The sequence below is a fragment of the Bacillus sp. CH30_1T genome (assembly GCF_008364765.1).
Taxonomy (GTDB): Bacteria; Bacillota; Bacilli; order Bacillales; family Bacillaceae_B; genus Rossellomorea.
In genome coordinates, this window is the sequence record NZ_VTUY01000007.1 from 171,916 (window position 1) to 229,586 (window position 57,671).

General features: G+C 40.1%; 59 protein-coding genes, 1 other RNA gene and 1 pseudogene (2 of these 61 only partly in view). 16 read left to right on the plus strand and 45 right to left on the minus strand.

All coding sequences use genetic code 11. From position 1 onward, the window contains the following. On the minus strand, positions 1–1,553 hold the 5' portion of the coding sequence (locus F0342_RS15895) for a formate--tetrahydrofolate ligase (RefSeq protein WP_149156861.1). The gene continues 139 nt to the left of window position 1, outside the view; the window shows 1,553 of its 1,692 coding nt (coding positions 1–1,553); its start codon is at positions 1,551–1,553; the stop codon falls past the left edge of the window. 185 nt (positions 1,554–1,738) lie between these two features. Here F0342_RS15895 and F0342_RS15900 point away from each other — a divergent pair, with 185 nt between their 5' ends. Next, positions 1,739–2,869 carry an MGDG synthase family glycosyltransferase gene (locus F0342_RS15900; RefSeq protein ID WP_149156862.1) on the plus strand — a complete coding sequence of 377 codons (1,131 nt, stop codon included), beginning with the start codon at positions 1,739–1,741 and terminating at the stop codon, positions 2,867–2,869. 395 nt (positions 2,870–3,264) lie between these two features. Here F0342_RS15900 and F0342_RS15905 read toward each other — a convergent pair whose 3' ends face one another. Further along, positions 3,265–3,939, minus strand: a complete 675-nt coding sequence (locus tag F0342_RS15905) for a class I SAM-dependent methyltransferase (protein ID WP_149156863.1) — start codon at positions 3,937–3,939, stop codon at positions 3,265–3,267. A gap of 196 nt (positions 3,940–4,135) precedes the next feature. On the opposite strand from F0342_RS15905, the gene F0342_RS15910 reads away from it, so the two are divergent. After that, positions 4,136–4,354: a DUF3892 domain-containing protein gene (locus F0342_RS15910; protein WP_149156864.1), complete on the plus strand. Its 219-nt coding sequence runs from the start codon at positions 4,136–4,138 to the stop codon at positions 4,352–4,354. 116 nt (positions 4,355–4,470) lie between these two features. Here the strand turns inward: F0342_RS15910 and mntR are convergent, their stop codons facing one another. From mntR to F0342_RS15935, 5 genes are all read right to left on the minus strand, one after another. Next, positions 4,471–4,887 carry a transcriptional regulator MntR gene (gene mntR, locus F0342_RS15915; RefSeq protein WP_149156865.1) on the minus strand — a complete coding sequence of 139 codons (417 nt, stop codon included), beginning with the start codon at positions 4,885–4,887 and terminating at the stop codon, positions 4,471–4,473. A gap of 79 nt (positions 4,888–4,966) precedes the next feature. Next, a complete protein-coding gene (locus F0342_RS15920) occupies positions 4,967–5,842 on the minus strand; it encodes a metal ABC transporter permease (protein WP_149156866.1) in 876 nt (291 codons plus the stop codon). Continuing rightward, positions 5,832–7,130: a metal ABC transporter permease gene (locus tag F0342_RS15925; RefSeq protein WP_149156867.1), complete on the minus strand. Its 1,299-nt coding sequence runs from the start codon at positions 7,128–7,130 to the stop codon at positions 5,832–5,834. The genes F0342_RS15920 and F0342_RS15925 overlap by 11 nt, the downstream gene beginning before the upstream one ends. Positions 7,131–7,145: 15 nt before the next feature. Continuing rightward, entirely contained in the window at positions 7,146–7,892 is a 747-nt protein-coding gene (locus F0342_RS15930; protein WP_149156868.1) for a metal ABC transporter ATP-binding protein, read from the minus strand. An 18-nt stretch (positions 7,893–7,910) separates the two neighbouring features. Continuing rightward, positions 7,911–8,846 (minus strand): metal ABC transporter solute-binding protein, Zn/Mn family, encoded by a 936-nt coding sequence (locus tag F0342_RS15935; RefSeq protein ID WP_149156869.1) that lies wholly within the window; start codon positions 8,844–8,846, stop codon positions 7,911–7,913. Between the two features lie 381 nt (positions 8,847–9,227). Here F0342_RS15935 and cspD point away from each other — a divergent pair, with 381 nt between their 5' ends. After that, positions 9,228–9,428 carry a cold-shock protein CspD gene (cspD, locus tag F0342_RS15940; protein ID WP_034758543.1) on the plus strand — a complete coding sequence of 67 codons (201 nt, stop codon included), beginning with the start codon at positions 9,228–9,230 and terminating at the stop codon, positions 9,426–9,428. A gap of 72 nt (positions 9,429–9,500) precedes the next feature. Here cspD and F0342_RS15945 read toward each other — a convergent pair whose 3' ends face one another. Further along, on the minus strand, positions 9,501–9,677 hold the full coding sequence (locus tag F0342_RS15945; protein WP_149156870.1) for a zinc-finger domain-containing protein: 177 nt from the start codon (positions 9,675–9,677) through the stop codon (positions 9,501–9,503). Positions 9,678–9,749: 72 nt separating this feature from the next. Beyond that, positions 9,750–10,406 (minus strand): reverse transcriptase-like protein, encoded by a 657-nt coding sequence (locus F0342_RS15950; RefSeq protein ID WP_149156871.1) that lies wholly within the window; start codon positions 10,404–10,406, stop codon positions 9,750–9,752. A 101-nt stretch (positions 10,407–10,507) separates the two neighbouring features. Between F0342_RS15950 and F0342_RS15955 the strand changes: the two genes are divergently transcribed. From F0342_RS15955 to F0342_RS15965, 3 genes are all read left to right on the plus strand, one after another. Next, positions 10,508–11,185, plus strand: coding sequence for a queuosine precursor transporter (locus F0342_RS15955; protein WP_149156872.1), 678 nt, complete (start codon positions 10,508–10,510; stop codon positions 11,183–11,185). A gap of 139 nt (positions 11,186–11,324) precedes the next feature. Continuing rightward, complete coding sequence (locus tag F0342_RS15960) at positions 11,325–11,711, plus strand: reverse transcriptase-like protein (RefSeq protein WP_149156873.1); 387 nt, start codon at positions 11,325–11,327, stop codon at positions 11,709–11,711. 12 nt (positions 11,712–11,723) lie between these two features. Further along, the gene (locus F0342_RS15965) at positions 11,724–12,635 is read left to right on the plus strand and encodes a DMT family transporter (RefSeq protein WP_149156874.1); all 912 of its coding nucleotides are present in this window, start codon (positions 11,724–11,726) and stop codon (positions 12,633–12,635) included. A 95-nt stretch (positions 12,636–12,730) separates the two neighbouring features. Here the strand turns inward: F0342_RS15965 and F0342_RS15970 are convergent, their stop codons facing one another. Both F0342_RS15970 and F0342_RS15975 read right to left on the minus strand, forming a co-directional pair. Further along, positions 12,731–12,997 carry a DUF6123 family protein gene (locus F0342_RS15970; protein ID WP_149156875.1) on the minus strand — a complete coding sequence of 89 codons (267 nt, stop codon included), beginning with the start codon at positions 12,995–12,997 and terminating at the stop codon, positions 12,731–12,733. 34 nt (positions 12,998–13,031) lie between these two features. Beyond that, complete coding sequence (locus tag F0342_RS15975; RefSeq protein ID WP_149156876.1) at positions 13,032–13,520, minus strand: divergent PAP2 family protein; 489 nt, start codon at positions 13,518–13,520, stop codon at positions 13,032–13,034. Between the two features lie 107 nt (positions 13,521–13,627). Here F0342_RS15975 and sspL point away from each other — a divergent pair, with 107 nt between their 5' ends. Then, complete coding sequence (sspL, locus tag F0342_RS15980) at positions 13,628–13,765, plus strand: small, acid-soluble spore protein L (RefSeq protein WP_149156877.1); 138 nt, start codon at positions 13,628–13,630, stop codon at positions 13,763–13,765. A 59-nt stretch (positions 13,766–13,824) separates the two neighbouring features. Here the strand turns inward: sspL and F0342_RS15985 are convergent, their stop codons facing one another. From F0342_RS15985 to F0342_RS16000, 3 genes are all read right to left on the minus strand, one after another. Next, positions 13,825–14,724: a 5'-3' exonuclease gene (locus F0342_RS15985; protein ID WP_149156878.1), complete on the minus strand. Its 900-nt coding sequence runs from the start codon at positions 14,722–14,724 to the stop codon at positions 13,825–13,827. A 120-nt stretch (positions 14,725–14,844) separates the two neighbouring features. Continuing rightward, positions 14,845–15,675 carry a sulfurtransferase gene (locus F0342_RS15990; RefSeq protein WP_149156879.1) on the minus strand — a complete coding sequence of 277 codons (831 nt, stop codon included), beginning with the start codon at positions 15,673–15,675 and terminating at the stop codon, positions 14,845–14,847. A 199-nt stretch (positions 15,676–15,874) separates the two neighbouring features. Further along, a complete protein-coding gene (locus F0342_RS16000; RefSeq protein ID WP_149156881.1) occupies positions 15,875–19,492 on the minus strand; it encodes a dynamin family protein in 3,618 nt (1,205 codons plus the stop codon). 71 nt (positions 19,493–19,563) lie between these two features. Between F0342_RS16000 and F0342_RS24975 the strand changes: the two genes are divergently transcribed. Then, positions 19,564–19,800: a hypothetical protein gene (locus F0342_RS24975; RefSeq protein WP_188048581.1), complete on the plus strand. Its 237-nt coding sequence runs from the start codon at positions 19,564–19,566 to the stop codon at positions 19,798–19,800. A gap of 138 nt (positions 19,801–19,938) precedes the next feature. Here F0342_RS24975 and F0342_RS16005 read toward each other — a convergent pair whose 3' ends face one another. Continuing rightward, positions 19,939–20,472 carry an isoprenylcysteine carboxyl methyltransferase family protein gene (locus F0342_RS16005; RefSeq protein ID WP_262481770.1) on the minus strand — a complete coding sequence of 178 codons (534 nt, stop codon included), beginning with the start codon at positions 20,470–20,472 and terminating at the stop codon, positions 19,939–19,941. Positions 20,473–20,504: 32 nt separating this feature from the next. After that, a pseudogene (locus tag F0342_RS16010) lies at positions 20,505–21,574 on the minus strand (type III polyketide synthase). Positions 21,575–21,776: 202 nt separating this feature from the next. On the opposite strand from F0342_RS16010, the gene F0342_RS16015 reads away from it, so the two are divergent. Then, a complete protein-coding gene (locus tag F0342_RS16015) occupies positions 21,777–22,226 on the plus strand; it encodes a chemotaxis protein CheX (RefSeq protein WP_149156883.1) in 450 nt (149 codons plus the stop codon). Positions 22,227–22,282: 56 nt separating this feature from the next. Here the strand turns inward: F0342_RS16015 and F0342_RS16020 are convergent, their stop codons facing one another. Further along, positions 22,283–23,053, minus strand: coding sequence for an SDR family NAD(P)-dependent oxidoreductase (locus F0342_RS16020; protein WP_149157011.1), 771 nt, complete (start codon positions 23,051–23,053; stop codon positions 22,283–22,285). A 73-nt stretch (positions 23,054–23,126) separates the two neighbouring features. Beyond that, the gene (locus tag F0342_RS25490) at positions 23,127–23,261 is read right to left on the minus strand and encodes a hypothetical protein (RefSeq protein ID WP_262371776.1); all 135 of its coding nucleotides are present in this window, start codon (positions 23,259–23,261) and stop codon (positions 23,127–23,129) included. Positions 23,262–23,471: 210 nt separating this feature from the next. Between F0342_RS25490 and F0342_RS16025 the strand changes: the two genes are divergently transcribed. From F0342_RS16025 to F0342_RS16035, 3 genes are read left to right on the plus strand one after another with little or no spacing between them, the layout of a single operon-like run. Continuing rightward, on the plus strand, positions 23,472–23,621 hold the full coding sequence (locus F0342_RS16025; RefSeq protein ID WP_149157012.1) for a cytochrome c oxidase subunit 2A: 150 nt from the start codon (positions 23,472–23,474) through the stop codon (positions 23,619–23,621). Between the two features lie 19 nt (positions 23,622–23,640). Next, on the plus strand, positions 23,641–24,117 hold the full coding sequence (locus tag F0342_RS16030; RefSeq protein ID WP_149156884.1) for a cupredoxin domain-containing protein: 477 nt from the start codon (positions 23,641–23,643) through the stop codon (positions 24,115–24,117). A 1-nt stretch (position 24,118) separates the two neighbouring features. Further along, on the plus strand, positions 24,119–25,765 hold the full coding sequence (locus tag F0342_RS16035) for a b(o/a)3-type cytochrome-c oxidase subunit 1 (RefSeq protein WP_149156885.1): 1,647 nt from the start codon (positions 24,119–24,121) through the stop codon (positions 25,763–25,765). A gap of 32 nt (positions 25,766–25,797) precedes the next feature. On the opposite strand, the gene F0342_RS16040 is transcribed toward F0342_RS16035, so the two are convergent. From F0342_RS16040 to F0342_RS16085, 11 genes are all read right to left on the minus strand, one after another. Continuing rightward, positions 25,798–26,265, minus strand: a complete 468-nt coding sequence (locus tag F0342_RS16040; RefSeq protein WP_149156886.1) for a GyrI-like domain-containing protein — start codon at positions 26,263–26,265, stop codon at positions 25,798–25,800. 22 nt (positions 26,266–26,287) lie between these two features. Continuing rightward, positions 26,288–27,802 (minus strand): carboxypeptidase M32, encoded by a 1,515-nt coding sequence (locus F0342_RS16045; protein ID WP_149156887.1) that lies wholly within the window; start codon positions 27,800–27,802, stop codon positions 26,288–26,290. A 168-nt stretch (positions 27,803–27,970) separates the two neighbouring features. Further along, complete coding sequence (locus tag F0342_RS16050; RefSeq protein ID WP_149156888.1) at positions 27,971–29,896, minus strand: ATP-dependent DNA helicase; 1,926 nt, start codon at positions 29,894–29,896, stop codon at positions 27,971–27,973. 833 nt (positions 29,897–30,729) lie between these two features. Next, a complete protein-coding gene (locus F0342_RS24980; protein WP_187443267.1) occupies positions 30,730–30,903 on the minus strand; it encodes a hypothetical protein in 174 nt (57 codons plus the stop codon). Between the two features lie 96 nt (positions 30,904–30,999). Further along, a complete protein-coding gene (locus F0342_RS16055; RefSeq protein ID WP_149156889.1) occupies positions 31,000–32,139 on the minus strand; it encodes a THUMP domain-containing class I SAM-dependent RNA methyltransferase in 1,140 nt (379 codons plus the stop codon). Positions 32,140–32,291: 152 nt separating this feature from the next. Then, an RNA gene (gene rnpB / locus F0342_RS16060) (RNase P RNA component class B) lies at positions 32,292–32,677 on the minus strand. Between the two features lie 60 nt (positions 32,678–32,737). Then, entirely contained in the window at positions 32,738–33,046 is a 309-nt protein-coding gene (gene gpsB / locus F0342_RS16065) for a cell division regulator GpsB (RefSeq protein WP_113970666.1), read from the minus strand. A gap of 116 nt (positions 33,047–33,162) precedes the next feature. After that, positions 33,163–33,720, minus strand: coding sequence for an SLOG family protein (locus F0342_RS16070; RefSeq protein WP_149156890.1), 558 nt, complete (start codon positions 33,718–33,720; stop codon positions 33,163–33,165). Positions 33,721–33,977: 257 nt separating this feature from the next. Then, positions 33,978–34,316 carry a CotD family spore coat protein gene (locus F0342_RS16075; protein WP_149156891.1) on the minus strand — a complete coding sequence of 113 codons (339 nt, stop codon included), beginning with the start codon at positions 34,314–34,316 and terminating at the stop codon, positions 33,978–33,980. A gap of 335 nt (positions 34,317–34,651) precedes the next feature. Continuing rightward, a complete protein-coding gene (locus F0342_RS16080; RefSeq protein ID WP_262481771.1) occupies positions 34,652–35,908 on the minus strand; it encodes a ribonuclease H-like domain-containing protein in 1,257 nt (418 codons plus the stop codon). 45 nt (positions 35,909–35,953) lie between these two features. Beyond that, positions 35,954–38,191, minus strand: coding sequence for a DEAD/DEAH box helicase (locus tag F0342_RS16085; RefSeq protein WP_395940696.1), 2,238 nt, complete (start codon positions 38,189–38,191; stop codon positions 35,954–35,956). Positions 38,192–38,450: 259 nt separating this feature from the next. On the opposite strand from F0342_RS16085, the gene F0342_RS16090 reads away from it, so the two are divergent. Then, a complete protein-coding gene (locus tag F0342_RS16090) occupies positions 38,451–38,894 on the plus strand; it encodes an Hsp20/alpha crystallin family protein (protein ID WP_149156894.1) in 444 nt (147 codons plus the stop codon). Positions 38,895–38,950: 56 nt separating this feature from the next. On the opposite strand, the gene F0342_RS16095 is transcribed toward F0342_RS16090, so the two are convergent. Then, the gene (locus F0342_RS16095; protein ID WP_262481772.1) at positions 38,951–39,442 is read right to left on the minus strand and encodes a YppG family protein; all 492 of its coding nucleotides are present in this window, start codon (positions 39,440–39,442) and stop codon (positions 38,951–38,953) included. Positions 39,443–39,643: 201 nt separating this feature from the next. Here F0342_RS16095 and yppF point away from each other — a divergent pair, with 201 nt between their 5' ends. Beyond that, positions 39,644–39,826: a YppF family protein gene (gene yppF, locus F0342_RS16100; RefSeq protein WP_148969432.1), complete on the plus strand. Its 183-nt coding sequence runs from the start codon at positions 39,644–39,646 to the stop codon at positions 39,824–39,826. Between the two features lie 28 nt (positions 39,827–39,854). On the opposite strand, the gene F0342_RS16105 is transcribed toward yppF, so the two are convergent. The 3 genes from F0342_RS16105 to F0342_RS16115 form a co-directional block, all read right to left on the minus strand. Beyond that, a complete protein-coding gene (locus tag F0342_RS16105) occupies positions 39,855–40,211 on the minus strand; it encodes a YppE family protein (RefSeq protein ID WP_149156895.1) in 357 nt (118 codons plus the stop codon). 69 nt (positions 40,212–40,280) lie between these two features. After that, complete coding sequence (locus F0342_RS16110; protein ID WP_149156896.1) at positions 40,281–40,532, minus strand: hypothetical protein; 252 nt, start codon at positions 40,530–40,532, stop codon at positions 40,281–40,283. Between the two features lie 489 nt (positions 40,533–41,021). After that, a complete protein-coding gene (locus F0342_RS16115; protein ID WP_262481773.1) occupies positions 41,022–42,059 on the minus strand; it encodes a DUF2515 domain-containing protein in 1,038 nt (345 codons plus the stop codon). A gap of 115 nt (positions 42,060–42,174) precedes the next feature. Here F0342_RS16115 and recU point away from each other — a divergent pair, with 115 nt between their 5' ends. Continuing rightward, positions 42,175–42,783, plus strand: a complete 609-nt coding sequence (recU, locus tag F0342_RS16120) for a Holliday junction resolvase RecU (protein WP_149156897.1) — start codon at positions 42,175–42,177, stop codon at positions 42,781–42,783. A 103-nt stretch (positions 42,784–42,886) separates the two neighbouring features. Further along, complete coding sequence (locus F0342_RS16125; protein ID WP_149156898.1) at positions 42,887–45,586, plus strand: transglycosylase domain-containing protein; 2,700 nt, start codon at positions 42,887–42,889, stop codon at positions 45,584–45,586. 36 nt (positions 45,587–45,622) lie between these two features. Here F0342_RS16125 and F0342_RS25730 read toward each other — a convergent pair whose 3' ends face one another. The 12 genes from F0342_RS25730 to panB all read right to left on the minus strand — a co-directional run. Then, positions 45,623–46,138: a YpoC family protein gene (locus F0342_RS25730; protein ID WP_395940694.1), complete on the minus strand. Its 516-nt coding sequence runs from the start codon at positions 46,136–46,138 to the stop codon at positions 45,623–45,625. Then, positions 46,135–46,791, minus strand: a complete 657-nt coding sequence (gene nth, locus F0342_RS16135) for an endonuclease III (RefSeq protein ID WP_149156900.1) — start codon at positions 46,789–46,791, stop codon at positions 46,135–46,137. The genes F0342_RS25730 and nth overlap by 4 nt, the downstream gene beginning before the upstream one ends. A 101-nt stretch (positions 46,792–46,892) precedes the next feature. Beyond that, positions 46,893–47,603 (minus strand): DnaD domain-containing protein, encoded by a 711-nt coding sequence (locus tag F0342_RS16140; protein WP_149156901.1) that lies wholly within the window; start codon positions 47,601–47,603, stop codon positions 46,893–46,895. An 847-nt stretch (positions 47,604–48,450) separates the two neighbouring features. Next, positions 48,451–49,743, minus strand: coding sequence for an asparagine--tRNA ligase (gene asnS / locus F0342_RS16145; protein ID WP_149156902.1), 1,293 nt, complete (start codon positions 49,741–49,743; stop codon positions 48,451–48,453). A 146-nt stretch (positions 49,744–49,889) separates the two neighbouring features. Next, complete coding sequence (locus F0342_RS16150; protein ID WP_149156903.1) at positions 49,890–51,080, minus strand: pyridoxal phosphate-dependent aminotransferase; 1,191 nt, start codon at positions 51,078–51,080, stop codon at positions 49,890–49,892. Positions 51,081–51,103: 23 nt separating this feature from the next. Beyond that, positions 51,104–51,580 (minus strand): cell wall elongation regulator TseB-like domain-containing protein, encoded by a 477-nt coding sequence (locus tag F0342_RS16155; RefSeq protein ID WP_149156904.1) that lies wholly within the window; start codon positions 51,578–51,580, stop codon positions 51,104–51,106. 12 nt (positions 51,581–51,592) lie between these two features. Beyond that, positions 51,593–51,763, minus strand: coding sequence for a YpmA family protein (locus F0342_RS16160; protein WP_082051082.1), 171 nt, complete (start codon positions 51,761–51,763; stop codon positions 51,593–51,595). A gap of 214 nt (positions 51,764–51,977) precedes the next feature. Continuing rightward, on the minus strand, positions 51,978–52,823 hold the full coding sequence (locus F0342_RS16165; RefSeq protein ID WP_149156905.1) for an MBL fold metallo-hydrolase: 846 nt from the start codon (positions 52,821–52,823) through the stop codon (positions 51,978–51,980). Positions 52,824–52,899: 76 nt separating this feature from the next. After that, a complete protein-coding gene (dinG, locus tag F0342_RS16170; RefSeq protein WP_149156906.1) occupies positions 52,900–55,701 on the minus strand; it encodes an ATP-dependent DNA helicase DinG in 2,802 nt (933 codons plus the stop codon). 116 nt (positions 55,702–55,817) lie between these two features. After that, entirely contained in the window at positions 55,818–56,201 is a 384-nt protein-coding gene (gene panD, locus F0342_RS16175) for an aspartate 1-decarboxylase (protein WP_149156907.1), read from the minus strand. Next, positions 56,194–57,063, minus strand: a complete 870-nt coding sequence (panC, locus tag F0342_RS16180; RefSeq protein ID WP_149156908.1) for a pantoate--beta-alanine ligase — start codon at positions 57,061–57,063, stop codon at positions 56,194–56,196. The genes panD and panC overlap by 8 nt, the downstream gene beginning before the upstream one ends. Then, positions 57,060–57,671, minus strand: partial view of a 3-methyl-2-oxobutanoate hydroxymethyltransferase gene (gene panB, locus F0342_RS16185; protein ID WP_149156909.1) — the 3' portion only. Its footprint extends 228 nt past the window's final position; the window shows 612 of its 840 coding nt (coding positions 229–840); its start codon lies off the right edge, out of view — the gene reads right to left on this strand; its stop codon occupies positions 57,060–57,062. The genes panC and panB overlap by 4 nt, the downstream gene beginning before the upstream one ends.

Consider the following 57,671-nt stretch of genomic DNA (forward strand, 5'->3'; position numbering starts at 1 on the left):
CTGATTGTGATCGTAAAATCTTCAGGACGCCCGAATTTAGATGGATCATCGGATAAGGAATATTGGGTCTTAGCCATACAAATCGGCAGGACGCCCCACCCTTGATCTTCAAATTGCTGGAGCTGCTTTCGTGCTTTCACCGTGTAATCTACTTCTTTCGCTCCGTAAACCTTTTTCGCAATCGTTTCAATTTTAGATTGAAGTGAATCTGAGGGTTCATATAGGCGAGAAAATTCTTTCGTGTTCCCTTCGATCTCATGCAATACCTTTTCGGCTAAATCTCTTCCACCCTCTCCACCTTTAGCCCATACATCGGTTAGTGAAACTTGTACTCCCAGGTTTTCGCACCACTTGATAAGGGTCTGGATTTCGTCATCACTATCTGTCATAAATCGATTAACGGCAATCACATAAGGTACGTTGAAGTGACCTATTGTTTCCATGTGCTTCTTCAGATTAGATAATCCTTTTTGCAGAGCCTGAAGATTTTCAGTCTGAAGATCACTTTTCCCTTGACCTCCATGCATCTTCAGAGCACGAATGGTGGCAACGAGCACGATGGCATCCGGTGCTATGTCTGCAGCTCGAGATTTGATATTCAGAAACTTCTCGGCCCCTAGATCAGCACCAAATCCAGATTCCGTTACAACATAATCAGCCAGCTTAAGAGCCGTTTTGGTCGCCAAAACACTATTACACCCATGGGCAATATTTGCGAATGGTCCGCCATGAATAAGGGCAGGAGAATGTTCGATCGTTTGAACGAGATTAGGTTTTAAGGCATCCTTTAACAATAAGGTCAGCGCACCTTCAACTCCTAAATCTTCGACGGTTACCGGTTGGTTTGAAAAGTTGTATGCGACAACCATTCTTCCAAGCCTTCTTCTTAATTCCTCAAGATTTTGAGATAAACAGAGAACAGCCATAATTTCAGACGCTACAGTAATATCAAATCCGTCTTCACGGGGAACACCTTGAACCGGTCCACCTAAACCAACGATGATTTGTCTAAGGGCACGATCATTCATGTCCAGAGCACGTTTCCATACGACTCTTCTTTGATCAATATCCAATTCATTCCCCTGATGGATATGATTATCTAACAATGCAGCTAAAGCGTTATTCGCAGTCGAAATAGCGTGGATATCACCTGTGAAATGAAGGTTGATATCCTCCATGGGAAGGACTTGTGAATAGCCTCCTCCTGTTGCTCCGCCTTTGATTCCCATCGTTGGACCAAGTGATGGTTCCCTCATGGCAATGATGGTGTTTTTATCTAACTGATTTAACGCATCCCCGAGTCCAACCGTTACCGTTGATTTCCCCTCGCCTGCAGGAGTGGGATTGATCGACGTGACTAATATCAATTTCCCATTGGGCTGCCCCTGCAGTTTATGAATGGCTTCATATGTAATTTTCCCTTTATATTTACCATAAAGCTCAATATCATCTTCTGTTAGGCCGATTTGCCCCGCAATTTCCAGTATCGGTTTCAGTGTAGCTTGTTGAGCAATATCAATATCTGACTTCACTATCTTCTTTGTCGTTGTCATCTAAATTCACCTTCTAGTTATGTAATTGAAATTTGGCCTGAGCCATAAATATAAATTTTACAAAAAATCATGTTTACACTTAAACTTCATTTACAATCCATTTGTAATCTTAAATTGAAGTGTTACTTAATTTTACACTATGTTTTATATCTTCACCATTTTTGCCTTTTATAGGGGGAATAAAATTGTTGAAAGAAAAGTCGATTCTCATTTTGACCGCACGCTTTGGAGAAGGACATATTCAATCTGCTGAAACTCTGGCTCATACATTTAAGAGACAGGGATATGAACGAGTGAACATCTGTGATCTATATGGAGAAGCCTACCCTGCCATCCACTCCCTGGCCCAAAATTTATTAAAAAAAGGATTTTCCAAATTCGGTACCCATTTCTATAAAGCATTCTACTATGGAACAGATAAACTTTCCTCAAAAGGATTGAGTTACTTTTATCAGCATTTAGGAAAAAAGCGTCTTATAAAGCTGGTTGAAACTTACTCACCATCATGCATTGTCACGACATTCCCACTTCATGCTGCACCATACTTGCGACTTCGCTCAAGCTTAAATATACCTACATATACTGTCATTACAGACTACTGTGCCCATCCGTTGTGGATTCATCCGATGATCGAGAAATACTATGTAGCAACAGATCACGTAAAGAGGACTCTCATCTCTTACGGAGTAGAGACAGGGAAAATCTTCGTTAGCGGTTTACCTATCCGGCCAAGCTTTCATCATACGGTCGAAAAAAACTATAAAGAATTTGGACTTGCCCCACAACGGAAAACTATCACCATTATGGGGGGTGGTCTAGGTTTGCTTCCGAATATCGAGCCTCTTTTAACTTCCCTATCCAAAGATAAAAATCTTCAAGTAGGCGTTGTGTGCGGGAGGAACCATCAACTATATAATCAACTGGAAAAAAACTCAAAAGAAAACATCCACATTTTCGGATATATATCAAAAGTGGAAAACCTGTTTTCCCTTACCGATTGTCTGGTCACTAAGTCCGGTGCCTTATCTTTAACGGAAGCTGCTTGTTTTAAATTGCCCATCATCATTTTTAAGCCCGCACCTGGCCAGGAGAATGAGAATGCCAATTATTTATTAAAACGGACTGCAGCACTCACCTATTCGACTCAAACAGACTTTCTGGAAAGCATTTATCGATGTCTCTATAATAAAAATACGATAGACACATTATCGAAAAATGTATCCTCGTTATTTAACAAAAATGCCTGTACCATGATCGTAGAGGATATTCTTCGACACGACCACAGGAAAAACACATTTGTTGAAGGGAGGATGTGAATTGGAAACATCCCCACACATCCTATTTGGTGTCAGAATAGCTTCTTTAGCTTAATTGGATCCTGCTTTATCACTTCCTAAAGTCCAAAGGAATATAGATCCTTCCAAAACAAGGATATCTCCAACTTCATTACCAGTACAATTTTTGTTTTATCCAAGGGATTTAAAAGACAAGAATCTTTGGAAGTAAGATGGATTGTTTACGTTTTCGAAAAGGTAGGAGTTTCCCATTTAAAGCGATCTGGGTTGTCTCACATCACAAATCGCTGGAGAAAACCTATGTAGGGTGGTTCCATCATCCGAATCAGTATAAACGCATCTAAAAAGAACTTGTCAATGAAGTCAGTAGATAAGAAAAACATGATCGATCCCCGGAATAGGATCGATCATGTTCATTATTTTTGAAACATAAACAATGTCGTAAAAGTTAAAGCTTGTTTTAACTCATTTGAAAGCGAGTCTGTAAAGGACGACTTTACTCCTTTTTTATAGACCCAATCTTCATCAACCTTTCTCCAGCCTTTTTCACCAGCCAGTTTTTCCAGTTCCCAAGGCATCATTGTATTGCAGATGACGTCTTCTCCAAGAAGGCGCGGATAGGCATTTTCCCTGGGGTGAGCTGTTGGTCCTAAAAGACCAATACAAATAAACCCATCAGGAGTCACAATTCGTTCGATTTCATTCAGGGTATGAAGAGGGTCTTCCGTCCACTCGACTGAATTAATCGCCATCACGGCTTGAAATTGTTCATCTTGAAAAGGGAGGGATCGCAAGTCTCCTTGAACAAAAGATAAAGAGTCCCTTTCTTGTTTTTTTGCTATTTCGACCATTTTTTCAGAGAAATCCATCCCCGTGACCACATAGCCTTTGTCGAAAAGCAGAAATGAACCATATCCATCGCCGCATCCTAAGTCTGCTACAGCCTTCCCACGTTCAATATGTTTAGTGAAAAAGGGAATGATGGCTTTCCTGCTTCCACTTGTCCACATTTCTACACTTTTGGAATGCCATTGATCGGCATTGTCTTCCCAACGTGCTCTGGCACTGGTATGCCATTCTGAATTCCTCATATGTACACCTCGATTTTTTTCAATAATATCTATAATTCTCAACCAGTGAACCATAATCCTTCTTTTCAGGCATAATCTCTGTGAAAAATATAAACACCATAATATTATTATGTAAACTTAAAATCTGTGTTGATTATGATTTTTAGTTTTTATGTCCATACTATTCTTATAATCTGAACAAGAAAGGTGATGTTGTATGGAAGAGATTGCTAAAGTTCAACGGAACTACCATGGAGACATTATCAGTTTCCAAACTTCTTCCGGCCGTATAATCTCCTATCGAAAAGCTGTTTTGGAAGCTTCTGAGGGATTACTTCAAGGAGTGACATTGAATGAGAATGAATGGGGAGAAACAGAATTATCAAGTATGTCCGTTGATGACGGAAGCTTCAATGACTATCCTGCCATTTTTTGATCGGGAACTTTTCCTGACTTGCGCACTGAGAATAACACAGTACTTAAATACAACAAAAAGGACTTTCATGCATACTGCATGAAGTCCTTTTTTCTTTGTTCCAGTTGTCATGATTATTATTCACTACGATTTTGAATGGTTCGAAGTTCTTCTACCCGTTCCTTCTCTTCATCGAAGAATTGGACGAGATCTCCAATACGATCAATGGAATCCCAGCTTAGGTGGTGTTCGATTCCTTCCACGTCTTCATAAATATGCTCTTCTTTCACTCCAATTACACGAAGGAATTGTTCTAAAAGTTCATGTCTATATACTAAACGCTTCCCTACTTTGTTTCCTTTTGGAGTCAGAACCAGCCCGCGATATTTCTCGTAAATGAGATAATCGTCCTTATCTAACTTCTGCACCATTTTGGTAACTGAGGAGGGGTGAACAGATAAAGCTTCTGCTATATCTGATACTCTGGCATAACCTTTGTTCTCAATTAACATATAAATCTGTTCTATATAATCTTCCATACTTGGTGTAGGCATTCTGTACCCTCCAAATTTCCATAAATATCATTAAAAGTTTACTATAACTACAGAATGAATACAACCCAAGCACTTTAAATTACTCCTCTGTCAACCGTTGATTCAGGATCCTGGATACCAACCCGTATTTCGGTGATAACATCCATACGATGAAGAAAACAAGTCCGGCGGCCACTGCCATTGCACCGGAAATGGACACATCGAACATCTTTGCCCCGTAATATCCGATGATGCTATCAAAGACTCCAATGACCCCGCTTAAAAGAAGCATCACTTTATATCGGTCAGTAAGTAAATAGGCTGTAGCACCAGGGGCAATGAGCATCGCTACCACGAGAATCGCACCTACGCTATCAAATGCCGATACAGTCGTAACGGATACCAGACCCATTAAAATATAATGAACCGCAAGTACCGGGATACCGATCGCCGCTGCCATACTTGGATCAAAAGAAGTTAATTTAAACTCTTTGAACAGAAGGAAAATGATGAGAACGTCCAATATCAATACAGATCCCAGCATCACAACTGATTTAGGAATGTCCCCAAGTATCGGCAACGACAAGGTATTCCAAGGGACGAATGCAATTTCACCCATTAAGGCATGCTCTACATCCAAATGAACATTCTTAGCAAATAATGAAATGAGGATGACTCCTACAGCAAACAGGGAAGTGAACACTACACCTATTGCAGCATCTTCCTGTATCCCGCTGGAATTCAATAACTGAACCATAAAGGTCGTTAACAATCCAGCCACTGCTGCACCGATCAACATATAAAATCCATTCATACTTTGGCTGACAATGAATGCCATAACCAATCCGAGGAGCACGGTATGGCTGATTGCATCTGCTAACATCGACATCTTTCTCAGGATTAAGAAACATCCTACGATGCCACATGATAAACCGACTAAACTACCAGTCAGAAGAATCCATAATTCATAACTCATATCCTTGCCCCCCTCTTCTGCTTGACATTTTTACGTTTAAGAAAGGGTATTGCATATAAATATCGGACATTTTCATTTTCAGCTTTGTGAGCTGTTCATTTGATAACGCCTCTTTTTCTTCCTTTTCAATCCACTGAATATCAAGTGACCCCAACTCACTTGGGTACATTTCTTTCAGTTCCATGATTTCATCAACAAAGCTGAATTGCTCCGCTTTCATTAGCCCTGATTTTGTAATCGTCAATATTCCATCCTCTTGATGCAGGTAACCTTTTTTCATTAGATGCTTCAATACCCGGTTAAATTTTAATTTAGTAATATTGCTTTTTTGAAATAAATGATCTACACGTATCGTTTGTTTACCTGATTCATACATCTTTTTCAGTATAAAGCGCATAGCCAGTCGATTATCATTTTTCAATCTTTTCAATATAACCGAGATTAATCCGCGCTTTGGAGAGAACAGCAAGGAAATGATAAATATAACTGTAGCCGTCAATACAATGAAGGGGCCGGTCGATAACCCTTTACCAAGGGTACTGATCAGCGTTCCGACTGCCCCTGATAAGCCTCCCACAATTCCAGAAATAAAGACCATTGTCCGCAATGAATCCGTCCAGTATCTTGCTGATATGGCAGGAGTGATCAGCATAGCCGCCATCAGGATGACACCTACTGCTTGAATACCGATGACAACCGTAATAACTAATAAGGAAACAAAGAGAAAATTCAAAAATCCTACAGGAAGTCCGATTCCCCTCGCAAATTGAGGATCAAAGGTACTCACCTTAAATTCTTTGAATAATAGTGACGTAATAACAATTAAAGCCGCTGCGGTTAAGCCCATGAGTTGAACATCTCTCCCCACCAGGGAAGCTGCTTGCCCAAAGATGAAATCATCCAAGCCGCTTTGGTTACCAGTAGGCATTTGAGCAACTTTTGTTAAAAGGACGATGCCTAATCCAAAGAATACAGACAATACTAAGCAAATAGCCGTGTCTTCCTTGATTCTCGTTGTGTTGGTAATGATTTGTATCGTGTAAGCAGCAAGTAGACCCGTGGCGGCAGCACCAATCAATAGTACAAAGAAATTTTTCTCCCCAATGAACATAAATGCAAAACAGATTCCCGGCAATGCTGCATGGGCGACCGCATCCCCAATTAAGCTTTGTTTCCTTAGTAAAGCAAAGCTGCCTAAAACTCCGCTCGCAATTCCCAGTAATAAGGTACTCAGTAATACCCATTGTGTATTTCCGTCCGTTAAAATCGATTGCCATAAATGATTCATCATATTCACCTCTTTCTATGGATGAATTAACATTTGATCCTTTTCCAGGAAAGATAGTTTCCCTCCATAGGTTAGTTGTAAATTCTCTACGCTAAACACATCTTTCGTTGGACCATAGGCTATCGTTTTTCTATTCAGTAACAGCGTCCAATCAAAATACTCTGTAACAGTTTGCAAATCATGATGAACAACCAAAACGGTCTTGCCTTGTTCCTTTAATTCATTCAATAAGGAAATGATCGCTTTTTCCGTTGCTGCGTCCACACCAACAAATGGTTCATCCATGAAATAGACTTCCGCTTCCTGAGCCAGTGCCCTGGCAAGGAAAACCCTTTGCTGCTGTCCTCCTGATAGCTGACTTATTTGTCTTGATGCAAATTGAGTCATTCCTACTTTATCGAGACACTCCATTGCAAATTGAACATCTTTTTTTGATGGTCTCTTAAACCATCCTAAATGACCATATCTCCCCATTAATACGACATCCAATGCATTTGTGGGGAAATCCCAATCTACAGATCCACGCTGAGGGACGTACCCAACTAATTTGCTTTTAGGGGAATAGGCTTTTTCAAAGATTTTGATATCACCGGACGAGCGGGGAATCAACCCGAGAATGGCTTTAATTAATGTAGATTTCCCTGCACCATTAGGGCCGACAATTCCGATTAACTTACCCTTTGGAACAGAAAACTCTACGTCCATCAAAACCGGTTTTCTATGATACGCAACGGTTAACCCCTTAATATCCACTGAATTCATGGTATCGCCTCCTAAGACTTACTTTAATCCCTCTACAATCGTATCAACGTTATGCTTATACATACCGATGTACGTTCCTTCTTCTGTTCCTTCTTTCCCCATAGCATCTGAAAATAATTCCCCGCCTTTTTCGACTTCATGGCCTTTATCTTGTGCCCCTGCTATAACAGCGTTAATTGATTTTTCAGAGATACTTGATTCAACAAACACAGCTTTGATGTTTCTGTCTACCAATGTATTTACAAGAGACTGCACGTCTGCTAATCCATATTCAGCATCTGTACTCAGACCTTGTAATCCCATAACTTGAAGATCGTATTTTGCTCCGAAGTAATTAAATGCATCGTGAGCTGTTACAAGAACTCTTTGTTCTTCTGGAATCTTTGACATTTCTTCCGTAGCATATGCTTTTAGTTCATCTAATTCCGCAAAGTACTTTTCAGTATTTCGAATGTAGTCTTCTTTGTTTTCAGGATCTTTCTCAATCAATCCGTCCTTCACTTGCTCCAATGCAATTTTCCATAAATCAATATCGAACCACACATGTGGGTCTGTTGCCGTATTATCTGCCTGATCTTTACGCAACTTATCTTTAGGTATACTATCGGCGATTGCATAAGTCGGTTTTTCCTTGTTCATTTTTTCGAAGATCTCAAGCATTTTCCCTTCTAAATGGAGACCGCTATAGAAAATAATATCTGCTTCCTGGAGTTTACTAATATCCGACTGTTTAGCTTTGTAAAGATGAGGATCCACACCAGGTCCCATTAAACTTTGAACCTCTACATGCTCTCCTCCAATATTTTTAACCGCATCCCCTATTTGCCCTATTGTTGTCGTAACGACTATTTTATCATTTTTAGTTCCAGTGGTAGTTGCTCCACAGCCTGACAGGATAAGTCCTGCCGCTAAAATAATAATCATCCCTACAAGAGCCATTAATCTTATTTTCATGTTTGATCTCCTCTCCAACCCATATGTTTTTGATATCTACTACATCTACCTTATTCATGAAACTTATATATGTTCACTTTTTTTTACACAAGTAATTTCTTTTTTATAAGACTACAAAAGTTTCCTTAGTGCAATAAAAGTTTCCTTAGTGCAAATTTTATTTCCTTACTCAATAATTGTCAATACATATTAACCAAATTGTTTAAACATTTCCGCAAAAAAGGAGGGAATGTTGACTCGAAAAACGTCATATTGTATAGTAAAGACATCATTGAAGTGTACGATTTTTATGCTTATTTCCAACGTATGAGAGTCAATCATTTCGTGAAAAATATTTTTCAGAGGCACAAACGTGCTTGAACGATTTAGGAGGATTCGAAAATGCAAAATGGTAAAGTAAAATGGTTCAACAATGAAAAAGGATTTGGATTCATTGAAGTTGAAGGTGGAGACGATGTATTCGTTCACTTCTCAGCGATTCAAGGTGAAGGGTTCAAATCATTAGAAGAAGGTCAAGAAGTTTCTTTCGACGTTGTTGAAGGAAATCGTGGACCTCAAGCTGCAAACGTAGTTAAATTATAATCGTTCGAACAATATAGTATACCAAAGGGCAGCACTTCTTAGGTTCTCCAAAGAAGTGCTGCCCTTTATTTTTCAATTCAATTTTTGTCCGTAATTTCGAATTTGTTCTCCTATGGTGCATTTTTCTATACAAAAGCGGTGAGCATAGGTTTTACCATACTCTTTGCGAAAGTGCGCTTTAAGTAAGCAGGCGTTACAGTAGGTGTCTATGAGCTCATCCACTTTATCCACCACTTCTTTTCGATTCATGTGATCACTCCTAAGCTTGTTCAAGGACTTACGCTGTATTGTTATTTATAGAGTATATAATAGGGAACGAAATTATTCTATTCGTTTGTTGCTGTGGACTTTTGTCCCCTGTAAGGCTTGATTGGCCAGCTTATCCGCTTCTTTATTATCTTTTCTGTTCAGCACGGCCCAATTGATTTTCAATCGAAGCTTTTTGATGAGGGCTTCAATACGATCGAGCCACCGACTCAAGCCCTCTTCATAACATGGCCATTCCCCTTCCAACTGTTTTATTACAACCTGGGAATCTCCATTAATCGTACAAGGCACATTTTTCACGCCGATTTCATCAAGCAATCCAAGGGCAATATGTAAAGCTGCGTATTCTGCTTCATTATTATTTTCAATTTCCTCGAGAAGTTCATTTTTTCTGATTCTAAATGATTCTCCACCTTTATCGTAATAGATGACAATCCCTGCACCGGCAATGAGCGATTCCTTATCAAACCCTCCGTCGAAATATACAACGATGTTTTCTGGTTCCTTGTCTAATTCCTGATTCAGTTTGATAAATTCCTTTCTTGACCACGAATTCCCCATTTCATCTATGATTTCAAGATCATGGACTCTTCCGGTTTTCATCAGATCATCGATATGAATCATTGTTTCTTTTCTTGGGAAGTAGTTGGATTCAAACCATATACTCGACGCTGTTTTGCTTGCATATTTAAATTTTAGTTTCATTTCCATAATCATTCGCTCCTTTTTTCTTCATACGATTGTTCATTTTTACTTTTATTTGTATAATGAGGACTATTGTTTCATTTACATGTTCAATAGGGGGTCTTTGTATGTTTAATATATGGTTTGGATTAGTCTTCGTTCTCATTACATTCTCTTTACTTCTGATTATGTATCGAATGTTTGGACGAACTGGACTGTTTGTATGGATAGGGTTATCCACGATACTTGCTAACTTGCAGGTCGTTAAAACGATTGAAATTTTCGGGTTGACGGCTACTTTAGGGAATGCCATGTACGGAACAGCTTTTTTAGTAACGGACATCCTTAACGAAAAATATGGAAAAAAAGAAGCCCAGAAAGCGGTGTGGCTTGGGTTCTTCACTTTAATCGTTATGACTATTATTATGCAGCTCGTGTTAGTATTTCAACCACATCCTGAAGATTTCGCCCAAGAATCTCTGGCAACAATCTTTGGGATCATTCCAAGAATTGCTCTTGGAAGCTTAGTCGCTTACCTCGTGAGTCAATTAACAGACGTGTATATCTTCACGTATTTAAAGAGGAAATTCCCTTCAGATTCACAGTTTTGGATTCGTAATAACGGAAGTACGATGGTGAGTCAGCTTTTGGATACTCTTGTATTCACAAGCATTGCTTTCCTGGGAGAATATCCGATGGATGTCTGGTTTGAAATATTCATTACTACCTATCTCCTCAAATGGGTCATATCCATTATTGATACCCCATTTGGTTATGTGGCAAAACGATTCCCTAAAGATGTGTGATAGTTGGGTTGGAGCCTGGGGAACTGGTTTACCCCAGGCTCTTCTATTGGAGGGGTGGATTAAGGATTCGTTCTCCCTACCTTCTATTTTGTCTGCTACTATAATATTATTCTAAAGATGTACTTTGAGGTGAACACATATGACCGAAGTGAATATTGATGGAGCAAGTGCTGGTAACCCCGGGCCAAGTGGTGCCGGTATTTTTATTAAAAACAACGGAAAAGTGGAAAAACACGCCATTCCTTTAGGGATCATGGATAATCATGAAGCTGAATTCATTGCATGCAGGAAAGCTCTGGAGATCTGCTTAGAAAAACAAGCTGATACCGTGTGGTTGAAGAGTGATTCTCAAGCGGTTGTTCATGCGATTGAGAAAGAGTTTGTAAGGAATATTCAATATAAACAGTTGCTCGATGATATATTGGAAATGACGAAGCAAATAGACCTTTTCTTCGTAAAGTGGATACCCAGTAAGGAAAATAAAGCTGCAGATGAGCTTGCCCGAAAAGCTATTCATCTGAACTAAAGGAGGATTCGTTTGGCTAAGATTGCTGATATTGCCTTGGTCGGTGTTGCTTTCATATGGGGAGCTACCTTCGTGGTTGTACAATCGGCCATTGAATTCCTTCCCCCCTTCATGTTTAATGGGAGCCGTTTTCTAATGGCCGCTATCCCTTTAGTCGTGGTCCTGTTTATCAAAAGCACTCCGATTGTTAAGAGATCCGTTTTGCACGGCATTTTTTTAGGGATATTTTTATTTATCGGGTATGCCTTTCAAACACTCGGCCTGTTATTTACAACTCCGTCAAAAGCAGGGTTTGTTACAGGATTAAGCGTGGTGATGGTCCCTTTATTTTCATTTGTTTTCTTTAAACGCTCTCCTTCAAAAGGAGCCATAATGGGGTCCAGCCTAGCTGCAATAGGACTATACCTCCTTATGTCAGGTCATTCTCAGGCCTTCAATATAGGAGATGCCCTCGTATTCATTTGTGCCTTTGGGTTTGCTCTACATATTATTTACACTGACGTTTTCACAAAAAATACATCCCTGCTCCTATTAACATCGGTGCAGTTATGTACAGTTGGAATCCTTTCAATGGGGTGTGCACTTATTTTTGAAAATCCACATGCTGTGCTGATGAATGGAGGACTGGGTAATAAGGAAGTAATGACCGCATTACTGATCACTTCTCTATTGGCTACCTTATTGGCATTCATCACACAGACCTACGCTCAAAGATACACAACTCCATCAAGGGTGGCCATCATTTTTACGTTGGAACCTGTATTTGCAGCCATCTGTTCCTATTTGTGGATTGGAGAACGATTGGGATCTATGGCCATTGCAGGAAGCGGATTAATCGTTATTGGGATGCTCTTATCTGAAGTACCTATTCTTGCATGGATTTTGAAAAAAATGAACAGAAATCATTCTGTTGAAGTAAAATAAAATAGGAGGCCGATTGGTGGCTCTCCTATTTTTTATGCGTGAACAATAGGAAAGACCACCAAAAAGGAAACAACCCTTTTTGGTGGTCCCGTGCCTTATGCAAAGCCCTGTTTCTCCATCCACCTTAGTGCTTCATTTCTGGATGCAATTTGCTGGGAATGAAGTCTTTCTAATATGGACATGTAAAAACTGCTATCGAATTGTTTTTGAGCTTTTAATGTGATTTCAATGGCGCTATTGACCAGTTCATCCGGGGCATCTGTGTATTTTTTGCCAAAATAGATGAAGCCAATTGCGTCTTCTTGAAATTTGAATCCTTTGTTTTCAAGATCTATGAGAAATTCTTCTGTTGTCTTTTTCACGTTTCTCCTCACCTTATCGCCACTTTGTCTTCTCTTATCTTACAGAAAATTTTTTATTTTGCCTATCCTTTTTCGAAAACAGGAAGGCCATGCAGCCCATAAATGAACCGAGCAATGCTCCTCCGACTACTTCCTGAGGTTGATGTCCTAGCATTTCTTTCAGTCGTTTTGGCTTTTTCTCTTCGAATTCTACCGCTTCTTTATCATGAGCTTTGCGAACGAGCTCATCTAGACTATTCACTTTAAGGGTCAGTTCGCCTGTTTGTCTCCGAATTCCTTGTGCATCGTACATGACGATTAGACCAAAGATAAATGAAAGAGCAAAGTCAATCGTTCTGACCCCCCTCTTTAAAGCAATAAATGTTGTTAACGAAGCAACCCCTGCACTATGAGAACTTGGCATTCCCCCTGTTTGGAAAAACAGCTCAGGTTTCCATTCCTTCTTTTTTAAAAAATGCAGTGGTATCTTCAGACCCTGTGCGAGAGCTATACTAATAAGTGCCGTTACAATCCCTTTATTCACCCTTACACCTCCCTGTCTTTAGTTTGTCCTAAAATTCAATGCACATAGGATATTTATTATGAACATAGCCAAAATAATAATGATTACAGAAAAGGAGGGGTTTCGGTATGACAAAAGGAAATAACAAAAACAAAGGTAAAAATGCCAAAAGCGTAAATCCACAAGGAATATCCCGGGATGCAGAATTTTCCATGGAACCGAAGAGCCAATTGGAAAATGCCGCTAAGAAAGCGAATACAAAGTAAGCATTTCCACATTAAAAAGTGTCAGGGGCCAAAAGGATCCCTGACACTCCTATAGTCGACTAGCTTGTGGCAACCATCACATTAGAACCTACTAAATATCTTCTAAGCACCTTCAACTCTAATTCATCCACAAAGGAAAGCGTTTCATGAGCTACGTTATTCCAACGAGCTTCCTCTACCGAAACCGATAGTGGCACACCGCAGTGAATCTCGGCTAACTTTCTTGAAACATGAAGCATGTCCAGGTCGGCTTCTATCTTTTTCCGTTGAGATGGGGTTAACTCGTGCAGGTTATCGAGAATGCCTGAGATATCCTTATATTGTTGAATCAGCTTTAATGCCGTTTTCTCTCCGATCCCTTTTACCCCGGGATACCCATCACTTGTATCACCCATTAATGCTTTCACATCAATAAACTGCTGAGGAGTAATTCCTCTCTCTTCCACAAAAATCTCTTTCGTATAGGTTTGATAGTTACCAAAACCTTTTTTTAGGAGCATAATGTCAATATTATCGTCCAAAAGCTGCAGGAGATCCTGGTCACCGCTCAGAACGGATACTTTGCGATCGGTTTGATGAATTTTGGCAAGAGTCCCAATACAATCATCTGCTTCGTAACCAACTACACCCACATTCGAAAGATTGAAGCCTGATGCCACCTCTTTTGCAAGATCAAATTGAGGAATCAGTTCAACAGGTGGGGCATTTCGATTCGATTTATAGTCATTGAATACTTCATTTCGGAATGTCTGACTCCCCATATCCCAGCATACTATGATATGCGTCGGCTTTACATGATCCGCCGCCATTAGTAAATGCTTCATAAACCCCTGAACTCCATTAGTGGGAAGTCCTTTTGAGTTCATCATGAATTGACCCGTTACGGCTGTTGCAAAAAAAGATCGAAATAATAGTGCCATACCATCTATAAGTAATAAATGCTCATTTTTATTATTCAATTCGTACACTCCTCATCGCTCATTCTCATTCTCATTTTCGTTCACTTTATAAAGTATAACATATACGAATAAATAGCTAATTGGAAAAGTGATGAACCTTTTCCAATTAGCTATTCGCCTTTATTCCTTCTCTACCTTGTGATTCTCATAGGACACCCAATCACTGTAGCTTCCAACATAAAGTTTCACATGATTGAATCCTGCTTCCTTAAGAGCAAGGAAATTAGGAGTCGCTGTTACACCGGAACCGCAATAAACAATCACTGACTCATCTTTATTTAGATGAGCGAATCGATCATTCTGCTGTTCTCCTTGAATAAAATATCCATCATTCACTCCCTCGGTCCATGGAAAATTGGTGGCTCCTGGAATATGACCCGGTATGCGGTCTATCGGTTCTTCTTGTCCTAAGTATCGTTCTCTGCTGCGGGAATCGATTAAAGGAGTGTCTCTATCCCCATCTGCAATACTCCTCACCTCATCCAGAGAAGCCACAATCGACTCATTAAAGCTTGGACGATAGCTTTTTGAAGGGTACACAGGTACGGTCGATTCTGTTTTCCATCCAGCCTTTTTCCAAGCTGCAAATCCACCATTTAAGATATATACCTTCTCATGTCCGATGTAATGGAACAACCACCAGCATCGGCCAGCGAAGGCACCTTCCTTTTCATCATAAATGACAACCGTTGTATCATTATCAATACCGACATCCTCAACCTTGCGCAAAAAGTTCTTCATGTTTGGAAGGGGATGGCGCCCCCCATGCTTTTTCACATATCCTGATAAATCCTTTTCCAAATCGAAAAATACGGCTCCTGGAATATGACTCTCTTTGTACCGCTCCCGCCCTTCTGCCGGGTTTCCCAGAGAAAAGCGACAATCAATGATTCTTAGATTCTCATCATGAATATGCCCTCTTAGCCAATCCGTATCGATAATTGTCTTCATGATATTATCCCCCTCTTCTTCATTAATGTCAGTACTTCCTCCTTAGGTTCCCAGCAAGAAAATTGATAAGTGGTTTTGGTTTCATAGCCCAGTCGGGAACAGAAATAGGAGGTCTTCTGATTAGCCTTGACTCCCTGAATGTGAATACATGTAGCACAGCAATGATAAGGATTCGCCATGACCCTCCTCCTTCTTTTCTTTAAGCTTGAATCTGTCCAAGTTGCCCCAAATCATACTTTAGCTTGTTCAGATCCTGAACAGTCTCTAATGCATCTATATTTGAATTGATCTGCTCCATCACTTGAATCAACATTTCTTCTTTAAGCGTGTCAAACTCTCTGTTTAAATACGAAACTCCCCAATCTTCCAGCCGTTCCTGCTCCTGTTCTAAATAGTGATCTGCAGGCACTTGAAGTAATGCTTCCAATTTTTCCTGAACAATCTTTTTTCCGCCTTGTTCAAAGAAATGCTTTGGATTCTTAAATGAAGAAAAGGCTTCTTCGAATACTCGCAGCTCTGTTTGTTTAAATGCATTCTCAAATTCAATGGTGCTTTCGTTTTTGTAGTCCTGAGGAGATAATACCAGTTCTTTCTCCACCTGTTGAATCACTTCTTCAAGCACCAGCCACTGCTCGCTCAGTATTTTCTGAATGAACTGCTGAATGCGAAGAGAAGTGGCTCTCATTTCCTGTGCCAGATCAAATCCGACACTTGCAAGAAATTCCTTCAATCCTTCCTTTATCGCTTGGGATTGGTTGGAGTATTGCAGAAACAATCCTGAATGGAAGGCTTCCTTATAAAAATCGGATACCCGGAAAAATACCCTTTGCTTCACATAATAAACAAGTTCCTTCGATTCTTGATGCATTTCGACCTCAAGTGGGTGGACGGATTTGGTATCGATAAGTGAGCGAACCTCAACCTTTGCATCATTCAGCTCCTGTTTGCGTACTTCCTTATATGCTTTATCACTTGAAGCCGTATGAATATATTGTTTAAATCGTTGCAGGCCTCTATCCCATTCACTGAGAGCGGACTCAATACTCATGCTCACTAATTCATTCTGTATAAATGTTTTGAATTCCTTCTTAAATAAATCCATTCCTGACTTTTCAGAATCTGATTCTCTAAGAGCCTGTAGAGAAGATACTCCAAAGATCCTTGGAAAACGGATTCCATATTGAATCAGCTGCGTCTCCACATAGTCGATCACTTCATTTTTTTCTTCCTCGTCGCTTGCAAGATCGATGGCATTGACGACAAAAAACATTTTATCTAATTCAAACGTGTCCTTCACCCGGCCCAATTGAATGAGGAATTCACGGTCTGCCTTGGCAAATGCATGGTTGTAATAGGTCACAAATAGTATCGCATCGGCATTTTTGATATATTCAAATGCTACTCCCGTATGACGTGCGTTAATTGAATCTGCTCCTGGTGTATCGACGAGTGTGATTCCCTGCCTTGTAATATCACAATCGTAATAGAGATCGATCGATTCCACAAAACAAGCTTGAGATTCATCCGCTACAAAACCTCTATACTCTTCAAGATTGGCCTTTTTTCTCAGTCCAAGACTTTCTTTAAAGGCAGAATATCCATTATAAAAAGCCTGCAGGAATGAGAGGTGTACATTTTCCTTACCGCTGCCTTCACTCGTTAAAGCAGGGACAACCTCAATGGCTTCATCCAGTGTTGAAACACTGCGATTGAAATAGGATAGGGAATGGACAATGTCTTGGAATAGTTGGTCGTACGTCTTGATTTGGACGTGAGCTGTCTCATGCTCACCGACTTCTGATACGGGATTGATTCGATTGATGGAGGCCGTTGTCGGATTCGGACTCACCGGGAGTATTTTCTTCCCTAATAGTGCATTGGCAAATGATGATTTCCCCGCACTAAACGCACCGAATAATGCGATGGTAAAGGATTGATTGGACAATCGCTCTTTCTTTCCTTCCAATAAATCAGCCGTCTTTCCAAAACCTTTGTATCTCCTGAATACGCTGGTCATCGTTTCTAAACGTTCGATAACCTCTTCAATAGAAGCTTGTTGGTCTTGGTGTGGCTTTGGCGAAATCTCTTCCCTTGTTCGAATTGTTTTCTCTTTCTGAGCAGTCTCCATGTTAGGAGCAGTAATATAATCTTCCGCTGTTGCTTTCCATTTCTCTATCCATTGTTTGATCACAAGATCAGCTTGTCTTTGATCGACCTTAACACTCATTAACTTTCCAAGTTGAGCGACCTTCTCTTCATGCAATGTGTTCCATTGATAGATGAATGCTGTTTTCTTTTGGAGTTCCTTAAGGTCTTCCTCTAAAGCTGAATTCTCTTCTGAAGATGCGCATTCAATTTCATTCAAAGTATCTTCAATCAAATCATTTGTATAGGCCCTGGCTTTCCTCTTTAACTCCTCAGAAAGATCATCACAGTATTGGAGAACGTAATCACTCGTTATTCCTGCACCAGGTTTGATCATATCGATGAGGAAATGTTCATCCACTTCAAGAGATAATTGATCCCACTTCAAGCGTTGGTCTGATGAAGGAATGTATTCTTTCACCATGGTTTTTCCCAATGTCTTCAGATGCCATTCTAATTGAGACTCGATCCGTGTATTTATATCTTCTTTAAACTTCTGGATCCTGACAGCTCTCTCGTCTTCTGTTTTTTGTTTTGAAAATAAAAATCCTACTTTAAAGTCTGATTGTGTGCTTTCCAGAAAATCTTTCGCTAATTCTCTCGTTTCAAACGGCATTAAATACGCATTTTTAAGGATTTCCCTTCTTTCTTCCTCAAAATGCTCTTTTATCGCTTTTACGTTCCCTCTGGCTAATGTTTCAATCAAGCTTTTCTCAGTCTGAAGAAGGGAGTCTTTGTCATTCCATTCTTCAGGTGTCAGGATGTTTCTTCCTTTTTCCTCGATTTTCCCGAGCTCTTCCTCATACCACTTTTCATGCTCAGACCTCAATTGGGAGATGGCCGATTCTGCAGAAGCTTCAATCAGTTCACTTTTCTTCTTCACCTGCTCTTCAATCAATGATTCTAATTTTTCAAGATCATTATGAGGATGATGTGGAGCTTTTAAACTTGTAAAAAACATCCCATTGGGTACAACACCCCAAGATGCAAAGGAGTTCTCTACACTTTCTTTAAAGTCGCTGAATGACAATTCTTCTTCCTGATGCTTATCAATCTGATTTACAATAAGATACAGCTTGACTCCGTGTCGGATCATTTCCTTTGTGAACTCGAAGTTCACCTGAGATTGAACATGGTTATAATCCATCACATAAAAGACGGCGTCGGCGAGATGGATGGCCGATTCCGTTGACAGTCTGTGGGCATCATCCGTACTGTCTACTCCCGGTGTATCTAAAATAGATACACCCTCAGGCATCTCACTTTTGCTACGACCTATTTCAACAGAGTATACTTCCTCACCGTTTTTGCAGAAGTCCTTAATGGTGGCAAACTCATACGGTGCCTGAAAGTATAGGTTCTGGGAATGATGATAGTGAATTTTCGCGAAATCCGTTGGTGAATGGTGCACTTTTACTAAATTTGCACTGGTAGGGATTGGACTAGACGGGAGGATTTCTTCTCCCATTAAGTGATTGATCATCGTTGACTTCCCTGCAGAGAAATGGCCGCAAAAGGCTAGAATCAATTCATGGTTGTGTAATTTCTCCGCTAATCTTTCTACCTTTGCAGCCCGCTCGTCGTCTCCGGATTGAAGGAACCGATCGTGGTAGGCTGTAAGTTGTTGCAATGTATTATGTAATTGTGTACTTTTATGCTTTATCTGACTCATTGTAATAGTTCCTTTCTGTTTTCAGAAAAATGGTAACGGTTTTATTTTATCGTATTTGTCTCATTTTCTCTATGAAATCATATCAAGCAAAGGAAATAATGATAACGGTATCAGTATATGCAGATGTTTTATTGAGTGAAAAAACAAAAAAGCCCTCTTCCGGAGAAGAAGGCTATGTATCTATTGAGTTGTTTCGGTTGCAATCAGGTTTGAATGAACAAAAGTTTTTGAGTTTTTCTGGTATGAAGATATTTTCTTTTTTTGTGTTGAATCCTTCATCACATTTGATAAAACATACTTCATCATGAAGCCATACATTATTACAGTAAATACGATCAGAAACCACACCATATTTGTCTCCACCCTTTTGTTATTTTATAAATGAGAATAATTTTCATCTTCAATTAGAATCTTATCAAAAACGATAATCATTTTCAATAAGAAATTTATTTTTCTTTTTTGAATAGGGGAATCCAACCTTTAGTATGAAGGTGAATCCTTTCGTAATCGGTTTCAATTCGGAGGGCATTTTCCTCCAATGGGATCCGGATAGAGAGAATGAATTGATTCAATAGTGCAAAGATAAAAAGTGTCCAATAAGCATTAAAGAGCAATGGCACAACTAAGAATTCCAATGTAACGATAAAATAATTAGGATGTTTCAAAAATTTATAAGGACCTTTCGCGACCACTTCAGCGTTCGGAAGCACAATGATCTTCGTATTCCAATACTTCCCGAGGGAAGAAATCACCCATATTCTTCCCAGCTGAGTTAGGATAAAACCAGTCAACAGGAGAGGCCAATAGGCATTAACTCCTTTATGATAGATCCCTCCTTCTATTAGTAAAGAAACAAAAAACGCTATATGGATGGCGACCATCATTTTATAATGGGACTGCCCATATTCTTTAGCTCCCAGTTCCTTCATCCACTTTTCATTTGACTTGGCAATGAATAGCTCCACAAGTCTCTGAATCATCAGTACGAAAAAAAACAGAATGAAATAGAGCATCATTCCCACCTCATCAAAAGCAGTTCTGAACTAAACCCTGGTCCTAAAGCGGTACCCAAGCCTATATCTCCACGCTCACAGCCTTTATTCATATATTCCTTCAGCACATACAAGATGGTTACAGATGACATATTCCCATATTCCTTCAACACCTTCATAGATTCAGAGGTCATACTTTCATCCATCCCTAAAGCTTCCTGGTAGGCTTCAATTACTTTCCTGCCGCCGGGATGAGCTACAAAATGTTTAATGTCTTCAAGCTTAATACCATTAACGTTGATGAACCCCTCCACATTTGGACGTAGCCAGTTCCTTACAAGGGTTGGTATATCCTTTGAAAACACCACATACAGTCCATTATTCTTTACTTCCCACCCCATCACATCAAGGGAATCCCGGAGCAGTGTCGACTGAGTGGCAAATATGGTTGGCAGAGGATGCGAAATGTCTTTAAGCACTGGACTATCATCACCACATATAACGGCACAAGCCACCCCATCCGCAAATAAAGAGGTACCAATCAGATTGCTCTTTGACCGATCTCCATGCTGAAAGGTGAGAGAACAAAGTTCAATGGAAAGGACGAGAACATTCGCTATAGGAAATGCTAAACAGTACTCATAAGCACGTGACAATCCACTCGCTCCACCTGCACACCCCAATCCCCAAATTGGTATTCGTTTTACATGAGGTGAGAATGGTAGATGATTTATAATTCTCGCTCGAGACTAGGTGTCGCTATCCCTGAGGTTGATATCGTAATGATCGCATCAATATCTTCTAATGTAAGTTGATGTCGGGATAAGCTCTTCTTAACAACTTTGCTGCCTAATTCAACTGCATGATGAATGAATTCATCATTCTTTTCTTGAAAGGTATGCTCCTCGGAGAACCAGTCGATATCTTTTACGAAATAACGGCTGTCTATTTCACCATTTTCGAACACGGAGAGAAGACGTCCGATATCTTTGAAATTTTTTGAAAACAACTTTTTCGCAAATTCCGCCGCTTCTTTTTGCGTGATTTTCACAGGGGGAATCTCGGTTTCGACTGAGAGAATTTTGGGCATAATCAAATCACTCCTTACACTTCCATGTAAGGATAGCTTTTCCATTCACTCACAAATCATGTATTGGATTCCTCTTCTCTTACCAAAGGAGCGATTAAAATCATCCAAAAGGTTCATTATTATGAAAATAATACTAAATTACACACCTTTAGTACCGGGTATTATGGTATGATTACAGTGACAAAATAGCGGAGGATACGACATGATTTTAACGAGAAGTGTAACAGATATTTTAAATAGTTCAATTGAAGCCATTAAAGGGGTGATCCCCTTATACATTGACGTTTTACAGCCCTCGTTATTGACTGAGCCCTTTAGTCAGCACAAAATCGGTGTACTCATTGGAATTACCGGGGATGTAAGGGGCCGAATGATTATAGATGGTGAAGAAGAGTGCTTTCAATCCCTTGGGGCTTCAATGTTCGGTATGCCATTAGAAGGAGAAATGCTTGAATCTTTTGCAGGTGAATTAGGAAATATGATTGCAGGCAACCTTGCTACTCTATTAGCTCAAGCCGGCCATACCCTGGACATCACTCCCCCTACCGTCATTGTTGGTCAATCAAAAATGTACGGGTTCGAAAAAGCCCTAAAGCTGCCCATAGTCATTGAGAAAGTGGGACATTTCTTAGTAATTCTAATGATTGAATAATTACCCTGAAATAGATAAAAGGCTACCCTCAAGTATATTGGTTAGCCTTTTAGTGTTTAGAAACCTTGAATCGTCATGCCGCCATCTACAAAAATGGTTTGACCGGTAACATAATTCGAAGCATCCGAGGATAAGAAAACAGCCGGTCCCACAAGTTCTTCCAGTTCACCGATTCTTTTTAAAGGTGTTACGGCCAAAATATCGTTTACATATTCTTCATTTTGCAATAATTCTGCCGTTAATGGTGTTTTAAAATACCAAGGCCCGATACTATTCACATTGATATTGTATTTTCCCCATTCCATGGCTAAAACCTTCGTCATTTGAATCATGGCCGCTTTCGTCGAAGCGTACACAACCCCCGTACGTAAGGCAACATGACCAGCAACAGACGCTATGTTAATGATTTTCCCCTGTTTCTTTTCCTTCATATGTTTACCTGTTTCCTGACTCATCATAAAAGCAGATTTTAAATTTGTATCCATGATGGTTTGCCACTCTTGATCCGTAACCTCAAGGGCAGTAGAACGGATATTCATTCCTGCGTTATTAATCAAAATATCAATGGAACGTTTTTGATCTTCTATGAAAGCAATCGCTTTTCGAATTTCCTCCCTTGATGTTATATCTGTAGGGATGATATACGCCTTTCTACCCAGCTTTTCTATTTCACTTGCCACACCTTCTAAATCATTCCGCGTTCTAGATAGCAGGACAACATCCGCTCCTGCTTCTGCTAAGCCAATACTGAGAGCTCGTCCAATTCCACGGCCTGCCCCGGTGACCACTGCCAATTTATCGTTTAATGAAAATGAAGGTAGATACATCTTCACACCACACCACCTCACCAATTATTTGAATCTTCTATATATTAACACAGTCCCTTTTATCGATAAAACTTTAACCGTTTTTCTTATTTCCTTGTCCATTTTGAACATGAATATTGATTTTCCCCTCGACATCGATGTGACATTGAGGACAAACCGTTTTCTCAGAATATATCTGGCAGCACTGTTTACAATAATATTTTTCCATCGGATAGCCTCCCATAAATTGCTCACTCATACACTCTATGCACATTTTTGACAGATGTGAACCCTTTGAAAGACCTACCCCTTCCTGACTTCACATTTATTTCACAATATTTCAAGTAACCTGTGACATTTATCACAGATTCATAGGGGTTACACCTTTATGATGGTGATAACAAAATCAATCATCCAATGAATGGAAGGAATGAGATATATGCCGAAACCGGAATTTCATCAAAAAACAGAGGTTAAGGTCGAAGAGTCTACTTCTTTAAAAGGCACTTTTACTTCGGTCCTGTTTTTAGGCGGATTTTTAGTGCTTACATGGCTAGGGGTATTCATCCAATTTTTAAATCGTTTTTAATTTTGAGGGAGTGATTTACATGCACATGCATCGTTATGAAAAATGGTGGTTAACGTTAGGAACAGGGTCTCTTATTTTATTTTTAATTATTTTAGGCATCAGTGCTTTTCACCAAGGACATCAACCTCCAAGCGCGAAGGCATACGTCAATCCTGAGCAAGTGGATAAAACCTCGCCTTTTAACGAGCCGGGATTGAAGAAAGTAGAAGGAAAGGCTTGGGATTACGAATTAGTGTTTGTCGCATCTGCATTTCTCTACACGCCCGGGGAAATTGAAATACCAAAAGGATCTACACTTAAAATCATCGCCACAACAAAAGATGTTGTTCACGGATTTGAAGTTGCAGGAACAAATATTAATATGATGCTTGAACCAGGGTTTGTTAGTGAATATACAACAAACCTTGATAAGACAGGGGAATTTCTGGTTGTCTGTAATGAATATTGTGGTGTAGGTCATCACACAATGGAATCTATGATTAAGGTGGTGGACTAAAATGAAACGATTTGTAAGGATTGATAAAAAAGATGCTACATTGGCGATGGCACATATTTATGTAGGCTTTATTGCCTTGGCACTAGGTGGATTGGCAGGATTATTACAAGTGTTGGTAAGGTCAGGGAAGTTCATATTGCCTGCAGGGATCGGCTATTATCAGGTATTAACGGTTCACGGTGTATTGCTGGGATTGGTATTGACCACTTTCTTCATCATAGGATTCCAGCATGCTGCCATTTCGCGAACTTCCGGTACCTATTCCGGGAAATCCCGCTTGTTTGGCTGGTTAGGCTTCTGGGTCATGCTTATCGGCACAATCATGGCCGCTGTTATGATTCTATTAAATGAAGCAACTGTACTTTATACTTTCTATGCTCCTTTGCAGGCCCACTGGATATTTTACTTAGGGTTGACCTTCGTCGTTGTTGGAAGCTGGTTTGGTGGAGCCGGCATGATCATCAAATATGTAAGTTGGCGAAAAGAAAACCCTGGACAACCAAGCCCTCTGTTAACATTCATGGCCATCATCAATACCGTCTTATGGATTGTCGCCACCATTGGTGTGGCTGGAACGGTTTTATTTCAGCTCCTTCCTTGGTCTCTTGGTCTCGTTGATCGGGTAGATGTACTTGTTAGCAGAACATTATTCTGGTATTTCGGTCATCCCCTTGTATATTTTTGGCTGCTGCCTGCCTATATGGCATGGTATGTCATTATTCCAAAAATCATTGGCGGGAAAATATTTTCAGATTCGTTAGCCAGACTTTCCTTTATATTGTTCCTCCTATTCTCTATCCCGGTTGGTTTTCATCACCAATTAGTGGAACCGGGAATCGACCCGTATTGGAAGTTTTTACAGGTAGTTCTTACCTTTATGGTTGTCATACCTTCCTTGATGACTGCTTTTTCTCTGTTCGCAACCTTTGAAATGTACGGCAGATCCAAAGGAGCTACCGGATTGTTTGGATGGTTTAGAAAGTTACCATGGGGAGATGCCCGCTTTACAGTGCCATTTATCGGCATGGTTGCCTTTATCCCAGCGGGAGCAGGCGGATTAATCAATGCATCGAACCAGATGAACCAGGTTGTTCATAACACCATCTGGGTTACCGGTCACTTTCACTTAACCTTGGCCACTTCTGTTGTCTTGACATTCTTCGGTATATCCTATTGGCTCGTACCTCATTTAACAGGACGCGTCTTGACGAAAGCAATGAACAAACTGGCGATCGTGCAAGCCATTGTGTGGTCTGTAGGAATGGGCATCATGTCAGGTGCCATGCATGTTGTCGGATTACTTGGCGCTCCAAGAAGATCCTCTTTTTCAACTTATGGGGATGCACCGCAAGCCCTTGAATGGATTCCGTATCAAGTCGCACAAGCCTTCGGGGGAACGATTCTTTTTATCGGGATCATTCTGGTTCTATACATCTTTATCAATCTGGCATTCTTCGCACCTAAAGGAGAGGAAGATTTCCCAGTCGGTGAAAAAGCCGAAGCAGCTGAGAAAACACCAATGGCTCTTGAAAACTGGAGGATTTGGTTAACCATCTTAGCAGCTCTCATTCTTGTTGCCTATACTGTTCCATTCATAGACATGATTCAAAACGCGCCTCCTGCATCTAAGGGATATCGTTTGTGGTAAACGAAAAGAGGCTGCCTCGGGCAGCCTCTTTTCTATTTCTCTTTAATTGGAACAAACAACTCTAATTTCCGCTTATCTTCCGTTTCGTTGATCTCTCTATCCTGAGATAGATACTTCTCGACACTCAGTCTGGAGTAGTCTTTTTCATAGCCATTTTCCTTAATCCAATTAAAGATCGAAAAGTAGGCTTGTTCTACTTCCGTTGACAGCCCTTCATAAAGAGCGTGAGCATAGACGCCTGCAGGGAGAGACAGTTCCACTAACCCCGGTGGAAGCTTTTCCACACGATCAACCTCTACGGTACAATAATACGTAAAATCAGTCGCTCTGTCATGGAAAGGAGCGTATATGCATTCATCTCCATTGATGTGGTGAATGGATGGGATCATCTGTAGAAACTTAGTGAATAGTCTCGGGATCTCAGCCCCTTTTCCATACGGACCTGTCCAGCCTATTCCAACAAGCAATTTATCCTCTAGTGATGCAACGTTAACTTCCATGATTTTGCCTCCAATGCATTCGTTAATTCAAAGAATATACCTTTGAATACTTCTCCGTTAAATACTCGGCCAAGTATTTTGCATTAAGCCCTTCTCCGGTCACTTCCCTGATGATTTCCAGCGGTTTTTTCATCTTGCCCCACTGATGGACGTTCGTTGTAAGCCATTCTCTGATGGGAACAAGATTTCCCTCTTCCAACAGCTCTTCGTAATGAGGAAGATCTTTCAACATGGCACGCTTAAACTGTGCAGCGTACATATATCCTAATGCATAAGAGGGAAAGTACCCGAAACTCCCACCGGCCCAATGAACATCTTGAAGGACACCTTCACCGTTATGGGAAGGGCGGATACCCAAGTACTCTTCATATTTCTGATTCCAGATTTCAGGAAGATCCTTCACGTCAATCTCATCATTAAATAATCCCTTTTCTATTTCATACCGGATGATAATGTGTAACGCGTACGTTAGTTCATCCGCTTCGATTCGGATTAATGATGGCTTCGATTCATTGATTGCCCGGTAGAAATCGTCCTGTTCAACAGAATCGAACTGTCCTGAAGAGAAATCCTTCAGTAATGAATAATTATGCTTCCAGAAAGAATGATCTCTTCCTACAAAGTTTTCATAGAACAGAGATTGAGATTCATGAATCCCCATAGACGTTCCAGTGCATAGTGGCGTACCAATCAAATCCTTGGAAATGTTCTGCTCATACAGAGCATGTCCACCTTCATGGATTGTCCCGAACACGGCTGTTCTCCAATCCTTCTCGTCATATTTAGTTGTTACCCTTACATCACCAGGGTTTAAACCAATCGCAAATGGATGGACGGTCTCATCCAATCTGCCTGAGTTAAAATCATACCCCATTTGCTCAAGGATCTTTAAGCTGAAATCCTTTTGCTTATCTTTTGGAAAGTGTTCAAAGAGGAAATCAGTATGTGGCTTATGTTCCGATTCGGAAATCTTATGTACAAGCGGGACAATTTGATCTCGAAGATCGCCAAATACCTTATCTAACACTTCAACCGTTACACCTGGCTCATACATATCCAGTAACGTATTATATTTGTTATCTTCGTAGCCCCAATAATCAATAAAGCGTTTCGTAAATGCCACCAGTTTTTCTAAATAGGGCTGAAACATAGAGAAATCCGCTTTTTCTTTGGCTTCTTCCCATACACCTTCAGCTTTCGATTGTAACACCACGTATTCCCTATATTCAGAAGCGGGAATTTTTTTATTCCGGTCATACTCTTTTTGACACTCTTCTAACAGCTTTTGTGTCATGTTATCCAATTTGTCCATTTCTGGCGACAGTTTAGCCAGGTATGCAGCCATTTCATTTGAGGTTGACATTTCAAAAAGCTCAGATGAAAGCATCCCAATGACTTCAGATCGTTGTTCAACGCCATTTTTCGGAGCACCTGTCCGTAAATCCCAGAACATCAAACTAAGCGCTTCGTTGTAGGCAGACATTTTTTTTACATAATCATGGAAACGATCTCTTATTTCTATTACTGATTCTTTCATTCTAAAAAAGCCCCCTTTTTTAACATTCAATCTATTTTATCATATTTTTCTGGCAACTTGGGTTAGAAAGATTGATAGAGAGACGATTAGAGAAGTCATAGTAGTCGAAGAGTAGATGTCTCTACATACAGAAAAAAACCGCCCAATTCAGGCGGCTCTTCCAACACTTTATGAATTCAACACTTCAATTCCAACTGGTAATATGGATTCTACCAACTGTTTATAAGCTGCTTCATGACCGTTCACCAAGACATGGACGCTTCCTTTGTCCTCGCTCGTCCGAATCAATCGGCCAATTCCCTGTCTCAGTCGAAGGAGCATGTAAGGAATATCTACTTCTTCCACTGAGTTTTCAGCATGATTTCGTTTCGCATCAAATACAGGATCCCTAGGAGGGAATGGGAGTGAATAGATAATGACTTGGGAAAGTGACTCTCCAGGCACGTCCAAACCTTCCCATAAATGATAGGAGCATAGAACTGTAAAGGTTTCCTGCTGGAACTGCTGGACCGTTTCACTAATTTCCCTGTCACCTTCATAAATCACATTCCAGCCCTGGTTTCCCTGCTGCTTTTGATATTGTCTAAAAACATTCATTTCTTCCTTAGTAGAGAAGAGAATCAACGACTTCCCTTTGTTTTTCTTCAACATGTCAAAGGCATACTGATTTTTAGTATCCCTGCCTTCTTCCAATGAAGGAAGAAAAGCTTTCATCATGTCTTCGTATTCATAAGGAGACTCTACCGAGAACCTTTCATATTTTTCAATCCCCAGCGATTGAGAAACATAAGAGAAGTCTCCATTATAAGAAAGGGTGGCAGAAGAGAAAATAAATGGGATATTTTGAGAAAAAACTTGTTCTCTCAAAATTTCTTCCACCAATCTTGGCATCACAACAAAGGTGTGTTCTTCTTCTGACGTTTCCAACCAATAGATTCCTTTTTCATCATCTATGAATAGTTTCAAGGAAAACTGAATCTGCTCAAGATACTCTTCTACTACCTTTAGTAAATAATCATCCATGACATACATTTCTGATTCAAAGACTAGCTCATTTAAAAGATTTTCAATTTTCTCAGTCAGCGCTCTTCCTTGCTGTAATATGGCTTCAGAACGTGAAATGTATTGTCTCTCAAAACCATTCTCTCCTTTGGATTCTTTCTCCAGGAGTTCGAACCACTTTTCATTATCCAAAATGATATCTTCAATGACATACAAAGTTTCTTCCCTCATATCAGACGCTGAAAGCTTCTCCAGTAAGCCTTCAAGGGTCTCCATTCTCATGCGGTAAGTCATCGCTTTTTGAGAAGCAAATTCTAATAGATGACCCTCGTCAAATACAACAGAGCTCGCTTCTGGCAGAAGTGGAAGTTGCCCTTCCCGTTTGCGGGAGCCTTTCGTCCAAATATGTTCCATATAAAAATCATGGGAACAGATGATTAAGTCTGCTGCCCCCCGGTAATGTTCACGATGAAGTGTAAGACCACAGCGATGGCGATAAGAACAAGACATACAGTCCTGAAGAGAATCCCAGCCAACTTGAGTCCATTCTTCATCGGATAGATGAGCATATTCTTTTCTATCCCCATAATGCCTAAAGCTTCTCAGGGAAGAATTATCGTGTACAAAACCCGGTAATTCCTCCCATATGTCCTGGTACCCCTCGTTTTGGGGGATATTTTCTTCAAGTTTTTTTATACATAGATATTGTTCTCTGGACTTTGCCAATCGAACATCTATTTCAAGATCCAGTGCATTCTCAAGCTTCTGTATGTCCCCTTCTTTTTTCACAATCTGCTCAATGAGCGTTTCATCCGCACACGCAATGATAGCCGGTTTGCCAGTATATCTGGCAAATGATAACGCATATAATAGGTAGACAAGGGTTTTCCCCGTACCTACACCTGCTTCTGCAAACATAACCTGCTTATTTTTATAAGCTTGATTTAGCTGAAAGGCCATAAATACCTGTTCATCCCGTAAATCAAATCCCTTTTCAGGCAATAGATCATAAAACACGTCACCGACCCAATCGGATAATGCTTCATAAAATGATTGCTCCTTGGTTAATTCAAATGGTAATTTTCTTCTCATGAGGACCTCCTGCTTTACACAATATTTCTAATTTACTAGAATTCTTTCTTATTGAAAAGGGATAACCGTAATTTATTTAATTGAAGACTTTAACAAAGGCTCTTTTCGCAATAATTGTTGTTTTCAAGAATAGAATCTGCCAGGGCTCTGTCAACAGGTTTATGCTGGATGGTGAGGGGAACTGCTCCGCTTGCAGCTAGCGTTCGGCCGAGCCTCCTCAGCTTTGCCGAACGGGGTCTCGGCACGCCCAAAATCCGCCGGAGTCTGCGCAGTTCCCCTCACCATCTTTAACAGAATTTTCATGACAGAGCTTCAAGGTGTGCAAGAACACAATGTAACTAGAAAAAAATAATTCTTCTTCCTTAAAAGGAAAATCAATTTCTACTTACCTTAAATGAGATTGTTTGCTAAAATTCTTGTTTTTATTGTTTTCCTTTAAGGATAGATGCTCAAAAAGTTGATTCTCGCTGCAGGATGCTCGACTCCTGCGGGAATAGCTGGACAGTACGAAAAGTGGAGGGGCTTTGCCCAGGGGCGACAAGCATAAGACGAGTCTGCTGGAAAGGCGCACTTTGCCTTTTTGGCAGACTTGGCTTATGATCTCGAGCCCCTAAGCCCCGTAGCTGGACAGGTGAGACCCCGGAGGCGCAGCTGAGGAGGCTCACCTCCAGCCCCGCGGAAAGCGAGCATCCTGGAGCGGAAATCAACTATTACTTTCTCCTCTACAATAGCAACAAACTATACGAAAAGAGCCTTAACAAAAGAAAAGAGACGCTCCATACAAGGGTAGATCTACCACTTGTATGGATGTCCCTAGTCTCCCGAGAATGCACTCAGTCGTATATTCTCTTTTTCCTTAACAACTCATATTGAAAAGCCTGATCAAGGTTTTTCGTCGCTTCATCCAAGCCGGCTTGAATGGCTGCTCCTTCTTCTCCTGAAATGGAAGAAATAGAGCTTTGTAATGCCTGATAGATTTTGTGGTAATCGATGAAGGAATGGTCCATCCTCTTTCACTCCTCTGAAAATGATAGAACTATTATACGCAGGAAGTGAAAGGGATATTCTGAACTTCTTTTCTTTTTTTCGTGAACTTGAAATGATTACCCTTTTCTAGGCGGACGCGGGCCAAAGTATTGATAATAATCTGTTCGAATGAATCCGTTAAATAATTTACGTTTTTTCGTAGCTTGTTTACCGTAGCATTGTTCAAAATTTTCATGGGAAGTCATCATGTAAACAGACCAAGTATCGAGCTTCTCGAAAGCTTTCCCCATTTCCTGGTACATTCTTTCTACTTCTTTTCTTTCTCCCAAACGTTCACCATAAGGAGGGTTTCCGACGATGATGCCATATTCCAGTTCTGAAGTGAAATCTCTGACTTGCATTTGTTTAAATTTCACCAAGTCTCCAAGCCCCGCTTCCATTGCATTCTCTTTGGAAACTTCGATCATTCGGTGATCGATGTCCGTACCCAGTATTTCAAGAGGCTGATCGTAGTTAGCCAAATCCTCTGCTTCCAAACGTGTTTTCTCCCAGACCTCAGCAGGCATCATTGGCCAGTTCTCTGACAAAAACTCACGATTGAATCCTGGAGCAATATTTTGCCCGATCAAGGCCGCTTCAATCGGAATGGTTCCAGACCCGCAAAATGGATCTACAAATGGACGGTCAGGGTTCCATGTCGTTAATTGGATAAGGGCAGCTGCCAGTGTTTCCTTTAAAGGAGCCTCACCTTGTCCGATTCGATAACCCCTCTTATGAAGACCTTGTCCGCTGGTATCCAGGGTGATGCTTGCTACATCTTTATGGATCGCCACCTCGATTTTAAACAAGGGACCCGTTTCGTCAAGCCACGATGTACGTTTGTATGCTGTACGTAAACGTTCAACAATTGCTTTTTTTACAATCGCCTGGCAATCTGGTACACTGTATAGCTTTGATTTGACTGATTTCCCCTGAACAGGAAATTCTGCGTCTACTGGAAGGAAGTTTTCCCAAGGCAGTTTCTTTGTATTTTCAAATAGTTCATCAAACGAGTACGCTTTAAAGTCTCCAACGAGTATCTTAATCCTATCAGCGGTTCTTAGCCACATATTGGCTCGCGCAATAGCCGTTTCATCTCCTTTGAAGATGACTTTTCCGTTATCCACCTGACATTCGTAGCCCAATTCTTTCACTTCTTTTGCAACAATAGCTTCTAAGCCCATCGCTGCCGTTGCAATTAATGTATATGTACTCATATTTGTCACCCCGTTAATAAGTATCTTTATTTCAATAGTATAGTCTTTTTCTGTTAAATATAAAAAGGACTGATACAAAAGAGCAGTGTATTACCTGCATGTATCAGTCACTTGCATTATTTAATCCTTATTGCTCTTATCCCGTAATAGTGTTCTGTAAGCCATGTTTTGTTCCGTTGTACTACAAACGACTCTTCGCCTCGTACTCAGGTGGTAATCATCTATCTACAAAGGAAGCTCCTTTGTCCCTCTCTTCGTTCGTTTCCTCTGAGAGGATTCCCCTACCTAATTTTGGGTTTCTCGCTCGTGGGGTTTACCTCGTTCCACTCCTGCCATTTCTAACAGGACTTCGTCACTGTGGCACTTTCAAGGTAGTCACACCATATCCAAAGGACTTAGGTGTTTTCCCTGCCGTCAACTCAAAACTTGAGCTGCCCTAGCTTATGAATTGGCTAGGCACGATCACTACGTGCATCTCAGCACCGTGCGAGCATGGACTTTCCTCTACAACTTAACGTTGCAGCGATTACCCGAACACCATTAAGGATCAGCAATAACTAATTATACTGTAGTTCTTCCAAGTATTCAACTGGAAATATCAGTCATACAATTTGTTTCCAAATACGTGTTTCTCTAAATTAGACAAGCGCTTAAGAATATCGAAATTCGTTGTGCCTGTCTGTTGAGCCGGAGCAGCTGAGCGTTGTTTACTTGCTCCCTCCACTTGTTTCTTCAATCGTAGGTTCTCTTGTTGCAGATCTTCTATTTCTTGATGGAAGGTTTCATAATCTTTAATAATCAAATCTAAAAATTTATCTACGTCTTCTGGTTTATATCCCCGCATGCCACTTTTGAATTCTTTTTCCAGGATATCCTTTGCGGTTAATTTCACTTTATCTGAGATCATTATATTCACCTCTATATTTATCACTATCATTTTTTCAAATAACCATCAATTTGTCAATTATAATTGTTTTCGGGACTATATAATTCCCGAAGGGTTAATGAGTGATAAAATATCCTCTACTCATTCTTCCACTGCTCTTCTTCGACGACCCATTGCAGATCATGGAAGGTGATCGCCCTTATTTCAAAGGAAGAATCAGTTTCTTTCTTCTTCTTCGCTTCTTGATAGAAGTACTTGGGTGAGCCTTCTTTTTCTTCATCGTACAGTATCACTAACGCTTGGCTTTTTTGCAAGAATAACTGATTTTTGTTTCGAAATTGCTGTGGACTCTTGTAAGGTTCTTTTGAGATTGACTCGACAAAATCAGCTTGAGAAAGAATGAGTTCATAGTACTCTTTATTCAGGTCGTTCCAATTTTCTTCTTGAGAGAGAAAAGGAGTTAATATAGCCAGTTTAAGATCAGGGTAATCTTCCTGAAGCTCAAACACCACTTCTGCCCCCCAAAGCTCAACCCCAAGTTGCCCACTAATGAGTACCCATTCTAAATCTTCATCCAAAAGAGAAACCAATTCTTTCTTTAGAGCCTGCTTTATGTAGTAAATTGCTTTGTCATCCTGTTTGAAAACTCCCAGTTCAAAGGATTTATATCCGGTTATGCACGCAACATTACTCAAATGCAAAACTCCTTCATTAAACTTTCAGGACAGACAAGTTCTCTTTAAAGCTTAGTGTGCCCCAATCCTCTTCACTCTATTGTAACATATTTTACAATTACGAGGTCAATATCCCATTATATCATATAAAATTCACCATCATAAAGAAGAGATGACTCTAATAGTCATTAGTCACTTTTGCAGAGCGACACAGTGTATCACTCTGCAATTGAAACTAACCTCTTAGAGGCATCCCTCTGAAGTCTTCACTCAGAATATTAACGTCCCATACCATATGGTCCGAATGGTGGTCTTGGACGCGGTCCGGGTCCGAATCCTGGGCCAAACCCCGGTCCTCCTGGGCCTCCAGGGCCTTGAGGTCCTCCTGGCCCACCTGGTCCACCGCCACAGTTAAAATGTTGGTGTGAAACACTGTCTACCTGTGATTGTGTTTGTGGGAAATAATGTTTATGTTGATACATAACATTATTTACATTTGTCGTGTGAGTAGGGTGAATGTGTGGCACCTCATAGGTGTTGCAAGTCTGATTCACACAACATTTCGTCGGGTGCATGACTGCAGGAAGTACTTGATTAGGTCTTGGTCTTTTATACATAGAAACGCTCTCCTTTCATCTCTTAGTTGTTACACTAATAGCCTATGAAACGAAGAGGGTACATGTACTAATGCAAATACCTATTTTTAGGAAAACATTTTGCAGGCTTACATAAAGCTATATAAACTTTCCGGATAATTGGTAAAAACAAAAGCTGTTAAACCAATGACGACAAAGAACAAAATTAAGATCGCTCGGTTCATTTTCATCATCCCATCTAAATATTAAATATTTTCAACACAATTAACTATTTTACATCTACTTTTGAAAATTCTCAATATAAAAATAAGGAGTTTGAACCACTTTTTTAGTATAATTTATAAAAATTTGTGTATCTAGGATGGATGATCTGTATGCTTATTCAATTTTCTTGTTAAACGGCTCTTTCGATGATGAAGTTTCCCTATAAAGACCTCGTGCTTTTGACTGTTTGCTTCCTCAGTTTCAATCAGCAGTGATTCGAGTTGCTCACATCTTGCTAATGCTAATCGGAAATCTTTCGTTTTGTGCTCATACAATTTAGCCAGTTCCAACAATACGACTTTTCTAATGGAAACAGGGGCATCTTTCCACATTCGTTCCCATAACTCTATCGCCTTCCAATCTTCTTTGTCTTTCTTGTATTGAAGAGCGAGGAGGTGCATCGCCTCATAATTTGTTCTGTCATCCTCTCTAATAATCTCTTGGTAGCGTTCTTTTGCAATCTCTCTGTTACCCGTGTATTCAAGCCATCTTCCGACCTCGAAACGCTCATGGTCAGTTGCTTTCTTATGGACATTCAAAAGTTGAAACGTTAAATGTGTATAGAGAGTGATCAATGACAATATATCCAGCTCATTATGGGTCATAACCTTGAATATACCTTCAGGATCCTTACGCTCGATATAATCAAAATAAATCATAGGAGCTAAATATCCTGGAACATCGTCTACTCTATTAAATCCAAGAATCTTTCGCTCTACGTTTATTAATTTTACTGACTCTAACTTGTGCTTGAAGAGTCTTCTGGATCCGTGATAAAGGTCAAAATGCCCAAATGCAGGCAATTTGGGCACATGATCTTTAATGAGTGTATGCCTTGTCTTTACTTGAGGCCAATCAAATGCTTTTCCGTTATATGTCACGAGTGTATTATAATCCACATGGCTTAAAAAACTGTGATAGAGAGGTATTTCACTCCCCGGTTGAGGCAAAAAATGCTGGGTCACAATCACCTCTGTTTCTGTCACCCTCCCATGCCCTAATAAAAAGATTGTATTTCCAACCCCCCCACCTAAGCCGGTGGTTTCCGTATCAAAGAAAAACATTTGTTCATGAGTATGCTCTTTAGAAGACAAGGGATGAACACCTGCAAAGTCTTGCCAAGCATCCACCGCGCTAATAAAATCTCTAAACGTGTAGTCCCCATGCCGATGATCGATTGGATATCGCTTCTCCCTCACCAGACAAAAATCACCGTCAATATCGTACACAGTGGCACCATTTTGTTTCCATAGATCAAGAAATGGCAAGTCTGCCGCTTCCTGCTCTAAAATGGGAGGCTGACTTTTCTTCTCTTCAGCGTCTTCTTCTCTAATGAGATGTTTTTTCATTCTAGATAATTTATTTTTAAGTGACATTTTGATTCCCCCCTTCTTTTAATGAAGGAAAAGATGAAGAAGCTTTAATGTATCCACTTTGGCTGTGTCCAGTGAATGATCCGTTCCAATACATGATGGACAACCAGCTTTACACGGACATCGCTCTATCATTGCAAATGTCTCAAGCAGTATTTTCTCCATCTGTTCATACACCTTTTCACTTAACCCGATTCCCCCAGGGTATCGATCGTAGATAAAGATCGTAGGCTGTTCATTGTGTGCTGCTTTTATTTGTGGTACCACAAAAATATCACTGGGGTCGCACATCACAAATAAAGGAATAATCGATTTCAAGCTTTGTGCCGCCCCAATTAGGCCTTCTTCCAAACGCTCCTGACTAAAAGAAGCAGCGTCTCTTAAAGAAATCCAGCTTGAGCTCGTATGCAGTTCTTCTTCAGGAAGATGGATGGGACCCGATCCAATATTTTCGTGGGTATCAAATTTAATTTTCTTGAATATTGTTGCCATTGCTTGAACAGTTACGTCTCCATAAGCTACGTCATATCTTTCCCCCGTTCGAATCTTGTCTGTTTCGAGTACTCTTAATTGTACAGCCAGATTGGCATCGGTGAAATAATCCACGTCCACTTCCCTTACATACGCTTTCTTTTCTTCCCAATCCAGTTCCTCTACTTGAAATTGAACTCCTTGATGTAAATAAATCGCTTCATCATGCAATAAGGTCATAGCTGAGAAACGATCCATTTCCCCTATTACTTGCACGGCTGAGATGTCTGTTTGATCAATAATAATGACATTTTCCTGGGAAGCTGAACGAAGGCTAATGTTATGAGCAGGAAACACATCATTCATCCAATACCATTTTTCACCGTTCTTATGCACCACACGCTCTTCCACTAAAAATTCTAAAATATCATCAATGTAGTGCCTGCCAAATTGTTCCCCTTCCTTAAAGGGGAGCTCATAGGCAGCGCACTTAATATGATCAATGAGAATAATCAAATTATCAGGGTTGATTCTCGCCGTTTCAGGCGTTTGCTCGAAGAAGTAATCCGGATGCTCAATAATGAACTGATCTAAAGGGCTTGAACTTGCTACCATGATGACAAGAGATTCCCCATGTCTTCTGCCGGCTCTTCCAGCTTGCTGCCAGGCACTTGCGATCGTGCCGGGATAGCCGGTCATGATGCACACTTGTAATTGACCGATATCTACCCCTAATTCAAGAGCGTTCGTACTGACAACTCCGTAGATTTCACCAGATCGCAAGCCTTTTTCAATCTCCCGGCGTTGAGTCGGCAGATATCCTCCCCTGTATCCTTTGATTGATTTCGTTCCTAATTGACTCTTCACTAATTCTTGTAAGTAGGTAAGGATAATTTCCACCCTTACCCTGCTTCTGGCGAATATGATCGTTTGCACCTTATTCTTCAATAATTCACCAGCAATTCTCCTGACCTCCAGGGTCGCACTCCTGCGTATGTTCAACGGTTTATTTACAATGGGGGGATTATAGAATACGAAATGCTTTTTGGCACTTGGTGCACCGTTATTATCTATCAAATTCATTTCATTACCTGTTAAATGCTCTGCCAGTTCTTTCGGGTTTGCAATGGTTGCCGATGTACAGATAAAAATGGGAGAAGCTCCATAAAACTCGCAAATTCGTTTCAATCTCCTTACCACATTGCTTACATGGGAACCAAAAACTCCCCTATATATATGAAGTTCATCAATTATTACGTATTTAAGATTCTCAAAAAGAGACACCCACTTTGTATGGTGAGGAAGGATGGCTGAGTGGAGCATATCAGGATTCGTTATGACGATATGCCCAGCTTTCCTTACTTTTTGCCGGATATTGGCGGAAGTATCTCCATCATATGTATAGCTATTAATAGAAGCTTCTGCTTCTGAGATGATTTCGTTCAACTCACTTTTCTGATCTTGTGCGAGAGCTTTAGTTGGAAAAATATATAACGCCCGTGCATCCGGGTTGTCCATGATCGTTTGTAATACGGGAAGATTATAACAAAGAGTCTTTCCCGAGGCTGTAGGAGTTACCGCGGTAAAGCTCTTTCCTTCCATTGCAAGCTTAAAAGCGGAATGTTGATGGGTATAAAGCTTTTCGATGCCTCTTATTTGCAGCGCATTTTTTATTTTTCCATTTATCTCCAGTGGCAGATCTACCAATTGAGCAGTTTTTTCATCTATGGTATGCCAGTGAACAATCTGTTTATTAAAATCATCGTCTTTTTTAAAATGTTCAATCAACTGTTGAAGATTGTTTTTCTTAAACACAGATATCACCTCTTCTACCCATTTTACCGAATCTATGTTCGAAACTAAAGAAAAAAAACCAGGATATCTTTTCCTCAATTATCTAATTTGAATGAAAGGAGCCTAAATGAGGAAGGCTTGGATTCTTTGCACTTGTTCATAACCGGTTTATATGGATGTATAGGACAAATGCACATATTCAGCAAGCATTCATACACTAGTATGAATACTTTTGCGTGAAAGGAGCATACCCATGTCGAACGAGAAAAAAGGTTTTGGTGATCTGATGCATTCCATGAACGAGTTTTTTCATGAAAGACCTATGAAAGGAATGCTTCAAAGCATTGATGAATTTTTCACATCATCATCTAACCCATTTGGTTCTTTCCCGGTTGAATTAACTGAAACAGACAATTATTATATCGTGACTGCACAACTCCCAGGTATTAAGAAAGAGCAGATTCAACTTGATGTATTCCCTCAGTACATTACGATTTCTGTAACCAATAAAGAAGAGTTCTCCGAGGAAAATGATCAAAATCAAATGATAAGAAGAAAGCAATCCATGAAAAAAAGCAGCAGGACCATTCCATTTCCAAGGGTGGTTAATGAAAAGAATGTGAAAGCTTCTCATAAAGACGGATTGCTGACTGTAAGGGTAGACAAAGTATCTGGTAAACGAATACCTATAGAATAAGTTTCCTATTACCATTAAAAAAAGGGGCTGCCGAGTCGCAGCCCCTTTTTGTTATTCTATAGACTAAATATCCCACCCAAGCCTTTTACCAAAGAGGAAACTTGATTAATTGCCCCCATCATTTGTCCTGTAGTATTCATCATTTTATTAAAATCTAAAGACCCATCCTGTGACTTGAATGAATTCATGATCGAACTTACTCCTCCAGACTGAGGTTTAGCCATGAATGAGGCTTTCGGATATGGATTAGCATAAGCCTGTTGCTCCATTGCTTTCATTTGGTACGGATTGTATTCTTTCTGTTGTAGAGGATTTTCAAAATAAGGATTCATTTGCTGCTGGTTCATCTGTTGATATTGGTTCATTTGAAACCCCGGTGCAGGAAATTGGACTTCAGGTCGAGGATAATAATTAGGTTGAAAATATCCATATTCTGGAGGTCGCATACCCTGTCCTTGATAGTTCATCAATGGTCCCATATACGTTGTTTGCGAATGATAATTTGGATGATAGTTACGCATCTGTCTCGAATGAAGTAAAGAATTCATACTTAGCCCCCTTACTTTATACTGGTTACTATACTTTATGTTTTAACTGGATAATTGGTGAAAGAACCCATAAAGATATTTCGACAAATACAAGAAGAATGTCGGAAGTTACACTATTCTTACAACTTAAAGAAAGGGTATTCTATGATACGATAAATGTAGATGCTACACAATGAAATATAAGTATTGGGAGGAATCAAGATGAACCTGAGTGAACTGCTGAAGAGATACGAAAGTAGTAAACATTATCAAGCAACGGATCAACAAGAACTTCTTACAATGGCCAAAAAACTTTATATTTCTAATGAGATTTCATTGCATCATTATAAAGAGCTGTCGAAGCAAATCAATACAATAGAAGAAAAAGCAATTTCAACTCCATAATATAAAGAGGCTGCCGATCGGCAGCCTCTTATTTTTCATTCAATTCATCCAACTGGGTTTGGAGTACATATGAGACAGATTGATAATGACTGATGAACCGATTGTAACTGGACTCTGGAAAGAAACAGTGAACCGATAGCATTTCAATATTATCGAACGTGTTTAAAATTTGAGGGAAGTGAAGGTGTTTTGGCCTTTGTTCCATGATCCAAATTAAGGACAATTCTTTCCAAACATCATTCTCCGCTTTTACTTTATCGGCAAAAGGTTTCACTTCGGTGTAAAAGTCTCCTTTTTCACCTGACTCACGTCTACCTTTATATTCCTTCAACATTTGCTCAACAAGGTCGATGAGTTCCCCTGTTACTTGCATCAACTCTTTCAAAAAAAACCCTCCGTAAAAATGTAGACAAAAATAAAAAGTAGCAGAACGCTACTTTCTTATAAATCAAGTTTAAGACGTCTTATAGGATAATTCAAGTTTTTGTAAGACAAAGGACTTTTTATTTTTCAAAAGTACGGTTTTAGATTCCGCTTTTCTCTCAACTGAGCTCAATTTACTGTCGATTTTCTGTATCTGGTTCGTTAACGAATTCATTCCTTCTTGCTCTTCAACTGAGATTCGATCATGCAGACTTTGTTCTAATTGGTTCAAACTTTCTTCAATTTCAGCTAATTTCAACATAATATCTTGTTTTGGAAGCATTGTGAATCCTCCCACCTTTTTTTTGGATTAATACTGTAATTCTCTCTTTATGACCCGTTCCCTTCCCCCCTGACAAAACTAGAAGCGTTTCGCCAAAGAAAGTGTTAAAAGGACATTCCGTTAATTGTGTTTCGACACTTACTGAATAAAAGGAGTGGAAACTAGAAAATAATATAGGTGGAGGTGTTACCCAATGAAAAATCAGAAAAACAATCAAAACAAACAGCAAACTACAAATTCAGCCCAGACCAAAGCCTCAAAAGGCAACCCTAAACTAGAAGGCGAAAACCGTCCAGCGACATAAGAAAGCGGAGGCGGCTCGTACAGACCCGACAAGCATAAGGCGAACCACCCGGAAAGGCGCTCTTTGCCTTTTTGGGTGGTTTGACTTATGACCTCGAGGGTCTAGCCGCCGGAGCTGGACTAATAAGAAAGCGGAGGCGGCTCGTTAAGGTCCGACAAGCATGACAAGAAGAGACCAACACTATTTTAAAGTGTTGGTCTCTTCTTCCTCCTATCCCTCTTCCAGATCTTTTTTATCGCCTCTTTTACATTCGCCATCTTCTCTAGCTGCCTTTGCTTATGAAAAAACCATTCTGTTAATTCGATTCCACGGAAAAGTTCCTGCTCTTTGTACCAATCCTTACTAATTTTCTTTTTATTCGACCAGTCCGTATGAGACTTCCAATGATGTGGAACATCGTCATAAGCTTGATGGAGCATAGGTGTACTCGTATGTGGGACTCCTTTACAGAACTGCTCGTAGTCCATTCTGGATCCTGTATGTTCTACTTGTAAAGCAAAGTTCAAAATGGAGGAATGATAATCAGGATGAAATAAAATCGAAAATAATCGATTTCCTAAAAGGATTCTGTTTTCAATTTTTCTGAAGCCATGAACACTCGCACCTAAAAGTTCCCCCATTAATGTCGGAAACAGAACGGAACTGAAATGAAGATGATCTTCTATGAAGAATAGAGATGAACCAAACACCCTCTTCTTATATACCTCATGTTCAATGACTGGTTCTTGAATGAGGTGTTGCTCATTTATTATAAGAGAATGGACTAACCTGCGATCATCTCTCTCCACCCAGTAACGATTCCACTCCTCTTCCATGAAGCTTGAAATATGAAATTCTTTAAACAAATGAAACATTTTCTTTTTATACCTCGTCGAATAATGATAGAGAAGGAGTTGAGAAAAGGCATCCTGAAAAATGCTCCAGTTCGCTCTTTCATATGTCATAAATAGATCATCACGAATAGCCGGATGTAATAAGCGCGTGAAGATATCACCTTTAAGGTCGGTCATATTCCAGCCGGCATTTCTTGATACCATCGAAGCCAGGAAAGACCATTTAATTTCAGGATGAAGAAGGAAGAATTTTTGATAAGCCATCGTTCTTGATATATTATCTTGATTATGCAGATTCACTAGATGGTTGATTTGATGAATCCACTCATTTATACGTTTAGGTTCAGGTATATAGGGTAAAAAGCGATAAGTATTGCTCATTTCGTCCATCCTTATTATCCCCCTCCCTCCTTTAGGCATAGATTGAGGAGATTTGTAAACAATTATTCACACAAATTGGAGTGGTATCTGTTATGATATAGATTAGTCTGCGAGGTGAATTACCATGAAATTCCATTATCCCAACGGTAAGAAATATGTGGAAGCGTCATTACCCTCAAAAAAAGAGAAGGCAAAACCGAAACAACTATCCTATAGCAACAGAGGTATGACCCTTGAAGAAGACATTAACGAAACGAACCAATATTATTTAACGTTTCATAAAGCAGTCATTCACAAAAAACCGACTCCCGTTCAAATAGTGGATGTCCACTATCCATCGAGAAGTGCAGCCGTCATTAAGGAAGCATACTTTAAGCAGCCCTCCACGACGGATTATAATGGTGTGTACAACGGAAGATATATCGACTTTGAAGCGAAAGAAACAAAGAATAAAACGTCCTTTCCACTTCAAAATTTTCACGAGCATCAAATTCAGCATATGGAAAACGTCCATAATCAAGACGGCATTACCTTTGTACTAGTAAGGTTTTCTGCTTCCGAAGAAGTGTTCTTACTTCCCTACAAAGCTCTAAGGATTTATTGGGACCGCATGATAAATGGAGGAAGAAAATCAATCAAACGGGAAGAAATAGAGGAAAAAGGACTCACCATTCCTTTAGGACTGCATCCCAGGGTCGATTATTTAAAAATAGTACATCAGTTATATTTTTAGTTTACGAAAAATGAGTTAATCTATAATTTATCTCAATATCAGTAGTATATTTTAAATCTTAGACAATACTAAAAACACTGAAGATTGAAAGTGAGGAAACAATATGGCTGGTCAATATAAGTCAAGGGAAGAAAAGCGTCTGGCCCAACAAAAGTCAAAATCCACAAAGAGCAAGAAAAAGGGCTCTATGGTTAAACGCGTCATTATATCATTATTTATCATCGGTATTATCGGGATGCTTGCAGGTGCTGGATTATTTGCTTATTATGCTTCCAGTGCACCTAAGCTTGATGAAAAATTACTCAAAGATCCGATTGCATCAGAAATTTATGATATGAACGGGGAATTGATCACGACCGTTGGGAAAGAAAAACGGGAATACGCAAACTTCGATGACATCCCAGAGATAATGCAGGACGCTGTCCTTGCCACAGAAGACAATCGATTCTATAAGCATAACGGAATTGACTTGATTCGATTAGGGGGCGCTGTCATTGCCAATGTGACAGGAGGTTTCGGTTCAGAAGGAGCTTCGACGATTACCCAGCAAGTGATCAAGGGTTCTTTTTTAAGCCCTGAGAAAACATTAAAAAGAAAAGCTCAAGAAGCATGGCTGGCTCTTAAGCTTGAGCAGGAATATACAAAAGAAGAAATTTTTGAAATGTATTTCAATAAAGTGTATATGTCAGCTGGAATAAACGGAATGGCTACTGCTGCAGACTATTATTACGGTAAAGACATTAAAGACATTGAGCTTCATGAAGCAGCCCTGATTGCGGGACTGCCTCAAAGTCCAAACAACTATAACCCTTTTAAATACCCTGATAAGGCGGAAAAGCGACGAAATATCGTTCTTTCTTTAATGGAACAGCACGGTAAAATCACTGAAGAAGAAAAAAAAGAAGCACAGGCTATCCCGATCACTGAAGGATTGGTTTCAGCTGAAGAAGTCGAAAAGAAAAACGGAAACAAATATCCCGCGTTTGTAGATGCGGTTATTGATGAAGTACAAAAAATGGGTGACTATAACCTGTTTTCAGATGGTTTAAAGGTTTATACAACCGTTGATCCAAATGCTCAAAAACGTTTGGAAGAAATCTTAGCAGGTGAAAATACCAGCTTCAGTTATCCAGAGAATTCTGAAGAGCCAATGCAGGCCGGGGTAACCCTTATGGATACGAAAACAGGAGAAATCAGAGCGATTGGCGGCGGAAGAGAACAGGATCCAAACGTTCAGCGTGGATTTAACTTTGCAATCGATACAAAACGTCAACCTGGATCTACGATTAAGCCATTAATAGACTACGCACCTGCCATTGAGCATTTAAAATGGTCGACGTATCATATATTAAATGACGAGCCTTATAAATATTCTGATGGAACAGAACTCAACAACTATGATGGTCAATTCAAAGGGCCAATTACGATACGTGAGGGTCTCTGGGATTCCCGAAATATTACTGCCCTAAAAACGTTTCAGGAAGTCGGTCCAGAGAAAGCAGAGGAATTTGTAAATGATCTCGGATTAAAGTTCGATCATTACTATGAATCTGCTTCAATCGGGGGTGTGTCCCCTGGAGTAAACTCCGTACAAATGGCCGGAGCTTATGCCGCATTTGGTAATGAAGGTATTTACAACAAGCCACATACGGTTACAAAAGTGGTATTACGCGATGGTGAAACCGAGATTAAGAATGATAATAAACCAAAGCCTGCAATGAAGGAATATACAGCTTATATGATTTCTGATATGCTGCAGAGCGTCATCGACCATCCAAGAGGAACCGGCCTTTATGCCAAGGTACCAGGATTACCGATGGCCGGGAAATCAGGTACCACGAACTATACACAAGATGAACGCGAGAAATACGGAATTGCTAAAACAGGCGCACCTGATTCATGGTTCGTAGGCTATACCACAAACTACACAGCGGCGGTTTGGACTGGATATAAGACGCGTTCCATACCACTATCCCCTACGGACAGAAGGGTTTCCCAATACATCGTCAGTGACCTGATGAGCTATGTTCACGAAGGTGTTGACACACCTGATTTCAATAAGCCGGACAGCGTGGTTGAATCCAAGGTTGAATTAGGAAGCAATCCGGCTAGACTGCCAAGCGAATATACTCCAGATGACAGAGTGATTACTGAACTATTCGTCCGTGGAACGGAACCTTCCAAGGTTTCAAAAGAATTCGATAAGATTGATGCACCTTCAAATCTGAAAGGTAAATTCAATAAGAAGGAGCAAACCATCACTCTTGCATGGGACTATGGTAAAGAGAAGGACGTTCAGTTTGAAGTGGCGGTTTCGATAAATGGTGAAGCCAAACAAGTATTAACGACAACTGATAAGAAAGGATTAAATGTCGAAAACATTCAATCCCAAGGAACATTCACCTTTGAGGTTGTAGCAATATCAGGAGATCAGCGCAGTAATCCTGCAACGGTCAATGTTGATGTAAAAGCGACTGATGGTGAAGATGAAGAAAACCAAGATGATAATAACGATGAAAATCAAGATAACAATGGTAATGGGAACAATAATGGAAATAACAATGGTAACGGTCAAGGAAATGGGAATGAAGATGAATCAGGTGATGATGGTGAAGACACAGGTGGCGATGATGGCACTTCTCCTCCACCTGAAGGCGATGGGAATGGTGACGGAGGTACAGACGAGGGCACTGGTGATGGCACTGGTGATGGCACTGGGACTGGTGACGGCTCAGGTACTGGAGATGGTGCCACGAATAGTCCACCTGCTACTCAATCAGACTCCCGAAGAGAACAAGAATAAGGTAAAAGGCAACGAGAACATTTTCTCGTTGCCTTTTTAATTTTCTCCAGCTCGTTTTAAAACAAGGGATTTAGCATATTGTTTATGTTGTTCCTCGAATAGCTGAGATAACTGTATGAATGAATGGAAAAGGGTTGGATTGTTTCGAATAAATGACATTCTCTCCCCTGCGTTGACCGGTTTAATGGAAAGGTTGTCAATGGGAGCAATGTCAGAATTTAATATTACCGGCATTGAATTACTCCAGAATAAAAACATATAAACTTGCGCAATACTCTTTTTCATTAGGGGCAATGTATCCTTAGACCGTTTTTTAAATAACGTTTTAAGACACTCCTCCCCCTCTCTCCAGCTCTTAAGTATGATACCTATGAATAATTCATGATCTTCCCAGGGAAGCGAACCTGGAGCCACCTCATTGAAATAGAGAACTTCATAAGAGAAGAAAGGCTCATAAGGTATTATATGAGAAGCATCTATTCTAACTTTTGACTCAGGAAAGAAAAAAGGATCAATTAGTTGGAATGGAATACTCAAAGTCATTTCATTCATATCTTACCTTTTTTCTTTAGTCTCTTCTGACCTTCTCTGCATAAATCGACCAGCGGACAAACATCACATTGGGGTGATTGGGCTTTACAATGGTACCTTCCAAAGAAAATCAACCGGTGATGAGTTTCAGACCATTCTTCATTCGGGATTTTTTTCATCAACGTTTTCTCTACTTCTAATACACTATCTTTCCATCTGCAAATACCTAATCTCTTACTTACACGTTCGACATGGGTATCTACAGCAAGAGCGGGCACTCCAAATGCAACCGATACTACTACATTTGCTGTTTTCCTTCCTACGCCAGGCAACTTCACTAATTCTTCATGACTTTCAGGAACATTTCCTCCATGTTCTGTCAGGATGATCTCACATAGTTTACGAATATTTTTGGCTTTGTTTCTGTATAACCCGATGGAGCGTATATCCTGTTGAAGTTCTTCCAATGAAACACTCAGATAATCTTCAGGTTGCTTATATTTTTCAAATAAGCCTTTAGTGACTTTATTCACGAGGGCGTCAGTACATTGAGCCGATAGAAGGACCGCAATGACAAGCTCAAAAGGATTTTCATGACGCAGCTCACAGTGAGCGTCTGGAAACATCTCTCTCATTTCATCTAAGCAAATTTGTATTTGTTTTTTATTTAGCATGTACCCTAATACCTCCATCTTGTCTTATAAATCAACAAAATTTATCCAAAATAAAAATAGACCAACTCTCAAGCATTTGAGAGTCAGCCCCTTTTATCGTCCTATTGCTCAAGCCAATTATAAAATGGTACTGATTTTCGTTTAGGAGAAGCAGCAGAATCACTTGATGCTGCGGGGGTTTGACGAGAACGGAAGCGCTGGCTTTGGTTACGCGCATCTTCAATGGTCTTCACACCGTTTTTCTTCCATTCAAATAGAATTCGATCGATATACCTAAAATTCAGCTTGCCGGATATGACAGCTTCTCTTAATGCTGCTTTAATAATAATAGCATTATGATCATCCTGATCCAACCACATGGCCAGGCTTTCACATTCTAACGGAGAAAGCGGTCGACCAAATTCCTGTTCGAAAGTCGTGTAAATATCCGCTTCTTCTTCCATGGATTTTTCCATCTGCTTCATTTTAGAGTCCTGTATTACGAACTCAGCCATTTTCTCCCATAAAGGATTTAGAGAATACTTTTCAAACAGGATTCCATCAGGTGAAGATCCCTCTTCGATAGATAGAAACTGTTGTTGCATTAATTTTCTTAAAATAGATGAACAGTATTCAGTAGAAATACTCATAGGTTCTGAAAGCTCTTCTGGTGTAGGGAAATAGTTTCCCTTTTCCAGATGACCGTAAATTTGCAATAACAGTACAAACTCTGACTCATTTAAACCTAGGGTATTGTAATTTGATAATAATAATTGCGGAATGTTAAGTGTCCCCTCTTCGATCCAGGACACCATTAAACGTTTATAATCCATATTCGGCACACCTCACTCACTATTATATCATGGTTCAGTATATGTGGACATGGTTATGAATCAGAAGAAAGATGGAAATAAGAAAAGATGAGCCGACTTTTCAGGACCAACAAGCCTTTAAGGAACAGTAGGGGCAACTGTACATAAAATGCTGTTTTCACAAGGATATTGTTTTGTAACATACGATCTGCTAGAAGCTCTGTCAACAAGCTTGTGCTGGATGGTGAGGGGAACTGCTCCGCTTTCCGCGGAAGTTCGGCCGAGCCTCCTCAGCTTAGCCGAACGGGGTCTCGGCACGACCAAAATCCGCCGGAGTCTACGCAGTTCCCCTCACCATCTTTAAGAGATTTTCGTGACAGAGCTTTAAAGTGTAGAAACAATCTAATAAGACAATTTCTTATGCTACTTTGTAGATCGTTTGTTTTTGGAAACAAAGAATCAATAAATCTACAATAATTTGTGTTTTCTCTCCGTCATTTTGCAGTAAAAGTATGATGGGTCCACAGAGTGGATTGTAGCGGAAGGCACTTGACTCCTGCGGGAGATAGAGGAAAGGTCGAGACCCCACAGGGCAAAGCCCGGGGAGGCTCGACTTCCTCCCCGCAGAAAGGAAGTGCCTGGAGCGAAAAGGAACGGTCCCGTTTTCAAACTACCACTTATAATAAATTCACTTCTTTGGAGGTAAACAACCACCATCCCCCCGCGGAAAGTGAGCATACTATATCAGAAATGAATTCCTACTTTCATCTACCAAGTAGCCACAATCTCAACAAAAAAGAACCAAAATAAAAGAACAGGCGGGATTGCTTTTTAAGCAAACCAGCCGGTTCCTTGTACGATGTTTGTATTATGGATATAAACGGTTTAGTAGACGCGGGAATGGGATGGTTTCCCTTACGTGTTCTACTCCACTGATCCAAGCCACTGTTCTTTCAAGTCCAAGACCGAATCCTGAATGAGGAACAGATCCATATTCTCTTAATTCCAAGTACCACTTGTACGCATCTGTAGCAAGTTCGTGCTCTTCAATGCGACGTTTCATAAGTTCCGCATCGTGGATACGCTCTGAGCCACCGATAATCTCTCCATACCCTTCTGGTGCGATCAGGTCGGCACATAATACGACATCATCACGGTCTGGATCAGGTTGCATATAGAAAGGCTTCAACGAAGTCGGGTAATGCGTGATAAATACCGGCTTGTCGTAACTTTCAGCTATGGCTGTTTCATGTGGAGCTCCGAAATCGTCTCCCCACTCGATATCATCAAACCCTTTTTCATGCAATAACTTAACTGCATCATCATAAGTGATCCGCGGGAAAGGTGCTTTGATCTGCTCTAATTTAGATGTATCTCTTCCTAATCGGTCTAATTCAAGCTTGCAGTTTTCCAGAACCGACTGAACGATATAAGAAACATATTGCTCCTGTACTTCCAGGTTATCTTTAAAATCATAGAATGCCATTTCAGGCTCGATCATCCAGAATTCGATTAAATGACGACGGGTTTTCGATTTCTCCGCTCTGAAAGTCGGTCCGAAAGAGAATACTTTCCCTAACGCCATGGCTGCAGCTTCCATGTACAGCTGACCACTCTGAGAAAGATAAGCATCTTCTTCAAAATATTTAGTTGCAAATAACTCGGTCGTTCCTTCCGGCGCACTTCCAGTCAGAATGGGAGGATCTACTTTTACGAATCCTTCTTGATTAAAGAACTCATATGTTGCACGAATGATTTCGTTACGTACTTTCATCACGGCATGCTGTTTACGGGAACGAAGCCAAAGGTGACGGTGATCCATCAGGAATTCTGTCCCGTGTTCCTTCGGTGTAATTGGATAATCCACTGCTTCATGAATCACTTCAACGGTTTTCACTTGAAGTTCATATCCAAACGGTGAACGGGAATCTTCCGAAACCGTTCCTGTTACATATAGAGATGTTTCTTGAGTTAATGATTTTGCTTTTTGAAAGATTTCTTCTTCCACTTCACTTTTTACGACAACACCTTGAATGAATCCAGTTCCGTCACGAAGCTGAAGAAAGGCAATCTTTCCACTTGAACGTTTGTTGGCAAGCCAAGCACCAATGGTTACTTCTTCTCCTACAAACTTACTTACTTGAGATATAGTAGTTTTCACGATTTTTTCCCTCCAAAAAAACTTAAGACGCTTATGTATCGTTATTTATTATACATTTACCGTTATCCCGCCGCAATAGATTGAGCAAAACGAGATGATTTTAAGGAAAAAGCAGACCGAAACGAACACGGTCTGAAACCTTGTAATTATTTACTCTTCCTAACCACAAATTCATGCATTCTCTCAATTGCTTTTTCGAGTGCATCAAGACTTGTGGCATAAGAAAGACGGATATTATTGTCCGATCCGAAACCAGACCCAGGAATAACCGCTACCTTTGCTTCTTCCAACAGAGCTTTTGTAAATTCGTCGACATTGTTGTAGCCTGCTTTCTTGGCCGCTTCTGACACATTCGGGAACAGATAAAAAGCACCTTGAGGCTTCAAACAATGAAACCCTGGAATACTGTTCAATTTATCAAAGACAATGTTTAAGCGCTCTTCAAATGCCTGTCTCATTTCCTCTACAGGTTGTTGATCTCCTAAATAGGCAGCAACCGTCCCATATTGTGAAGTTGTCGTTGGGTTAGAGGTAGAATGACTGGCAAGGTTGGTCATTGCTTTAATGATTGTCTCGTTCCCTGCCGCATATCCAATTCTCCATCCCGTCATGGAATGAGATTTTGACACCCCGTTAATCACGATGGTTTGCTCTTTAAGTTCTGGAGACAATTCAGCAATAGACGTGTGTGAATTCCCGTCATATACAAGCTTTTCATAAATCTCGTCTGAAACGATCAGAATATCGTTCTCTAAGCATACTTCTCCAATCGCTTGTAACTCTTCGTGGGAGTATAGCATGCCTGTAGGGTTACTAGGTGTGTTAAGAATGACTGCTTTCGTTTTGGGCGTTATCGTCTCTTTTAACTGCTGTGGAGTGATTTTGTACTCATTCTCTTCTTTCCCTTCTACGATAATGGGAGTTCCTCCGGCAAGCTTCACTTGTTCAGGATAGCTGACCCAGTATGGAGTAGGAATGATGACTTCATCATTTTCGTTTAAAAGAACTTGAAACAATGTATAAAGGGCATGCTTTGCACCACTCGTCACGATGATCTCAGATGGTTTATACGTAAGTTTCTGATCTGTTTCAAACTTATGAATGATTGCTTCTTTTAATTTGGCCATACCACCAGATGGAGTATACTTTGTGTGACCCTCAGTCATGGAGGCATACGCAGCATTGATAATATGTTCAGGAGTATTAAAGTCAGGTTCACCTGCACCTAAAGCGATAACATCAATACCCTGAGACTTCATTTCCTTTGCTTTTGCAGTGATTGCCAAAGTCGTTGATGGTGTTAAAGCACTTACTCTGTCAGCTAACATAAATTTCATGGAAGTATTCCCCCTAGAGTTGATTATAAATTTTCAATTTTCCTCCACCATTCTCCAGTAGAAAACAGCAGGTAAAAATAGTTTAAATTGTCTTCTTGATCTAAATAGGTAATTTCCCATACTGGCCCGACAGATTCATATCCTAAACGGACCGATAATAATTCTTTCGGTTGCTTTTCATCATTTAGTTTATTGATTGCCTGTTCTTTTGAAATACCATCTGCCCATTTTTTCTCAATTATTTTCCCTTTTTTATTGGGTACCCAAGCCACGAGCTTCTCGTTTTGATCATCCTTGCCTGTCACTACAACATATGACTTAGAGCCGTTGTAAAAGCTTGTGTTTTCAACTTCAACAATAGCCGTTTCAGCTTTCACTCTATTTAGCGCCTTATCTGCCTGATTATCCAATGGGTTTCGGGAAACTTGATAAAGTACGACCGAAGCCGTTATCCCAAGGACGATGAACAATAGTGCGATAATCGTTATCCATTTTTTCATTACAATCACTCTTTATGTACGATATATTGTTAATACTGCTTGATTCTGATCTTCCGGATCTAAGGCTAAACCAAACATATAATCATCTTTTTTTAAGGTTCTATTTAATGTATCAACCACTTTATATAAGTTATCCGTATATTCGATACGAACGGTGGAAAGAATTTCAATTCGGCTCTCCATGGTATTCCTCCTTTTACCCGCTTACTTAAGATATTCCCGTATAAATTTCTACTCATGATGTCACTGCAATCCGCGACACTATGAGTAAGAAACGCTACACACATTATAACAACATTAATGGCTATTATGGTAGAGCGTATCTCAAAAACTATTCTAATCCACACTCAGTCAGGCTGACAACGTTGTCAGCCTGACTTAATTTTTTCTTACGGCATTAAGTTTTTCCGCCAACTTCTTTAAACACTCCATCTTCTTGATCAAAGGTAAGCACTTCGTAATTTCGCTTATTAAATTTGATGGCAATCAATCCATGTTGACCGGTTAAATACAGATCAATCCATGCCTCGTTGATGGCTTCGAGCATTTCACCATTAAGAAGCCTTTCCTTAGAACGGTATAGTAAAGCCGTTTGAGGATCGATATGCTTCAGGAGACTGTGGGACATATTTTCAGTTTTAGAGTGAAGAGGTATTTTTACAATATTTACGTTCTTTAGGGGTTTTGTAAGTAAAACCTCTTCAGAATGAGTTGATTGTGAGCTCAGCCACAAAAAGCGATGATGGAAGAAGGTAATGGAAAAGTCCAATCCTTCTCCTTTCTCATTCCCTTCATGCATCACATTTAATGCTAATTCTTTTGAAAGCGAGTATGACTGATCTTCTGTAATCGGTTGAATCGTAAAGGAACCTTTTTTCTGTATTGTTTCAGCCAGGGATTTACCCGTTATTATTTCTTTTATGGAGTACTTCTTACCAAGTTCAGTAATCATATCCTCATGCACTTCTCTTTTTTCCGTGAGGATGATTCCCATAATGTTGTCAATGTGCATTTGATTCAAATAATAATATAATTGTCTACTTTCCTGAAGGGGTCCTGTATTAATTAAATAATTTTTCCCGGAAGCTAAATGAAGAACTGCTACCTCCCCTTTTAAATCAGGAAGAAAACTAATCGCATACTCCTCTTGTGATACATTTAAATCCACCTGAGGCACTTTTATACCATAGGCATTTGAAATGACAAGGAAAAAAGTCAGCATTACCGAAAAGATCACTCTCATTTTCAATCCTCCAGTTTCACATCTACTCTTTAGATTGTGTTAAAGAGTAAAATTTATCACTGAAGTTTAATCTGTATTAGAGCCAATCTTCAATCCATGAAACCAAATCAAATAAATCGCCTTCTTTTACTTCCATTGAAGGAATCGACTGCAAGAATGCCTTACCATACCTTGTCGTCATCACTCTGCGGTCATATACAATCACGATTCCCCGATCACTGCTTCTTCTAATCAGCCTTCCTACCCCTTGCTTGAACCGAATAATCGCTTCGGGTAAAGAGTGAGAAGAAAACGGATTCTTCCCTTGAGACTTGAGGATATCTGATTTTGCCTGATTGACAGGCTCGTCAGGTGGAGAAAAAGGAAGTCTGACCATGGCAAGACAAGACAGGTCTTCTCCGGGAATGTCTACACCCTCCCAGAAACTACTCGTTCCAAATAAAATCGCCTTGTCAAATCGCTGGAAGTTCTTTGTCAGCCTTGTACGACTTCCTGAGGTGATTCCTTGTGCCATTAATACATATTCCTCTAATAAACCACTTTCTTTCATCAGCTCATACGTTTTCCTTAACATATCGTAAGACGTAAATAAGATGAGCATTCGCCCTTTCGTCGCTTGAGCCACTCCTATTAAATGCGAGCTTATTGCTTCAATATATTCTTCACTTTGGACTTGCTGAATTTCAGGGACGTCTGTCGGGACGAATAATCTAGAAACTTCATTGTAATCAAAAGGAGAAGTAAGCTGTAACTGTTTTACCCCCTTACCTATGAGTCCAATCTCGTTTAAGAAGTAATTGAAAGACCCGCTGACGGTCAGGGTAGCTGAAGTAAGGACGACACTTTTCTTTTTGGCAAAGATTTCATCTTGAAGATTACGATTGACGGTAACTGGTTGAGCTTGGATAGAAAGACTATTCGGTAATGATCTTGTATCTCCATCTAACCAGAGAACATGGTTGTTCATTTCTCTTAAAAAGACAGTTTGAAAATTCATTCTCAATTCTGCCCAATCCACTAAATAGCTGTAGAATTCTTCAATCAAGGCTTTTTCTTTATCTTGCAGCTTGATCTTCTTATCCTTGATTGTCTCCAGAACCTGCTGAAACTCTCTTTCCACATACTTCATTCCTGAAATAACCCGTTCCATGGACATGAGTACAGGTTGAAAGTAGCTGCTCCTCTTCATTTCGGCCGTAATTCTCAGCTGTATTTTTTGTACCCCGGTTCTCTTTTTGGCTTTCTTATAAAAGACGCTCGTTAACACTCCGATGGACTCTTCTAAATCAATGTAAAACTGACTAATGCGAGAATCCAATTCAAATGAGTGTGTATTCATTTGAACTGAATGGTTGGAAATAAGCTGATCAAGTCGATAGAACAACTGTTTTTGGTCCAGGGTTCCTAACTGGGAAGTACTAAACTTAATCGAGAGATAATCCATTACAACTCCAAGATGCTGTCTTGCTGACTTCTCCAGATGATGAGCCTCATCTATTACTAAGTAATCGTAAGGAGGAAGCATGCTGCTTTCCTTCACGATATCAGTCAGAAGCATTGAGTGATTTGTAATGATGATATCTGCTTCTTGAGCACTCTTTCTTGCGAAAAGATAGAAATCTTTCCCGACCCAGGGATCTTTCGTATGAGGTAAGTGCCAGCCGTCATGTTTTAGACGATTCCAGAACAACTGCCCCCCAGAAGTAAGGTTAAGTTCATCCATATCACCGGACTCTGTTCGTGTAAGCCATACCAGAATTTGCATCTTTGTCAGAACTACGTCATATTGAGACTCATCTTCTCTGAGAGACTGTTCAAACTTAAACAGGTTTATGTAATGATTTTTCCCTTTTAATAGTACGGTTCTGAATGGTGTTGGGCTTATTTTTTCTAATAATTTAATTTCTTTATGAAGTAATTGCTCTTGTAATTGGATGGTGTATGTACTGATGACCACCTTTTCATGAGAGCCCTTGGCAAATATAACCGCAGGCCATAAGTAGCCCAGTGACTTGCCAACCCCGGTTCCCGCTTCTATGACCACATGGCGGGATTCTTGAAAAGCATGTTGTATCTCATCCATCATCTCCATTTGCTGCTCTCTCTTCTCATAGAAGGGAACATATTGTGCCAAGTGTTCTTCTATATCGGGTTCAGCAACATGGAGTTCTTCAATAGGTAGAACTTCTTTCTTTGAAGCATTTTTCTTCCGAAGAGCCAGTCCTCGATACACCTCTAACTGTGGTGGGAGATCCTCTACGTGTTTTTGTTTCTCACTCACAATACTGTCAAACAATAAGGAAAGATCACTTTTCAAATGATGTGAAAGCTTGTGAAGATTTTCGAGTGTGACTAATGGGAGCTTGGACAATTCTTTAATAAAATAAAGAAGAATTTCGGCTGTCACATAGGCATCACTGTCTGCCTGGTGAGGCCTTACGTGGCTTAAATCCAAAGAATTGGATAATTCCGTCAGTTTAAAACTATCTGCTGATGGTAAGGCCACTTTAGCTAATTCTACTGTATCGAAGGCAGGACCCGTAAAAGGATTATAGCCTGCTTCTTCCAGTTCTGCTTGAAGGAATGATAGATCGAATTGAACGTTGTGAGCAACAAAAACGCCATGATCCAGAAGCTCAAGTATTTTCGGTGCAATTTCATGAAATTGTGGAGCGTCCTTGACCATTTCATCATTGATTCCCGTCAATTCCTCAATAAACGCAGGAATCGGTTTACCAGGCGACACAAATGATGTGTATTGGTCAATGATCTTTCCGCTTTCTATAATAACCGCTGATAGTTGGATGATTTTTTCTCCCTTTTTAGGAGAATTTCCTGTTGTTTCAAGATCGATAACAACGAGTTTAAATGGGTACATGTTCTTCACTGCCTTTATATAGATCCTACTTCATACTCTTATGATTTCTAAATAAGTGTACCATAAACAAAAAAGCAAGTCTCCTATTCACAAATTAGAAGACTTGCCGATTTCTTTTATAGTATTGTCGCTTCAGGTTCTGTTCCGATCATGTCAATGATACGGTTATTTTCTCCCATGATAGCTATTTTCGGGATATGGTCATGGACCACTTCTTCAGCTACCAGTTTATACGATATGATGATGACAATATCACCTTTTTGTACAAGTCTTGCAGCAGCTCCGTTCAAACATATGACGCCGCTTCCTCTTCCACCTGGTATAATGTAAGTCTCCAGTCGGGCTCCATTGTTGTTGTTTACAATCTGAACCTTTTCATTCGCCATCATTCCGACTGCATCTAAAATATCCTGATCGATGGTAATGCTTCCCACATAATCCAAGTTCGCTTCTGTTACAGTCGCTCTGTGGATTTTACCACTCATCATCGTTCTAAACATTTAAATCCTCCTCTGGTTTTACACTGATGATTATATTATCAATTAATCTGGCCTGTTGAAATTGAACTGCCAGTGCTATAATGATCTCACCTTGTAATCTGGACAGTTCCGTTAGCTCAGGATAGGAGTACACTTCCACATAATCGATTTCTCCCGAGGTATTTTCTTGAACGTTCATTGAAATTATAGAAATAATCGTATCGGGGTCTCTCTCCCCGGCATCAATACGATTTTTTGCTTCTATCAGACTTTGATAAATTGAAGGAGCTTCCCTTCTTTCTTCTTTTGATAGATAGACATTTCTTGAGCTTTTCGCCAATCCATCCTCTTCCCTGACGGTAGGCACCCTCACTATTTCCACCGGAAAGAAATAATCACTTACTAACCCTTCCACTACTGCAATTTGCTGGGCATCCTTCAGCCCGAAATACGCTCTGGTCGGCTGAATAAGGTGAAACAATTTAGTCAGAACGGTTACCACTCCGTCAAAATGACCATCACGTTTTCGTCCGCACAGTACTTCTACCCGCTCTATCACACACAAGGTTACAGACTGTTTCCCATCATACATTTCTACTACTTCAGGAATAAAGAGTATATCAACCCCAACATTCTTTGCTAACTCTGTATCTCTTTCAATATCACGAGGATAGCGGTCGAAGTCTTCATTCGGACCGAACTGCAGGGGGTTTACAAAGATACTCATCACGACAGTATCGTTGTTTTTCCTGGCTTCCTCCGCTAGACTCATGTGCCCTTCATGAAGGTACCCCATTGTAGGGACAAACCCGATAGTGGACCCTGAATTCTTAACTTGTTGTATCGAAGCTTGCAGATCTTGTATGTTCGTTATCACTTTCATTTTTTCATTCCACCATAGAGAGCATCCAATTCTTCATCCCGCATCGTAAAGGAATGGTCATCTAATGGGAAGCTCTTCCCTTTAACTTCTTCTATATAGTTTTTTATGCTGATATGAATGGCTTCTGATACGTTGCCGTATTGTTTAACAAACTTAGGCACACGATTCACCCCGTATGTTACAAGGTCGTGGAACACTAACACCTGTCCATCTGTTTCACTGCCTGCACCAATACCAATCGTCGGAATCGTTAATGCTTCTGAAATCTCTTTGGCTATTTGCTTTGGTACACACTCTAACACAAGTGCAAAGGCACCTGCCCGTTCACATTTTATGGCATCATCGATCAACTTTTTGGCTGAGTCGGCTGTTTTCCCTTGTACTTTATATCCTCCAAGGACACCGACGGATTGAGGGGTTAAACCTAAATGAGCGATAACGGGTATGCCGGCACTTGTAAGGGATTGGATACGATCAATCACATGATCTCCCCCCTCTACCTTTACAGCGTGCGCGCCTCCCTGTTGAAGAATCTGAGCCGCTGTTTTAAGAGTTTCATCCCTTGACAAATGGTAGGACATAAACGGCATATCAGTGACGATAAAGGT

Coding starts and splice junctions, on each gene's coding strand:
- yppF (WP_148969432.1), top strand. CDS start 39,644: ATGAACCTGAGTGAACTGCTGAAGAGATACGAAAGTAGTAAACATTAT.
- panD (WP_149156907.1), bottom strand. CDS start 56,201: ATGTTTAGAACGATGATGAGTGGTAAAATCCACAGAGCGACTGTAACA.
- F0342_RS16030 (WP_149156884.1), top strand. CDS start 23,641: ATGCACATGCATCGTTATGAAAAATGGTGGTTAACGTTAGGAACAGGG.
- F0342_RS15910 (WP_149156864.1), top strand. CDS start 4,136: ATGGAAGAGATTGCTAAAGTTCAACGGAACTACCATGGAGACATTATC.
- nth (WP_149156900.1), bottom strand. CDS start 46,791: ATGCTAAATAAAAAACAAATACAAATTTGCTTAGATGAAATGAGAGAG.
- F0342_RS15990 (WP_149156879.1), bottom strand. CDS start 15,675: ATGAAGACAATTATCGATACGGATTGGCTAAGAGGGCATATTCATGAT.
- F0342_RS15960 (WP_149156873.1), top strand. CDS start 11,325: ATGACCGAAGTGAATATTGATGGAGCAAGTGCTGGTAACCCCGGGCCA.
- F0342_RS15925 (WP_149156867.1), bottom strand. CDS start 7,130: ATGAATCATTTATGGCAATCGATTTTAACGGACGGAAATACACAATGG.
- F0342_RS16125 (WP_149156898.1), top strand. CDS start 42,887: ATGGCTGGTCAATATAAGTCAAGGGAAGAAAAGCGTCTGGCCCAACAA.
- F0342_RS16155 (WP_149156904.1), bottom strand. CDS start 51,580: ATGAAAAAATGGATAACGATTATCGCACTATTGTTCATCGTCCTTGGG.
- F0342_RS15930 (WP_149156868.1), bottom strand. CDS start 7,892: ATGAATTCAGTGGATATTAAGGGGTTAACCGTTGCGTATCATAGAAAA.
- dinG (WP_149156906.1), bottom strand. CDS start 55,701: ATGTACCCATTTAAACTCGTTGTTATCGATCTTGAAACAACAGGAAAT.
- F0342_RS16015 (WP_149156883.1), top strand. CDS start 21,777: ATGATTTTAACGAGAAGTGTAACAGATATTTTAAATAGTTCAATTGAA.
- F0342_RS16035 (WP_149156885.1), top strand. CDS start 24,119: ATGAAACGATTTGTAAGGATTGATAAAAAAGATGCTACATTGGCGATG.
- F0342_RS16050 (WP_149156888.1), bottom strand. CDS start 29,896: ATGAGAAGAAAATTACCATTTGAATTAACCAAGGAGCAATCATTTTAT.
- F0342_RS25730 (WP_395940694.1), bottom strand. CDS start 46,138: ATGAATGAAATGACTTTGAGTATTCCATTCCAACTAATTGATCCTTTT.
- F0342_RS15935 (WP_149156869.1), bottom strand. CDS start 8,846: ATGAAAATAAGATTAATGGCTCTTGTAGGGATGATTATTATTTTAGCG.
- F0342_RS16090 (WP_149156894.1), top strand. CDS start 38,451: ATGTCGAACGAGAAAAAAGGTTTTGGTGATCTGATGCATTCCATGAAC.
- F0342_RS16040 (WP_149156886.1), bottom strand. CDS start 26,265: ATGGAAGTTAACGTTGCATCACTAGAGGATAAATTGCTTGTTGGAATA.
- gpsB (WP_113970666.1), bottom strand. CDS start 33,046: ATGATCTCAGATAAAGTGAAATTAACCGCAAAGGATATCCTGGAAAAA.
- F0342_RS24975 (WP_188048581.1), top strand. CDS start 19,564: ATGAAATCATATCAAGCAAAGGAAATAATGATAACGGTATCAGTATAT.
- F0342_RS16140 (WP_149156901.1), bottom strand. CDS start 47,603: ATGGATTATAAACGTTTAATGGTGTCCTGGATCGAAGAGGGGACACTT.
- mntR (WP_149156865.1), bottom strand. CDS start 4,887: ATGCCTACACCAAGTATGGAAGATTATATAGAACAGATTTATATGTTA.
- panC (WP_149156908.1), bottom strand. CDS start 57,063: ATGAAAGTGATAACGAACATACAAGATCTGCAAGCTTCGATACAACAA.
- F0342_RS16160 (WP_082051082.1), bottom strand. CDS start 51,763: ATGGAGAGCCGAATTGAAATTCTTTCCACCGTTCGTATCGAATATACG.
- F0342_RS16080 (WP_262481771.1), bottom strand. CDS start 35,908: ATGAAAAAACATCTCATTAGAGAAGAAGACGCTGAAGAGAAGAAAAGT.
- F0342_RS16045 (WP_149156887.1), bottom strand. CDS start 27,802: ATGAAAGAATCAGTAATAGAAATAAGAGATCGTTTCCATGATTATGTA.
- F0342_RS16110 (WP_149156896.1), bottom strand. CDS start 40,532: ATGCTTCCAAAACAAGATATTATGTTGAAATTAGCTGAAATTGAAGAA.
- F0342_RS15920 (WP_149156866.1), bottom strand. CDS start 5,842: ATGAGTTATGAATTATGGATTCTTCTGACTGGTAGTTTAGTCGGTTTA.
- F0342_RS25490 (WP_262371776.1), bottom strand. CDS start 23,261: ATGGAAAAATATTATTGTAAACAGTGCTGCCAGATATATTCTGAGAAA.
- F0342_RS16005 (WP_262481770.1), bottom strand. CDS start 20,472: ATGATTCAGAGACTTGTGGAGCTATTCATTGCCAAGTCAAATGAAAAG.
- F0342_RS15905 (WP_149156863.1), bottom strand. CDS start 3,939: ATGAGGAATTCAGAATGGCATACCAGTGCCAGAGCACGTTGGGAAGAC.
- F0342_RS16025 (WP_149157012.1), top strand. CDS start 23,472: ATGCCGAAACCGGAATTTCATCAAAAAACAGAGGTTAAGGTCGAAGAG.
- F0342_RS16020 (WP_149157011.1), bottom strand. CDS start 23,053: ATGTATCTACCTTCATTTTCATTAAACGATAAATTGGCAGTGGTCACC.
- F0342_RS15950 (WP_149156871.1), bottom strand. CDS start 10,406: ATGGAAATGAAACTAAAATTTAAATATGCAAGCAAAACAGCGTCGAGT.
- F0342_RS16115 (WP_262481773.1), bottom strand. CDS start 42,059: ATGGACGAAATGAGCAATACTTATCGCTTTTTACCCTATATACCTGAA.
- F0342_RS16165 (WP_149156905.1), bottom strand. CDS start 52,823: ATGAGAGTGATCTTTTCGGTAATGCTGACTTTTTTCCTTGTCATTTCA.
- F0342_RS16095 (WP_262481772.1), bottom strand. CDS start 39,442: ATGAATTCTTTACTTCATTCGAGACAGATGCGTAACTATCATCCAAAT.
- cspD (WP_034758543.1), top strand. CDS start 9,228: ATGCAAAATGGTAAAGTAAAATGGTTCAACAATGAAAAAGGATTTGGA.
- F0342_RS15945 (WP_149156870.1), bottom strand. CDS start 9,677: ATGAATCGAAAAGAAGTGGTGGATAAAGTGGATGAGCTCATAGACACC.
- F0342_RS16055 (WP_149156889.1), bottom strand. CDS start 32,139: ATGAGTACATATACATTAATTGCAACGGCAGCGATGGGCTTAGAAGCT.
- recU (WP_149156897.1), top strand. CDS start 42,175: ATGAAATTCCATTATCCCAACGGTAAGAAATATGTGGAAGCGTCATTA.
- F0342_RS16150 (WP_149156903.1), bottom strand. CDS start 51,080: ATGAAATTTATGTTAGCTGACAGAGTAAGTGCTTTAACACCATCAACG.
- F0342_RS15955 (WP_149156872.1), top strand. CDS start 10,508: ATGTTTAATATATGGTTTGGATTAGTCTTCGTTCTCATTACATTCTCT.
- F0342_RS24980 (WP_187443267.1), bottom strand. CDS start 30,903: ATGGACCATTCCTTCATCGATTACCACAAAATCTATCAGGCATTACAA.
- sspL (WP_149156877.1), top strand. CDS start 13,628: ATGACAAAAGGAAATAACAAAAACAAAGGTAAAAATGCCAAAAGCGTA.
- F0342_RS16075 (WP_149156891.1), bottom strand. CDS start 34,316: ATGTATAAAAGACCAAGACCTAATCAAGTACTTCCTGCAGTCATGCAC.
- F0342_RS16000 (WP_149156881.1), bottom strand. CDS start 19,492: ATGAGTCAGATAAAGCATAAAAGTACACAATTACATAATACATTGCAA.